The organism is Desulfobotulus alkaliphilus (genome assembly GCF_007830435.1).
In the GTDB taxonomy this organism is placed as follows: domain Bacteria; phylum Desulfobacterota; class Desulfobacteria; order Desulfobacterales; family ASO4-4; genus Desulfobotulus; species Desulfobotulus alkaliphilus.
On the sequence record NZ_VLLC01000003.1, the window covers coordinates 1 to 57671 of the forward strand.

A 57671-nucleotide genomic window follows, 5' to 3' on the forward strand; every position below is an offset into this window, starting at 1 on the left:
TTACCAACAGATAAATGTTCATAACCCTGTAGCTGTCCTGTCTGGAAAGCCTGCCGGACTTTTCAACATCCAATCCGGCAAACGACCTGATCAGGGTGGAAAACTGCCTGCTGGCCAATGGTTTTACACCGGTTCATGGGGAGCTGACCCGCAGGGATCTGCGTATTCCCGTGGTGAGAAGCCTTGTTCCGGGGCTGGAATTTCTAGGAGATTTCGACAGGTTTTCAACGGTAAACAGGCGCTTGTTTACCCGTTATCAAAAGCTTACCAACAGATAAATGTTCATAACCCTGTAGCCGTCCTTCAAAAACACTAAAGGCTTCTGACCGTCATCCTGATTCGGTAAAAGCAGGCCGAAGGAAAACTTATCCACATCTTTTCAACAATAAAAAAAAGAAAAAAAATAAATTATTTTATCAAAACGGGTCAATTTTATTGACCAAAAGTGGGTCAAAATTTTGGTCATTGACAGGCGGTATCGAGGAGTTTTCGACCGGCGGAGGAGAGGATATTGTCTAACTCACGGACGAAATCGGCCATCCGCATTTCCCGTTCTTCGATGGCGCTCAGTTCTGCCAAGTCGAAGTAGGCGGATACGAGGTTTTGAGTACGCGCAGTTCCTGTTCAGAAAGGTAGTTTTTGGCGATCATTGCTTCGGCCTGTGTGGGCTGCGTTCCTTTGAAGTTGGTCAAGTCGGCAAAGACTTGGTAGAAAAATCGGAATTTCCGATTTTTCTCACGGCAACCTCTTCAACAAGTTCGTTTTCCTTGAAAATATATCAGGATATGTTCATTGATCGTGGAACGGCTTTTTTTGAACAGCTCGGCAATCTGGTCGATGGTCAGCCAGACCGTTTCATCTTCAAGGCGGACGGAGATAGAACCATTACCGTCATCGCTTTTATAAATATGGGCAAGGCACTGCCTGCAGACGAACTATGACAGAGGCATCACAACAATCCCCAGAGGATTGACATGCCCATAGTTCACTGCCCCATCCTCACCCCTGCGCTGATAGGTGGCAGAAAAACATTTTTCCTCCAGAAGACAAGCATAAACCGTATCCAGCACGTCAGAATCCAGAAGTGGAGGAAGAAGGGGCTGGGTTCGGCTCAGCATTTTTACCTTGTCGGGCCATTTTTTCAGGGGTTTGTGGACATCGGTATCCAGCGTTTTTCTGGCAACATCAAAATAGAGATTGAGATTTTTAAGTACCGCAACGGGCATGAGGGATGGAGGAAAGGTTTCTATCATTCTAAAGGAAAATGCAGATAAAGGGTCCATACCGGGCAGGGTTTCAAAGGGCGCATCTTTTTCCCACATCCAGCCACGGGGTTTCTCATCATCGTTACAGATGGGGAAAAAACCTGATAATATGTCCAGATCCCTTTGAACCGTTCTCAGGCTGACATCAAACTCCATATCAACAAGCTTTGAATGGATTTCTGAAGCACTTATTTTACGGGGAGAACGGGGAATCATCCTGATCATGCGAATATAGCGGACACTTGTATTGACATACATGGGCATTCCTTCCCGAATAAAAAAACTACTCAAAACCAGTAATAATCTTCCTGCTCCGAAAGAGGGATATGATAAACCGCTGTCCAGGGGGGCTGAATCCATAAAAAAGGCCTGCGGAGCACCAGCAGCTGGGAAAAGGCTAAAAAAACAAAAGTCAGCGGATGAAAGTCTGCCAGCTGACCTTATATTCCAGTGGCAAAAGAAGGGGGGGGTTGATATGCAAGCAGCCCGACTCCATATTATATGGTGTGACACTTTGGCACCTTTACACCTGGCAAGGAGAATAAATATGACAACATTACCACGTATAACCGCCAGAATAGATTCGGATACACGCAATTTATTGAGTACGGCGACTTCCTTGTCCGGTATGTCAAGTATAAACAGCTTTGTACTGAGTGCGGCGGTGGAAAAGGCAAAAAATATTTTAGAACAGGAACGTATTCTAAAGCTTAGTGAGCAGGATGCAAGTATGCTGCTAAAAGCCCTTGACAGGCCACCCATAGCTCATTCCAGACTCAAAGCGGCTGCTGAACGCTATGAAAGCAAGGCATGAGGATGTAAGAATTTCTTTTAGTTAATCTAAAATGGTATCGCTCTGCAAAACTTCAAGGAACGAACAGCCAACGGGCAGGGACAGGCAAGAAGTAACAGGTACAGGGTGTTCATAAGTTTTGATTTATCAACATCCTTTAAAACAGGCTTCCTTCACCATCACCTTGAGGCTGCTATACTAAAAAACCGTAATTTATTAAGACATCCCAGCAAAATAAGGCTATATGTCGGATGCCTTTGTATTCGCAGCATGAGCACTCATGATTTTTACAGAAACAAAAAACACCATCAGAAAAGATTCAGGATTCCATATGTCATTTGATCAACTTGGCCTTCGGGCTGAACTGCTGAAGGCCATTCAGGATAAGGGATATACAAGCCCCACACCCATTCAGACCCTGACCATCCCCATCATATTAGAGGGCAGAGATATCCTTGCCCGCGCCCAGACTGGTACGGGAAAGACCGATGCCTTTGCCCTTCCCATGACAGAAATTCTTTCCAGACAGAAAACAAAATCCCGCCACCCCAGAGCGCTGGTCCTCACCCCAACACGGGAGCTGGCCCTTCAGGTGGGAGAAAGCATTCAGGCCTTTGCCCGGCGGGTTTCCCTTCGGTGCACCGTTGTTCACGGCGGCGTGGGAATTCACCCCCAGATCGATCGCCTGAAAAAAGGGATAGACATTCTTGTGGCCACCCCCGGACGTCTTCTGGATCTTTCTGGTCAGCGCCAGCTAAAACTGTCGGAAATTGAATTTCTGGTTTTTGACGAAGCGGACAGAATGCTGGATATGGGATTCAGCAAGGCCATCAATGAAATTCTCCAGCTTCTTCCCGCAGACCGCAGAACCATGCTCTTTTCTGCCACCTACAATAAAGAAATCCGGGACCTTGCGGCAAAAATGCTTCAAAATCCTGAATCCGTTGAGGTTACTCCCGATAAAACCGCTGCCGAATCCGTTGTTCAAAAGGTTCACCTTGTGGATAAAACCAATAAACGCAACCTGCTCAGCCACCTGATTCTCAAGGAAAACTGGACCCGCGTACTGGTTTTTTCCCGCACAAAACACGGAGCCAACAAGCTTACGGAAAAACTGGCTGCACAGGGAATCCGCAGTGCTGCCCTGCACGGCAATAAAAGCCAGTCCGTTCGCACAAGAACCCTTCAGGCCTTTAAAAATGATGAAATCCGTGTTCTGGTGGCAACGGATGTGGCGGCAAGGGGGCTGGACATCACCCATCTTCCCTATGTGGTCAACTATGACATGCCCGGAATTCCGGAAGATTACATCCACAGAATAGGCAGAACAGGCAGGGCAGGGATCAGCGGTATTGCCATTTCCCTTGTCAGCGCAGAAGAAAAACAATCCCTGAAAGCCATTGAAAAGCTGCTGGGCCGAAAAATCCCCGTAAAAAGCGTGGAAGGATATACCATTGATTCGGATGTTCCGGATTTTGTGCTGTATCGTCCGGGGAATGCCCAAAGTGAAAAAAAGGTGGACAAAGAAATCAGGGAAATTGTGCTGCAGAGAAAGGCAAAAAAAGAAGGGGGGAAAAATAAGGTATCAAAACCCTTTAAAGGCAAACCCATAAGCCCCCCTGCCAGTTCACGGAACAGGGGGCGAAATAAAGTATAAATTACAATCATTCATAATAGTTATTATAGTTCATCTAAAAACAGATGCAGACCCCATTTTTCAGGGAATGCGTCTGTTTTTTGTAACTGTCCAGCACAGTTTATTCTGAAATTCCAATACTGCAATTGCAGCAGCTTCGTACTGTTGCAAGGCACCCTTGCTATTTGCAAGTGACATTGCAATCGTTTCGGATCAGAGATTCGTCCGGCACTCAAGCCATAAATCCAAAGCCAATAATTTAGAACAAGACAACTTTATTGAGCTTGAGTGCCGGAGTGCTAATAAGAAGCGGCAAACTGTCTGAGCCGCCACAAAGGCAGCGTGCCAAGGCCTGTTATGTTAATAAAAAAGTGCATCCTGCCTGTGGCGGGGAGGTTTTGCCGCTTCCGCACAGGGCAAGAAGCTCCCGAATAAGATTGCGTCACAGGCAAATAGTTTGGGTGCCTGTGCTTCTGTCTGGCAGCTATGGTACAAAATTATGCTAAACAATTACGTTTTTTAAAAAAGCTCCCCAAGCTCCTGCACAAGCCATTCCATGGAAGGCAAAAGATTTTTCGGCTCATGGGGTTCAAGGGTAATAATGGGGAGTGATCTCCGGGCGTAGAGCATTTTTTTCAGGGGCGTATAATCAATGACCCCATGACCCGGCGGCAGATGGGAGTCTTCCTTTCCGTTATTGTCATGCAGATGGATTTCTCCGATAAAAGACCCCAGCACACCCAGCCAGTGGCTGAAGTCTCCGGAACCAAAGGCAGACTGATGGCCCGTATCCAGACAGACCCTCACCTTTTCTGCCCGGAGATGCTCCAGAAGAAGCAGAAGTTCTTCCGGGTGTTCCTCGTAAACATTTTCCAGAAAAAGCTGACTGTTTCTTTTTAAAAGATCCCCTGCAACCCCCTTCCAGAAATCTGCGGACCGGGCATACCATTCATCCTTTATCCAGTCGTAACGGCGGCTTTCCCAGCCACCGTGACAGACAACGGAAACGGGATTAAAAACAGGTACAAGCTCCAGAAACTGCTGTATCCTTTCCATGGAAACCCTGCGCACGGCGGCATCGGGAGATCCCGGTGAAAGGTCCATGAAGGGACCATGGAGGGTGATGCGCCGTCCCTTTTTCTGAAAGGCTCCGGCCACGGCCTTGAAATCCTCCCAGCCTGATGTATCCAGACTTAAGCCATCAATGCCTATTTCCGGGTTCAGTCCCAGAGAAAGAAAGGCTTCCATATAAAGCTCCCGCATGCGGAAGGGAAGGTTTACCTGAATGTTTTCCCTTATCCTCTGCGGTATGGCCGCAATGTCCGACAAATTCATCCTTTTTACCCCTGTATGCTTTAACCGTGATTGCTATTTTCTTTTAAAAAAATATTTTATTTCAAGGTAATTATTCAGCAGCTTCGTACTGTTGCAAGGCTCCGTGGCTATTTGCAAGTGACATTGCAATCGTTTCGGATCAGAGTTTCGCAGGCCTGTGCGAAAGAAGCGGCAAACTGTCTGAGCCGCCACAAAGGCAGCGTACAAAGGTCTGCTTTGGTAATCAAAAAGCTTATCCTGCCTGTGGCGGGGAGTTTTTGCCGCTTCCGCACAGGGCAAGAAGCTCCCGAATAAGATTGCGTCACGGGCAAATAGCCTGGGGCCTGTGCATCTGTCTTGCAGCTATGGTACCTGGAAAACAGTGCTGAACAGTTACCTTTCATGCGCCCTTAAACATATCCCTGATACCACCGATGGAACCTAAGAAGTTGGTGGCCTCATAGGGAAGGTAAACAATTTTGTTTTCCTTGCCATCCGCCATCACCTTGAGGGCTTCAATGTAACGCACGGCAATCAGGTAATTGGCCGGATCTCCGGGCCTGTCCTTAAAGGCTTCCACAAGCTTGAGGATGGCCATGGCTTCGGCGGAAGCAATTTTATACCGGGCTTCGGCCTCCCCTTCCGCTTCGAGGATGGTTGCACGTTTTTCCCCTTCGGCACGGTTGATGGCAGCTTCCTTCTCCCCTTCCGCCTCAAGGATGGCCGCCCGCTTTCCCCCTCCCGCCTTGAGGATGGCCGCCCGCCGGTCCCTTTCCGCCCGCATCTGCTTTTCCATGGCCTCCTGCACTTCCGCAGGCGGTGTAATATCCTGAAGCTCCACCCGGGTTACCTTCACACCCCACTTGTCCGTGGCATCATCAAGGATGCTGCGGAGTTTGGTGTTGATGATTTCCCTTGAAGCCAGACATTCATCAAAATCCATCTCCCCCACCACATTTCTTAAGGTGGTCTGGGTCAGCTTTTCAATGGCCTGGGGGAGATTGGCCACTTCATACACGGCCCGGATGGAGTCTGTAACCTGAAAATACAAAAGGGCATCGATTTCCATGGTCACGTTATCTTTCGTGATCACATTCTGACGGGGAAAATCATAGACCGTTTCCCGAAGATCAATGCGGTCCGTCAGTTTGGTCACCGTCAGCCGCTTTTCTCCCGATGCATCCTGGGTGACATAGCGCCAGTGAATCTGCCTTGGCTGATCCAGAAAGGGCCAGAGGATATTGATACCGCTGTCAAGGGCCCGGTGAAAACGCCCCAGCCTTTCCACAATCATGGTTTCGGCCTGCTGGATGATTTTCAATCCCTTAATGGCAAAGACAATGACAAAAAAAGCCAGAAGCCCCATAATAATCAGCAGTGGTTCCATTTTTTTATCTCCTTATCCTGTTTATTGAAAGGACGTACCTGAAGGGTAACGCCACTTACGGACTCTATGCTTACCAGGTCTCCAACCTGAAAAAGCTGCCCCTCTCCTCCCCTGGCCCGCCATACTTCCCCGCCGATTTTCACCTTGCCATGACTTCCGGGGCCACCGAAGGCTTCCAGTACCTCGGCAGTCTGCCCCGTAAGGGCATGAATACCCGTTTGAATTTTTCCGGATTTCCCCGCAGAAAAACGTAAGAGCAGAGGGCGTACGGCAAAGCAGCAGAATAGGGATATGAGAGAAAAAACAAACACCTGAAAAACAAAACCCGTTCCCAGAAGGGAAAAAAGGGCCGCGGCAAAGGCCCCCACCCCAAAACAGGCAAGAAAAAATACAGGTGTAAACATTTCACCTGCCACAAGGATAATACCCAGCACCACCCATAGATGCCACGGCTCAAACAATACCATTTTCCCTCCTTGCCCTTTATCCATGATTGTCGTAACCATGTATTCAGATATCTTTTAGATACCACGAAAACCACATACCGGAAAGCATCCATGCATCCTGAAGCCAAGTTCCTTGAGTGGCCCCCCCTCATTAAAGGCACACTGATCCGACGCTATAAACGCTTTCTTGCAGACATCCTTCTGGATACGGGGGAAACCATTACCGCCCACTGCGCCAACTCAGGAGCCATGACCCATTGCAGTGAAGCGGGACGGCCCGTGTGGGTGGCCCATGAACCCGGACCCAAAAGAAAGCTGTCATACACCTGGTATCTGATTCAGATGGAAGAAAGCCTTGTGGGCGTACACACCCAGATACCCAACAGGCTGGTCTCCCTTGCCATAAAAAAAGGAGACATCCCTGAGCTTGGCGGATATGAAAACATAACAAGGGAAGTCAAAGTAAAAAACTCCCGCATGGATATTCTTTTATCGGATTCCATAAAAAAAGACTGTTTTGTGGAAGTCAAAAACTGTACCCAGATTCTTAAAGGGCTTGCCGCCTTTCCCGATGCTGTAACCACAAGGGGTAAACGTCACATGGAGGAGCTTGCCATGCTGGCTGAAAATGGAAAAAGGGCCGTTGTTTTTTTTCTGGTTCAAAGGGAAGATGCAAAAGGGTTCACCCCAGCGGACACCATTGATCCCGCATACGCCAAAGCCCTGCGCCGGGCTTCTGACTGTGGCGTTGAAATCCTGTGTTATGATGTCCGCATGAATCTTGAGGGAATTCGTATACACGGCGCACTCCCGGTTTTTTTGTAAAAAAAGAGTACCCGCCGCCATTTTCCGGGCTTATCTTGACAGAAAAGTCCGGAACAGATACTTAAGATAGTCAATGAATACGGCACAGGCCGTATTTTTTTATGAAAAAGGAGGATTCCATGTTTGGTATGGGCATGCCGGAGATTCTGATCATTCTGGCACTGGCACTGATTGTCATCGGACCTAAAAAACTGCCGGATCTTGCCCGTTCCCTGGGAAAGGCCTTTGGCGAATTCAAAAGCGCATCCAAAGACTTTAAAGATGCCCTGAATGCGGAAACCCAGACAGGGGAAGAAAAAAAATCCCTGAAAGCACCGGACGAAAACAAGGAAAAAGACACCCGCCATGAAGGATGAGTCCCTCTCCCTTATGGATCACCTGACGGAATTGAGAAAGCGGCTGATCCGGTCGCTGATAGCCATCAGTATTGGCTTTCTGATATGCTACGGATTCAAGGAGCAGCTTTTTTTCATTCTTGTGGCCCCCCTGCAGGAAGCCATGGGAACAACGGGTTCCACCCTCATTTTTACAGGCCTTCCCGAAGCCTTTTTTACCTATCTTAAAGTTGCCCTTCTCGGTGGCCTTCTTCTTGCATCCCCTTATATTCTGACGGAATTCTGGCTTTTTGTTTCTCCGGGGCTGTATAAGAAAGAAAAAAAACTGCTGATTCCCATTATTTTTCTTTCGGTCTTCTTTTTTCTTGGGGGCGCTCTTTTTGGATATTTTATTGTTTTTCCATGGGGTTTTCGGTTTTTTCTTGGATTTGCAACGGAAAGTATCCATGCTCTGCCAGCCATGAAGGAATACCTCGCCTTTTCAAGCAAAATGCTTCTGGCCTTCGGGCTGGTATTTGAAATGCCCCTTGTACTGACGGCCATGGCCCGCATGGGGCTTGTAACGCCAGCATTTCTGGCAAAAAACCGGAAATACGCACTTTTACTTTTTTTCGGACTGGCTGCCATCCTCACACCACCGGATGTGGTTACCCAGGTGATGATGGCCATTCCCCTTGTACTGCTCTATGAAATCAGCATTATCGGTGCCCGTGTTTTTCAAAGAAAACCCATGGATCAGAAAGATCCATAAAAGATGCTGTTCATCATAAGGGTTTTTCGGCCCCCTCGCCGGAAGGCTCTCCTATCCCACCCCAAATGCAGGAGGTTTCCATGAAACAGAAAAAAGGTTTTTTCCTGGCGCTGACAGGTGCTGCCCTACTTTTATGTGCTGCAGCCGTCGCACTGGCTGGTGCAATCAAAACAGAGGTCGATGATGTCATTCAAATGAAAACACCCATCTATGAAGAACACGAGCGCCCCCTTGTAACCTTTACCCATAAGCTGCACTCAGAAGATTACGGCATTTCCTGCGGCACATGCCACCATGATGACAAGGGGCAACCCCTGGAACTGGTCATGGGTGATCCTGTACAGTCCTGCGCCGCATGCCACAGCATACCCGGTCAGAGACCAAGGGGAGACCAGACACCAAAGCTGGACTTCCATGCAGAGGCCATGCACGACAGCTGTCGAAGCTGCCATGCACAGTTCAACAGGGAAAAAGGGGAGCGCATTGCTCCCATCATGTGCAACCAGTGCCATACCAACTGAGAAAAGACGGATAAGCAGAATCAGCAGGATAAAACCAGAAAAACACGTACCTGAGGGGAAACGGGGAAAACGAGGGGATCAGGGCGTGTTATGCATCAGGGGGTGTCAGCACGGGAAGGTGCGGCACCCCTTTTTATTGATATCACTTCCCGTATTCTTTAAACATGCGGGCCCTGTTCACCATGGCAGGGGCCCACTGGGGCGTTCCAAGGGCATGGATATGGGTATAGGCGGCAAGGGTATTTTTAAAAATCAGACCATCCCTGCCCTTGGTAATCCCGGTTCCCCTTCCCATGGAAAATACCATGGGCACATCTTCCTGCAGGTATTCCACTCTGGAATATCGGAATTCATGGCCAAGGATGGACAGTCCTTCGGGGAAAAAGGGATTTTTTTTCTCCACCGTCACCCGGACATAACCGTGTCCCTGGGGTTTATCACTGAAACCAAAACGGACAGGAAAAACACCGCACATGGGGTAAGATGTGCCATCCAGAATGAGGGCCTCTCCCAGATACATCAGTCCGCCGCATTCCGCATAGATGGGAAGCCCTGCATGGGCTGCTTCAAAAATGCTTTTCCTGAGACTGGCATTGGCGGTAAGGGACGTGGCATGGGTTTCGGGAAATCCGCCGCCAATGTAAAGGGCGTCAATTTCCGGAAGCTCCTGATCTTCAAGGCTGTGGATGGGTATAAGCTCGGCCCCCTCGGCTTCAAGGGCTTCCAGATTTTCAGGATAATAAAACTGAAAGGCCGCATCCTTTAAAAAACCTATTTTTACAGAACTTTCTTTTATGGATAAAGAATCCGAAATCAGCGGATCTTTTTTCTGATCGGCTTGGGGAGAAAGGGGCTGTGCAAGGCTGAAAACACGGTCCATATCCACATTTTCCCTGACAACAGCCGCAGATGTACGGATGGAGTGGGTAGCCCATCCATGTTCCTGGGTAGGAACAAGCCCCATATGGCGCTCCGGGAAATCCTGATCCCTGAGCTTGGGAATGGCCCCAAGAACAGGAACGCCCGTATGGTGTTCAATGGCCTTTGTCAGAATCCCCGCATGACGGGTTCCTGCCACACGGTTCAGCACAACGCCACAGATCCGGACATCCGGATCAAAATGCAGGCAGCCAAGGACCAGCGCTGCCATGGTCCGGGTACTTTTGGTCACATCCAGACACAGGAGAACAGGGGCATCAATCAGTTTGGCAATGTCTGCGGTTGAGGTATTGCCCGCCAGATCAATGCCGTCATAAAGGCCCCGGTTTCCCTCTATGAGGGCAATATCCGATCCCTGACTGTGCCGGAAAAAAGAAGTGCGAACCACATGGGGTTCGCACAGATAGGTATCCAGATTATAGCAATGCCGGCCTGTGGCAAAGGCCAGCCAGCCGGCATCAATATAATCCGGACCTTTTTTAAAGGGAGCGACACCTATACCTGTCTGGGTCCAGGCCGCTGCAAGACCAATGGAAAGAATGGTTTTGCCTGACCCGCCCCGTAAGGCGGCAATGGCAATGCGGGGTATATCATAACGCATGAAGCCGGTTGCTCCGTTCAAAAAGCTTTTTTTATTCGCCTTCAGCGCCAGCCTGCTTGCCTGCACCTTTAAGGCCGATCATGGTGGAAGAACCGGAAGACCAGTATTCCAGAATGCCTTCACCCACCAATTTATTGATGAAGTTTTTTACGGTTCTGGGACCTTCATCGGGGAAAATGGTATAAAAATCTTTCAGGTAAAATTTTGATTTGGTTTTGGATTTCTTTTCGATGTAATCCAAAACCATTTCTTTTGCATTATCCGGAAGAGCCATGTACGCCTCCATAAGAAAAAAGTTTTGGCCGGCACCTGTCAGGGTACCGGCCTCATGAAGCAAAAGACTCAGTTCTTAAAACTTGAACTGGGTAGACTGCCGCCAGGTGTAGTATGCATGATCGCGGAAATCATCGATCAGGTGGTGCGTAAATTCAAGTTCACACTTCTCGAAGAAACGCTCCCAGCCAATACGCTCGGCCCAGTCACCAACACGCTCGTATTTTCTGGCATCGCTGGCATAGGCTTCAACCATGCGACGGATGGTCTGGGTCATCGTGGGCCAGCGGGGCATTTCATTTTCAATGAAGGCCACAACAACCTTGGAGAACTTGGGCGGGTTGATGCGGTTGGAAATCTTGCCACCCACCATGAGAACAATACCGTCACCTTCGGTGTCGGAAATGGGCAGTGAGGGGCACATGGTGTAGCAGTTACCACAGTACATGCAGCGCTCATTATTGATGGCAAGGCTGTTCACCTTGGTGCCATCGGGCAGCTCATGCTTGGCAGGCTTGATGGCCGCCGTGGGGCAGGAGGCAATGGCCAGAGGAATTTCACACTGCTTGTCCAGATACTCATGGTCAATCATCGGCGGCTTTCTGTGGTAGCCGAGGATGGCAATGTCAGAGCAGTGAACGGCACCGCACATGTTCAGACAGCAGGCCATGGCAATGCGCAGTTTGGCAGGAAGACGCATGTCCTGGAAATCCGTGAACATTTCGTCCATGGTGGCCTTCACGGTACCGGAACCATCCGTGGCAGGAGTGTGGCAGTGAATCCAGCCCTGGGTATGAACGATGTTGGAGATACCTGCGCCCGTACCACCAATGGGGAACTTGAAGGAACCACCTGCAAACTTGCGGTCTTTCAGGTCAGCCTTAAGGGCTTCAACCTTGTCCTTGGAGTCCACCATAAATTCAATGTTGTTACGGGTGGTGAACCGCAGGTAACCGTCACAGTGCTTGTCTGCAATGTCGCAGATTTCACGGATGAGCGTACCGGACATCAGGCGGGCACCACCACAGCGGACGGTATATACCTCGTCTCCGCTTTCGGCAACATGGACCAGAACGCCGGGTTCAATGATTTCATGGTACAGCCACTTCCCCTTGTTGGCCTTGATGACCGGGGGATAGAATTCTTCAAAGTGACGAGGACCGATATCTGTAATCCGGTTTTCCATCGGAACAGCCGGATTGTAACCAGAGGATACAAAAGCCATGGATTATTCCTCCCCTTCTTAGCGCTTGTGATGTTTTCTGTATTCTTTGACGTCACGCTCCCAGCCACCGGGTACTTCATCTTCTTTCCAGAAGATGTAGGGGTTACAGCGGGGTTCACTGACGTGGCGTGCATCCGCTTTAATACCGGTAACTTCCAGCATTTTCTGGAAACCGGCACGGCGGATAAGCTCACCAAGACGCTCACGGTTCTTGCCTTCTTCCATCCACCAATCCCAGATAGATTCAATAACTTCCGTAACGGCAGCATAATCATCTTCGGGATTGACTTCCACAAAGGGAGCCAGAAGGGAGCCCATCTGCTGACCATCAAGGATAGGAGCCTTGGCACCGACCAGAATGGAAAGACCGGTATCCTGACCTACGCGAAGGGCGCGGGGCATGGCGTTGATGCAGTGCATGCAGCGGTTGCACTCTTTGTTATCGATTTTCAGCTCTTTGCCTTCCATCCACATACATTCGGTGGGGCAGAGATCAATCACTTCCTTCTGAATATCGAATGCACCCCAGTCACGGCCTTTGAAGGCACCACCGTTGGGAGCAATTTCACCACCGATATAGGCCTGAACAGCTTCCTGATCAATGCGGATATCGTCCTTCCAGGTTCCGATGAAGCTCATGTCGGAACGGGCAATGGAGGCAACGCAGCCATTGGGGCAACCGTCAAACTTGAACTTGAACTTGTAGGGGAAGGCGGGACGGTGCAGCTCGTCCTGATACAGATTGGTGAGGAAGTGACACAGGGCATTGGTGTCATAGCAGGAAAATTCACAACGGGAAGAACCGATGCAGTCCGCAGGGGTTCTCAGGTTGGAGCCGGAGCCGCCAAGGTCTGTGTTCAGGTTGTGGGTCAGCTCATAGAAGATTTCTTCGAGCTGCTCGGTACGGGTACCAAGGAAAATGATGTCACCCGTGGAGCCGTGCATGTTGGTCATGCCGGAACCGCGCATCTGCCAGATGTCCATGAGCTGACGCAGGTAGTCTGCTTTGTAATACTTACCCGCAGGCTGTGCCACGCGGACGGTGTGGAAGTGGGCAACACCGGGGAACATTTCCGGCTGGTCGCAGTAACGACCGATAACACCACCACCATAACCGAATACACCAACGATACCCCCATGTTTCCAGTGGGTACGGCCATGTACATAAGAAAGTTCCAGAACACCCATGAGGTCATCCACAACATCCACAGGAATCTGAAATTCAATGCCGGCCTCATTCTTGGCACGGACTTCAGCTTCAAGCTTCATGTCGGAGACGAAGCTCGGCCAGGGGCCAGACTCCAGCTGGTCCAGCAACGGAGTTTCGTGTTTTGCCATTACCTTACCTCCATGTGAAAGATTTACAATCCTGACGTTTCGTCAAGGGGAACTCACCGTAAAACCAAAACATTCGCAATGCATTACTATCGCTTTCAAATAACCCTTTATTTCTCTCTATTCAAAGATGGATCATATAGGATGTGAACGCTCCATTGTCAATAAAAAAGGGGTTTTTCTTAAAAACCAATAGCTCTTATTTATCAACATTTTTTATCAGAATACCCTATATTGCCCACAGTGCAAAAAAAAGCTCTCCATCTTGTATTTTATTACAAAAAAATATTTACCTGTTTTTTTTGTCTTCACATATTGCCTCAAAAACACCGTCTGAATGCACCCTCAGATTTTTTTTAATCAGAACAATTTCCGGGGCCATGGGATTGTAGGCAGACAAAAGATCTCCATGGGCAGAAAAAAGGTGATCCCTGCCCATGGACCGGACAATCTCAGGAAGGGCCTCCCTGACCATTGCCATTTCTTTGCTGTCCGGATATTTTTCAGACAAGCCTTCAAAAAAACCGGCAATACATGGCGCAAGCACATAATCCGGAGCCCATACCAGCTCTCCCACACCATCTGAGCGATCCAGCCGCATCCGCAGCAGCATATTCCATAAAAAATGAAAAAGACCTTCCAGTTTATCCGAAAGATCCGCCTCTTCAGAATCCATGGAGATGAGGCTGGTGTACTGACGCACGGTGATCAGGCGGACATCCAGCCTGTCTGAATCCGGACATACAACAAAATCTCCGGCAGCATGGTGCCAGGGAAATATCTGGTCAAAGGTGTTAAAATCATAGGCCTGAGTGAGGATGGAAGCCGCCTGACGGAAAAGATCAGACACCTCTTTTTCCTGCAAGGCAGACCTGCTTCCATCATCCTGCCAGACCTGCATCTCCAGGGAACCGTTTTTCAGACCGGACCAGTGAAACTCACAAAAGCCTTCAAACCAGGGGGCTGAAAAAAAAGAAGCTCTTTTTCCTCCTTCCAGTTCACCTTCACCGGAAAAATACACTTCAGGAATACCCCTTACAGCCTTATTCTTCAGTTTCCCAAGAGCCTTTATTTCCGTAGCCATGGTGCGGATACCTGCTTCACTGACAGCCCCGTTCACTACCAGAGGCTGACCGGCCCTTTCATTAATAAGTACCCTGCACGGATGGTAAAAGGCACCATGCTTTTCAAGGACAATATGGATTTTCTCTATTTTTTCACCATAAATGCCTTCAATTGCACCAAGATGTTCATTCAGAAAATGGGCCACCCCCTTAAGGAAAACCCCGCACTGAATATCCGTATCCAGATCTGTCCCTGCCGGCAGCAGATGGGAATACAGGGGGTCTGAAGGAAAGACACGATCCCCCATACCAGAAATACCATAAGAATAAAGGGTCATGATCTTTTCCGTTCCCTTGCAGACAGCCATGGCCGTCCGGCTGCACTGCCGCTTGTCAGCGTCATACGTTTTTCCTGTGGGAGTCCAGCTCTTTTTTCAAGCCTTCTGCCAGTGGGTATCCAAGGGATTCTGCTTTGTCGGCATTTTCAATGGCCTGGTCATAGTCCCCTTTTTCAAGGTAAGCCACCGCCAGATTGTTATAGGATATGGGAAAATCCGGATTGATTTCTATGGCCTGCCTGCAGGCTTCAATGGCTTCGTCCAGAAGCCCCTGCATCAGATAGGCGGTTGCCAGCGTTGTGAAAGCCTGAATGTTTTTTGAATTAAAAACAATACTCTTTCTGAGATGCTTAACGGCTTCATCTATATTTCCATTTTGCAGCTCAAGGTATCCTATGTTGGCATATCCCGGAGAAAAACCGGCCCTCGCCTTGATGGACCTTTTATTATAATGCAGACAACCTTCCTCGTCTCCCCTCTGGAGGCAGATGGCACCCAGCTGCACAAAGGCTTCCGCGAGATTGGGGCTGCAGGAGATGGCCTCGTGCAGATGGGATTCCGCTTCCTCATATTTTTTCTGACCCATGAGGGCCACGGCCAGATTGTAGTGCGTCGCACCACACTCGGAGTTGGATGCCAGTGCCATCCGCTGCTTTGCTATATATTCATCGGCGTTCTGTGCTTTATGCATATTTTTTTTCATCCCCTTAAAGTGTAACTTTTCAAAAAAAATTCCATGGACATGTAATCCCTGCGTATCTCCCTGCCCAGCCTTGCAGATCATCCATAAGAACAATGGATGAAGGATAATAAAAAAAACCATGTAATTGTTCAGCACAGTTTTCCAAGTACCATAGCTGCAAGACAGATGCACAGGCCCCAGGCTATTTGCCCGTGACGCAATCTTATTCGGGAGCTTCTTGCCCTGTGCGGAAGCGCAAAAAACTCCCCGCCACAGGCAGGATAAGCTTTTTTATTACCATATCAGGCTTGAGCACGCTGCCTTTGTGGCAGCTCAGACAGTTTGCCGCTTCTTTCGCACAGGCCTGCAAAGCTCTGATCCGAAACGATTGCAATGTCACTTGCAAATAGCCACGGAGCCTTGCAACAGTACGAAGCTGCTGAATAATTACAAAACCATGAACCTTTATCATAAAACAACAAAAATTACTTAAGGTGTTCCGTTAGTATGGGCCGTCCCTTTCTGTCAAGGATATTTGTCTTTCCTGTATTCCCAAAGGGTTAAATATTGTCAAATCATAAAATATATGGTAGCCGACAGTCTGTAATTAAAAAAAATACCCATGGTGCCCTACAGAATTTTTTCACAATAAACCATAAAAATATTTATATTTTATTAAAAATGAATCCGGTTTGTCCGGACAAAATATCTGATTTTTTCTGGCTGTTTATTTTTAACCATATGAAGGGAGTTTTATATGCGCACAGGCTGCTATACTGCGCTGGTCACCCCCATGACCAACAACACCGTTGATTACAAGGGCCTTGAAGCACTGGTGGACTTCCAGCTTCAATCCGGAGTTACGGGCATTCTTGCCGTGGGAACAACGGGAGAAAGCCCCACCCTTAACTGGGAAGAACATAATACGGTCATTAAAACCGTTGCCTCAAAATGTAAGGATAAGGCCCTGTGTATTGCCGGTGCCGGCAGCAACAATACCGCAGAATCCATGAATGCGGCCATCCATGCCGCAGATTGCGGAGTGGATGCCATTTTACTGGTAGATCCTTATTATAACGGTCCAAGCTCCCTTGAAATAAGAAGAGAGTACATTGCACCCGTAGCAAAAGCCGTTCCTGATATAGATATTATTCCCTATATCATCCCCGGCCGTACCGGTGCCCAGATGTTTCCCGAAGACCTCGCTGTTTTGCATCAGCAGTATAAAAACATCCGCTGTGTGAAGGAGGCTACGGGCGATCTCGACAATATGCGCCGCACACGGGAATGCTGTGGCAAGGATTTTCTTATCTTCTCAGGAGATGATGCCCTCACCTTTCCCATGATGACAGATCCTTACATTGCTGCTTCCGGCATTATATCCGTGGCTTCCAATATCGTTCCGGCACTGATCACAGAAATGACCTATTGCCTTGGAAGGGGAGAAACCCAGAGGGCACAGCAGATTCTTTCGGATATAGAGCCCCTTTTCCGGCTGGTCACCGTCACCACCCAGGAAGAAACCCCCTATGGCCCGGTTGCCTGCCGTGCCAGAAACCCTCTCGCCCTGAAAACACTGATGCAGCTTATCGGTATGCCTTCAGGCCCCTGCAGAAAACCCTTAGGAAAAATGACACAAAAAGGTTTTGAATTTGTTCTGGCCACAGCAAGGGAAGTTCATCAGAAAAATCCCGATGTACTGGGTTTTGCAGCAACATTCTTTGATGTGGATATAGAAGAGAGACTGAACAATCCTGAATACTGGAAACATCTTTACTATACGGAAGAATACACAGAAACGCCCGCATAAGAGGCCGTACAAAAAACTGTGTCAGGATTCCCTTCATGGTGAATCCTGACACAGAGATACCCGGACATAAGGCATTAAAAATTTATTTTTTTCTTGCTCCGGCAAACTCTTCTTTCACCAAAAAACGTCCTTCCGGATCCCGCTTGAAAAGAATGGCCTGAAGCCAGTCAAAACCAAACTGCAGCAATGTAACTTCATCTTCACTTATTTTTTGAATAATTTCATCGGAAATATTGTGCATCTTTAAAAAATCCGACTCAAATACAAATCTTTTGAAACCGTCAATATTATAACAGACCATGAAAAAGAGTTTTCTGCTCTTTTCTGTCATATCCATGGTAAAACCAAAACTTTTTTTCCTTACAATCAGATCCGTCCATCCCTCATTGATCCTGTCCTGAAGATCAACGCCCTGATCCATGCGCCATTCTGCTATGGACCATTCTTTCGTTTCCTGATGCCCCTTACAGCGTTCTTCATTGATCATAAAGAAAAAATCATCCTGTGTACCCTCAACCACGTCTTCCATGTGGCTTCTTGTGGCCATGCCTATGGGATAATAACGACAGGCACTTGGACGATCGGCATAAATGATGCAACCCTCCCCGTCCCGGACAAAGGGACAGGACTGTTTTTCATCATCCAGAAGGCGCATTACCGGTACGGGCAGGCCTGTTTTTTCAAGAATCTGAGGTTCCGTATATACGGCAAGAAATTCATCGGAAGGAATTCCCATACGGTTTTTAATGCGGATAATATCATAGGGAGTCAGCATGATATTAATTTTCCGGCAGCAATCCGTAAAACAGGGAACCCCCGGATGGCAGTCGAAGCAGAAACGGCTTTCTCTGGTTAACTGGACGGGAACTGCCTCGTTCACATATTCCTGATCACTCATAAATTTTTTTCCTTCCATACCATTGAATTTTTTTTCAAATTTTATCCGGTATTAATAAAAAAAGCAGAACTTTCCTTATCCCATCAGTAAAAACACCTGTATAAAAACGAAAACAAGGTATAAAATACCCCCCGACATCTTTTAAAGTTCCTCAAAATCCGGAGAAAAACCCCATGAATATTTCTTTTACAGCCAGCAGGCACCCCAAAAAAAAACCCGAAGACCATGAACTCAGTTTTGGTACCCGGTTTACAGACCACATGCTTCTCATGGATTACAGCCTTGAAAAGGGCTGGCATGATCTGCGCATTGTTCCCTATGATAATTTTTCACTTCCTCCGTCCACAACGGTTTTCCATTACGGTCAGGCCATTTTTGAAGGTCTCAAAGCCTACAGGCGTAAAGACAATCAAATTCAGCTCTTCCGGGCAAAGGACAACTTTGACCGCTTCAACCGTTCCGCCAGACGCATGTGCATCCCCGAAATAGAAAGGGATTCTGTCCTTGACGCCCTGAAGGAACTGATCCGTATAGAAGAAGACTGGGTTCCTTCCAGCCATGGTACCTCTCTTTACATCCGCCCCACCATTATTGCAACCGACCCCTTCCTTGGAATACGGGCTTCCCATACCTATCTTTTTTTTACCATCCTGTCTCCTGTGGGAGCCTATTACCCCGAAGGTTTTAATCCTGTAAAAATATGGGTAACCAGCGAGTATGTCCGTGCCGTACCCGGTGGCGTGGGGGAGGCAAAAACCGCAGGGAATTACGCAGCCAGCCTTTATGCCTCAGAAAAAGCCCAGAAGGAAGGATACACGCAGGTTTTATGGCTGGATGGCAAAGAGCACCGCTACATAGAAGAGGTGGGCTCCATGAATATCTTCTTTGTAATCAACAATACCATTGTCACCCCTGAACTCAATGGCAGTATTCTTTCCGGTGTTACCCGCAATACGGTGATACAGGTAGCCAGAAAAAATGGCCTGTCTGTTTCTGAAAAAAGGATTTCCATTGATGAAATCTGTGAGGCCCATGAAAAAGGCGAGTTAAGTGAAGCCTTTGGCTCAGGAACCGCCGCTGTTATTTCTCCTGTGGGCACCATCCGCTACAAGGATCATATTCTCACCATAAAAAATGGCGTTGCCGGTCCCATATCCACCATGCTTTTTGATGAAATTACAGGCATTCAGTATGGTGAAAAGGAAGATTCTTTCCAATGGACTGAAATTATATAGTTTTTTAAAGCAAAGGAGCCAGGATCTGCAAAAGCACCGGATTCATCAGGGTATGCAGACAGATGCTGTCTCCTTTGTTCTTTAAAAAAAGGTCTCATTTTCTGTATTCTTCACGGAATTCTAAAACCCTTTTGATATAATTAAGGGTTTCAGAAAAAGGCGGCACACCACCGTATCTTTTAACCGTGGAAGGACCCGCATTGTAAGCGGCAAGGGCCAGTTCCACATCTTCTTCAAACATATCCAGCATCATGCGCAGATACCTTGTTCCTGCCATAATGTTTTCCCTTGGATTAAAGGGATCCCTCACTCCAAGTTCCCTGCTGGTCGATGGCATCAGTTGCATGAGTCCCTGGGCACCCTTAGGTGAAACGGCTTTCGGGTTAAAGGAGGATTCCGCCCGGACCACAGCCTTCACCAGAAATGGGTCCACCCCGTGATAATTTGCCGCCACCCGGATATTTTCATCATAAAAAGTCAGTTTTCCAGTGTCACTCCCCTTTTTATCCCCTCTCTCACTCATAAAAAACTTGTAGTTGGAGGATGTGGGTGTATTGGTAAAACGGACAATCCCTTTTTCATCCACATACATATAAATATCTGCAGCCGCCTCTCCATAAAAAAAAAGGAGTGCGTGGATAAAAAAAACAAAAAAATTGACAAGTGATATATGACGTATCATTTTTTATATCCGCTTTTTTATAACGATAGCCCCACATCCCCACCCGATCAGCCCATATCAAGCCTCACAGGATTTGATAAACACTTGCGCAGGCATACAGGAAGTATATTGCTTCTTTTTAAAAAAGGTAACTGTTCAGCACAGTTTTCCAAGTACCATACCTGCAAGACAGATGCACAGGCCCCAGGCTATTTGCCCGTGACGCAATCTTATTCGGGAGCTTCTTGCCCTGTGCGGAAGCGGCAAAAACTCCCCGCCACAGGCAGGATAAGCTTTTTGATTACCATGGCAGGCTTAAGCACGCTGCCTTGTGGCGGCTCAGACAGTTTGCCGCTTCTTTCGCACAGGCCTGCAAAGCTCTGATCCGAAACGATTGCAATGTCACCTGCAAATAGCCACGGAGCCTTGCAACAGTACGAAGCTGCTGCAATTACAGCATTGGCAGTTCGAAATAAACTGTTCTGAATAATTACTAAAAAAGATTCATCTGCCCGTCTTTTCTGACCTTTTTTACCTTTTGCTTTTTTTCTTCTTCCTTTTCCAGCAGGGTCTCAAGTTCCAGAACAAAGGGGGATACCTCTCTTTTCCGGGAAATGCCAAAAATGTTTCTTTTCCCGGCCCAGCTCATCCACAGAGAGGAGCCTGCCCTTGTGATGGCCACATAAAAAAGCCGTCTTTCCTCTTCGTCTGATACATGAAAGGATTCGCCACCGGAGTAGGGCAGCCATCCTGCTTCACAGCCCGGCATAAAAACAACAGGAAACTCAAGTCCCTTGGAAGCATGCATGGTCAGAATCCTTACTTTTTCAGCCTTAAAATCCAGACCGTCCAGCTCCCTGTTCAGACTTACGCTTTTCAAAAAATCTTCCGGAGACCGGTTTTCTGCAAGAGAGAGAAGACCTTCTTTAAAAGGCCCCCCTGTGAATGAGGGACTCTTTTCCAAAAAAGAAAAAATGGATGCCACCACCTCCCTGCTGTCTGAAAGGGAGGGACAGCTTTTTTGGATCTCCATAACAACATCCCTCAGGGGTCTCAATTCCTCATGTTTTTCAAAAAGAGCAGAAATTCTAAGATTTTCATCCATACATTCCAGAAGAAAAGAGTCTTTTATTTTCATATCCAATGGCAGCTTAAAAAGATTCCATACGCCGGCCATGCCCGTTACCACACGAAAGAGGGATATGATTTTCTGAATTTCTTCATTTTCAAGGAACCGTTTTTCCGATGCGGATGCAAAGGGAATGCCTCTTTTTAAAAATACCTTTTCTATGACCTCAGCCTGTTTCCGCGTTCTTATGAGAACGGCCATATCAGAAAAACCCCAGCGCTCACCATCATGGTCGTCCTTTCCCGCATAAATGGCCTGATGCCCTGTTCCTCCGATCCCCTTCTGAATACGATCGGCAAGCCACTCCGCTTCTTCATATTCATCCCTGCAAGATCGAAGAACAACAGATCTTCCTGATATATCGGAAAACACCCTGAGGGATGCATCCATTTTTTCCTTTTTAGACAAAAGCTCCCAGGCTGTTTCAAGAATCCTGTCCGTGGACCGGTAGTTACGGACAAGGTGGAAGACTCTGGTTTCAGGCCAGTCTTTCATAAAAGAATCAAAATACCCGGGATCTCCCCCCCTGAATCCATAAATGGACTGATTCGGATCTCCTATGGCGGTAATCCTGTTCATATCCTTTGTCAAAAGTCTGACAAAAGCATATTGAACCGAATCAATATCCTGATATTCATCAATAAAAAGAGCTTTGACTTTTCCACATATACGATCATATAGATCCTTGTCTTCCGAAAGAACATGAAACGCCCGGATGACAAGATCATCAAAATCAAAAAAGCCCAAACGGCTCAGTTCCTTTTCATAGATATCAATAAGATATCCGTCTTCTTTTTCCGGCATTCCGCCGGAAGCCATCAGGCGTCTGCCTTGGGAAATACGCTCCGCCGCCCTTTTTATCCGCAGATTCAGACCGCTTTTTTCCACACTTTTTTTAACAATCATCCGATGCAGATAATCATCCGGAATGCGGGGCTCCATTCCTGCTTCCTGCAGAATGAAATATCCAAGTCCATGAAAGGTATAAATCATCACCGATGAGAGATCAGAAACAAGCTGCTGCAGTCTTTCCTTCATTTCTTCAGCGGCTTTATTGGTAAAGGTTATGGCCAGAAAAAGAGCATCTTCATCTGCTTTTTCCCTTATCATATGGGCTATTTTACAGGTCAGTGTATGGGTTTTTCCCGTACCTGGCCCTGCGATAATCAAGGAGGGTCCACGGCTACAGGCTACGGCTTCGGCCTGCTCGTTGTTCAGCCCCGATGTTGCCATATGCTTCTTATTTACCTGGGGCACATTTCTTTTTTGAAGGGAAGAAGACAGCGAATGAACCTTTACTGAGGGCTTTTTTTCTGTTTTTTTTATATCTGCCGATGGAAAAAGGCTTTTTTGGGGAGACAGTTCTTTTTTTTCCGCCTTTGAAAATATTTCAACCCTTCCATAGTCTCCGTCAAATCCTCCCTGAATATGGATACGGTTTTCCCTGACCCGCAGGATGGCCTCGCCCAAAAGGGGAATCCCCAGAGCATTCACCTCATTGATGTCCATTTCAAAAAGAACGGAAAACTCCGGACCCAGACCGTTGATAATCTGTTCATAACTTTTACCCACTTTTTTGGTATTGGGTCCAACACCCTGTATCTCCGAGAGAATATTTTTTAAAGGCACAAGGCTGAGAAAGGGAATATGTCCGTTTTCTTCCGGCTCACTGCGGTCTGAGAGTTCACAAACCCTGTATAACACCCCAAGGGTCAGTGCTTTTCCACATACAGGACAAAGTCCCCCCAGTTTCATGGATTCTTCCGGTGTCAGACGTACACCGCATTTTCTATGACCATCCAGATGATACTTCCCCTCTTCGGGATAAAATTCATAGGTTCCGAGAAAACGTTCAGGATTCTGATCTTTCAGGGCATGGTACAAGCCCATATAATCAAATTCCGTATCCAGAATATTGGCTTCCCTGCCAAGGTTTCCGGGAGAATGGGCATCTGAATTGGAAACAAGGGTCAGATGATCCAGAAAGGAAACCCGCCTGTTCATGGGAGGATCCGAAGATAAGCCCGTTTCCACAGCAAAAATATGGGGCGTAAGATCATCAAAACAGGCCTCCACGCTGTCAAAACCTGATTTTGACCCCAGAAGTGAAAACCATGGCGTCCAGATATGGGCAGGGATCAGAAAAGCATGTTCATGGGTTTCCAGAACCATCTCAAGGAGATTCCGGCTGTCCAGACCTAAGATGGGTCTTCCGTCGGAAACAATATTTCCTATGCGGCCCAGACGCAGATTGAATTTTTTTACACTTTCAAGATCCGGAAAATAGACAAGATTATGGTTTTTACGGACTTTGCCGTCTTTTTTATAAATACAGCTGATTTCAGAAGAAAGAATAAAGCGGACCTCACGTCTGCAGGCAGAAGGAACCAGAGCATCCAGTTTTCCAGATATTTCCGGATGAAGCTTATAAAACCCCGCTTCTGCGGGTACAAGCTTACTTTCAAGCTCTCCATACCAGCCGGGATGGGTACAGTCACCCGTTGCCACAAGGGAAATCCCCTTATACTGGGCTGAAAGATACAGATGCTCCAGATCCAGGGAAGAAGCCGTTGCCATGGAAAATTTTGAATGGATGTGCAGGTCCGCTATATATCTCATTTGTTCAGGATTCCTCTGCAGGCCAGATGGGCTGATCCTTCTCATCCGTAAAAAAACCCATCTGGACAGAAATCAGCGTATCAAACTCAAAATAAAAGGTGGCAGATAAAGCATCGATATCAAAAAAGTCCTGTTCCTCATCCTTTTCTTCAAAAATTTCATGTATGTTGTTTTTCTGAAGAAAATTTTTCAGCTTTTTTTTGGGTAAACGGGCAATATTCTCACCAAAAAGATCAAATGCCATGGATTCCACCTCAAAGCATCCAAAACGAAAAGCATCTTCCTCATCAAAATAAAGGGTCAGGCCCTGATCAAAATAATAAAGAACCCTTGTCTTTCCTGAGTCTCCATCATCAATAATATCCTTAAAATCCGCCTCACCCAGCAAGGCTTCCACCTGATCTTCCAGCATACCGAAAACAAGCCCGCCGACACCCTTACCCGGAATAAGACAATGCTTTATATTCATTATTTTTCCTGTTTTTTTCACAGATGCTTTTTTATCGAATCCGTGCTAATGGTATATGGTTATTTTCTGCTGTATATTTCATCCTCAGCCGAAAACAAGGTCCTAATAAAACATCTACAATAACCCTATGATTTTACAAATGGAGTCCCATGGCCCTGCTTTCCGCATCCACTGCCCTTACAAGATACCGTGTTGAGGGCAATAAAGAAACCTTATCCCTTGAGACCATAAGAGAAAAAATTAACAATAACCGATTCCCGGAAACAGAAGATCCCGCATCCTTTTTTACCAGCGGATGGACACCTTTCGAATCCCATTATTTATCTGATTTTTCAGAAAAAACAATAATTTTTGGAACCCACCTCCTTTTCTGCCTGCGCATTGACAAAAAATCGGTACCCTCCAGGATACTGAAAAAAATGGTTACCATAGAAACACAGAAGCGTCTTCAGGAATCCGGAAAGGAATTTCTGTCAAAAAATGAAAAAAAAGCACTAAAGGAAGATATTGAAGCCTCCCTTCTGCTCAGGATTCCTGCAACACCCAATATTTATGATATTCTGTGGGATATGGAAGCCGAAGAAGTCTACTTTTTTTCCAGCCAGAAAGCCGCCAATGAAGAAGTGGAAACGCTTTTTTTAAAAACCTTCGGTCTCCATCTTGTCCGGATCTTTCCCTATACGGCAGCCATGTTCAGCAATGAACTCAGTGACATTGAAAAAGATCGTTTTTCAACCTTAAGCCCTGTTCGTTTTTCGGAGTAAAAGAATGCTTGATATTGCCGTTGCATATAATCGTTTCAGTTTTGTTGGTCAGGAATTTTTAACCTGGCTCTGGTTTATATCTGAAACCCAGGATGATATTTTCCAGAAAGTTCATGAAGAAATAACGGATCTGCGCCTTGGAAATCGCATGGTTCTACAAAACCGCTACGGAGATGACCGCATTGAAACCCTCACCATAAAGGGAGATACCGCAGGACTGGAAGAAGCCATGGTAGCCCTGCAGAAGGGGGCTGTTGTCACTGAAATGCAGATCATTTTCACATCAGGAGAGCATGAGTGGAGCCTCACACTGAAGGGGGAACATTTAGGGTTATCCGGATTAAAAACTCCGGAAACAGCATCCATAAAAGAAATTGAAGAGACAGAAGGTGCTGTTATTGAAAAATTCTTTTTAATACATAAGGCCTATGAAATTACAGATAAGCTTTTCATTCATTTTATAAAAATAAGGACAGGAGAAATATGGAACAATACCCTTCTGCTTATGAGGGAGTGGGTAAAAAAATCCAATGAAGGTAAAATTCATACCTGAAAAAGTTATAGACAGGCCATGAACAAACCCTGAAAAAACGCTTAAAATAAAAATTTCATAAATTGTCAGGTTTTAAACAAAGAAAAACAAGTAAACATAAAAGCCTTTTTTTAAACATTTACCCAAAAAAGAAAAAACAGAAAAAAAAGAAAATATTATCAAAAAAAACAAAAAGATAATTCATTTATAAACAAAAAATCGTTCTGCTTATTATTGGTTTTTTATATTTAAAAAAGAATAAAAAACAAAAAATTGTAAAAAGCAAAAAAGGCTGGTAAAAAGAAAAGGTTTTTTTGCAGGGCTTAAAATAATTTTCCATTTGATAAAAAAGCATCAAAAAAACGGAGAAAAAAATGAAGTGCAGGCTGATAAAAAATGAAATATGTGAAGTTCTTGCAAAAATACAGGGAATATCAGGAAGAAAAACCAACCTTTTTATAACCTCTACGGTTCGTCTTACGGGACAAGGGGATGGAACCATTCAGATAGAAGCAACGGATCTTGAAACCGATTTCAGCGGTATCTATCCGGCGGAGGTGGAAGTTCCGGGCAGTGTCTGTATTAATGCTAAAAAATTATATGAAATATTAAAAAGTTATCCTTCCGACACCATTCTTTTAAATGAAATAGAAAACCGTTGGATAGAAATAGGAGAAAACAATCTCCTTTTTCACATTGTGGGGATGAATCCCGATGATTTTCCTGAAATAGGAAAGGATACGGAAACAGAATTGATTGCTGTGGACAGTTTTCAATTTAAAAAACTCATAGAAAAAAATCTATCCATCCCCTCCCAGGCGGATGAAAAAAGAATTTATACCCAAGGGCTTTTTTTTGAATCCCATACGGACGAAGAAGAACAGACCTTTCTGAGGGGAGTTTCCACAGATTCTAAAAGAATGGTTAAATATGACATGCTGTCGGATCATTCCTTTGTTTTTCAGGGAGAAGAAAAATATATACTGATTCCCAAAAAAGGACTTGGTGAACTCCTTAAATTCCTTGATTCTCCCATGCCTGTCAGAATCGGTGCCTTAAACAACCGCTTTGTGGTTGTAAAGGAAAGTGAAATATTTTCCATCACCCTGCTAGAGGGGGGATTTCCCGGCTATCAGGATATCATGAGAAAAGATCCTGATAGTCTTATTGAATTTAAAAGGCAGGAACTGCTCATGAGTCTCAGGAGAATGTCCATTCTCTCCGATGATGATTTCCGGTCCATCATCTTTTCCTTTGAGGAAAACAAACTGACCCTCATGACATCCAATCCTGACCTTGGAGAATCCCATGAGGAGCTTTCCATATCCTATGAAAGAGAACCCTTTGAAGTTGCTTTTAATCCAAAATTTTTCATGGATGCCTTATCTCTGATAGAAGAAGATGATGCCCATGTTTTCATACGGAATAATCAGACACCCTGTATCATTAAAGGAAAGTCTGATTCTTATTTAACATCAGTAATTATGCCAATAAAAATATAAGAATATGACTGAAAATACCTATACAGAAAAAAATATAAAAATCCTTGAAGGCCTTGAAGCTGTCCGGAAACGCCCTTCCATGTACATAGGAAACATCGAGAGCGAAGGACTGCATCATCTGGTCTATGAAGTGGTGGACAACTCCATAGATGAAGCCATGGCTGGTTACTGTGATAAGATACAGATAACCATTCATACGGATAACAGTGTGACTGTGCGGGATAACGGAAGGGGTATTCCTACGGGGATTCACGAAAAAGAAGGTGTCCCCGCTGCGGAAGTGGTTCTGACAAAACTCCATGCCGGGGGAAAATTTGATAATGATACCTATAAGGTATCCGGCGGTCTCCATGGTGTGGGGATATCCGTTGTCAATGCCCTTTCTGACCTTCTGGAACTGACCATCTGGCAGAAGGGCCATGTTTTTTATCAGACCTTTTCAAAGGGCAAAAAAACCTCGGAACTGACCGTTATCGGTGATACGGATCTGCATGGAACTCAAGTGCATTTTAAACCCGATACAACGGTGATGAACACGGATAATTTTATCTATGAAGTTCTGAGCAGACGCATGCGTGAGCTGGCTTTTCTGAATAAGGGCGTAAGAATTATCATAGAGGATGAAAGATCCGATGAAAGGGATGATTTTCATTATGAAGGCGGTCTTCGCTCCTTTGTGGAATATCTGAACCGCCAGCATACCATTCTCCATGATCCTATTTTTATTGAAGGAAACAGAAATGACGTGCAGATAGAAGTGGCTATCCAGTACAATGATTCCTTTAATGAAAAAATTCATTCCTTTGCAAACAATATCAATACCCTTGAAGGTGGTTTTCATCTCAGTGGATTTAAAGGCGCCCTTACCCGTACTCTGAATGCCTATGCCTCCGGTGACCACATACCTAAAAACATGCAGGCAAAAATATCCGGAGAAGATGTTCGTGAAGGTCTGACAGCCATTATCAGTGTCAAAATCAAGGAACCGCAGTTTGAGGGACAGACCAAAACCAAACTGGGCAATTCTGAAGTAAAGGGACTTGTGGAATCCCTTGTCAATGAAAAGCTTAGCCTTTTTTTTGAAGAAAATCCTGCTGTTGCAAGGAAAGTTATTGTCAAGGCCGTTGAAGCTGCCCGTGCCAGGGAAGCAGCCAGAAGGGCAAGGGATCTGGCCCGGAGCAAGGGAGGAATGGCCGACGCCACACTCCCCGGAAAACTGGCTGAATGTCAGTTTTCTGATCCTGCTGAAAGGGAGCTTTTCCTTGTGGAAGGGGACTCTGCCGGGGGCTCGGCAAAACAGGCCAGAGACAGACGGTTTCAGGCAATTTTACCCCTTAAGGGAAAAATACTGAACGTAGAAAAAGCCCGTTTTGATAAAATATTAAAAAGTGAGGAAGTCAAAAATATCATCACTGTCCTGGGTGCAGGCATAGGCCGGGAAGAATTTGATATAGAAAAAATCCGCTATCATAAAATTGTTATCATGACGGACGCGGACGTGGATGGTTCTCACATCCGAACCCTTCTTCTGACTTTTTTTTACAGACAGACACCTGAAATTATTTCAAACGGCTATCTTTATATCGCCCAGCCTCCCCTTTACCGCATTGGAAAAGGAAAGGGAGGGATTTATCTGAAAGATGAAAACGAATACAGCAGGTATCTGCTCAGAAGAATCTGTGATCTGAAACAGGTCCGTGTGGGAGAGGAAGAGCTGTCCCTTAGCTCTGATGATCTCTATGATTTTTTAAGTCAGCTGGATGTTTTTATGATCAATCAGGAAAAACTGCGCAGGCGGGGGTATGAGCCGGAGCTTGTGGATATTCTGCTGGATGAAGGTATCCGGGAAAAAGGGAATTTAAAAAATGAAGAAATCATGACAAAGGTGCATGACCGTCTTCTTGCTTCAGATTATGAAATAAACCAGTTCATGTGGAATGAAGAGCGGGATATTTTTGAGCTGGTTGTAACACCGCCGGAAAGAAAAATTTCCCTCGAAGAAGATTATGCAAGCGTCCGTGAAAAAAAGGCTGTGCGTATTGGCAGAAGCTTTATCTTTTCTCAGGAATATCAGAAATGCGCTGATTTACATATTAAAATTGAGCCATGGAACAGACCGCCTTTTAAAATAAAGGCCAAAGAATCCGTAAATACAGATTCCGTTGATAATTTAAAGGCTTTTTATAAAAAAATAACAGAAGAAGCCAAAAAAGGCATCAATATTCAACGTTATAAAGGTCTTGGAGAAATGAATCCGGACCAGTTGTGGGAAACCACCATGGACCCTGAAAAAAGAAGGCTTTTAAAGGTAAAAATAGAAGATGCCCTTGTGGCGGATGAAATTTTTACCCTTCTCATGGGAGATGAGGTGGAGCCCAGACGGGAATTTATTCAGAACAACGCCCTGGAAGTCACCATGATAGATATGTAAAAATATAAAAATCCCTGTACCATGATGCAAAATGTACAGGGATTTTTGTATGCTAATTAAAATCAGTTTTCAGCAGGTTTTGATTTTGTAATCCTCCTTGTTCCTGCTTTTTTTTCTTTTACCTTGTTTTTTTTCTCCGTTGCTTCCTGCTCCAGGGCGATATTCAGTACATCCACCATTTTATCCACGAAGTGAAACTGTATTTCTTTTTTTATTTTTTTGGGTATTTCCTCCGTATCCTTTTCATTCCACTTTGGAAGAATCAGGGTCTTCATTCCTGCCCTGTGGGCTGCAAGTACCTTTTCCTTGATCCCCCCCACGGGAAGCACTTCACCCCTCAAGGTAATTTCACCGGTCATGGCCAGATTCGGGATGATTTTTCTCTGTGTTGCAAGGGATGTAATGGCTGTCAGCATGGTCACACCGGCTGAAGGCCCATCCTTTGGAATGGCTCCTGCGGGAACATGGATGTGAAGGTCATTTTTTTCAAAAAAATCTTCCGGAATATGAAGTTGCACAGCATCAGACTTTATGAAACTCATGGCAGCAGACACAGACTCCTTCATGACGTCACCAAGCTGCCCTGTAAGTGTCAGCCTGCCCTTACCCTTCATGGCCTTTGTCTCCACCACAAGAACGTCTCCGCCTGCGGGTGTCCATGCAAGACCAACGGCAACTCCCGGAACCTTGATATTGGTATTGACCTCCGAATGAATTTTTTTAGGCCCCAGATAGCGGGGAATATTCATAACATTAATGGCAACGGTTTCAGCCTCTCCTTCGGCGATCCGGCTGGCCACCCCCCTGCACAGGGATGCAATTTCCCTTTCCAGATTTCTTAAACCCGCTTCCCTTGTATAATCTTCAATGATATGGCGCACGGCACCGGTGGTGAAGGTAATCTGGCTGGATGTAATGCCGTGGGCCTTTCTCTGTCTGGGGATGAGATACTTATTGGATATTTTAATTTTTTCATCAAGGGTATAGCCTGAAAGATCAATAACTTCCATGCGATCCCTCAATGCCGGTGGAATGGTATGGATCACATTGGCCGTTGTGATGAACATCACCTTGGAAAGATCAAAGGGTACATCCAGATAATGGTCCACAAAGGAATGATTCTGCTCAGGATCAAGAACCTCAAGGAGGGCTGAAGATGGATCTCCCCTGAAATCATTTCCCAGCTTGTCTATTTCATCGAGGATAAAAACCGGATTATCCGTTCCTGCCCTCCTGAGAGCCTGAACAATCCTTCCCGGAAGTGCGCCCACATAGGTTCTGCGGTGTCCCCTTATTTCCGCTTCATCCCTGACACCACCAAGGGCCATGCGAACAAATTCACGTCCAAGGGCCTTGGCTATGGACCGGCCAAGGGATGTTTTGCCTGTTCCCGGAGGGCCGGCAAAGCAGATGATGGGCCCCTTTGAATCCGGTTTCAGTTTACGGACTGCAAGGTATTCAAGGATACGTTTTTTAGCTTTTTCAAGGCCATAATGGTCATCATCCAGAATTTTTCTGGCTTTTTTTATATCAATGACATCCTCAGTGGAATGATTCCATGGAAGGGATATCATCCAGTCCAGATAGGTTGTGACAACATTGTATTCCGCAGAAGAAGGATGCATTCTGGCCAGTCTTTTCAACTCCCGTTCCGCTTCTTTTCTCGCCTCATCTGGAAGATCCTTTTCAGCAATTTTTGCACGGTAATCATCAACTTCCACACTGCTTTCATCGCTTTCACCCAGTTCGTCACGGATGGCCTTCAACTGCTGCCTGAGATAAAATTCCTTTTGCTTCTGACCCATATCCTCTTTGACCTGGGTCTGAATTTTTGAGCCGATTTTCAATATTTCAAGCTGATAATTGACAATTTTTGTAACTTCCCGAAGCCTTTTTTTAAGATCTGTTATTTCAAGAATCTTCTGTTTTTCTTCATGGGTGGTGTTGATGGTGGAAGTAACCATATCCGCAAGAATACCCGGCTCATCAATGGTTTTTGCCATCTGGAGCATTTCCTGGGGGAGGCCCGGGGATAATTCAACGATCTGTATGTAAAGGTCCATGAGATTGGACATCAGAGCATCAATTTCCTTGCTCTTTGTCTCAGGCTCTTCAATCTGTTTGATACCTGCAATGAGATAAGGGTTTTCAGACTGGTATTTATTAATGGTAAAACGGCTGATGCCCTGTACCAGCAACTGGGTTTTATTGTCTTCACCTTTGGCCATTTTAAGAATAATGGCACCGCAACCGGTTTCATACAGTTCTTCTGGGGTTGTAAAGGTATTGCCCTTGTTCTTTTTTACGGCAACAAAACCAACCATACGGTCTTTTCCCATCACTTCATCAATAAGGCGGATGGACTGCTCCTGACGGACAATGAGGGGTAAAACCATTTTGGGAAAAAGAACGACATCATGAAGGGGCAGTATGGGTAATACTTCGGGTAATTTTTCCTGGCTTAACTCCAGTGACGGCTGCTGCTCCTGCATCGCTCACCTCCGGATATCTTGAAAGTATTTTAGATTAGTCGGACTGGATTTCCACTTTATGGATACCTGTATGATTCTGTTTGCTTAAGTGTATCTCAAGAAATCCGTTACTGTATGAAGCATTGACTTTTTCCGTATCAATGGTTGTCGGCAAAAAAAGAACACGCTCAAAGCAGCCGTAAAAAATTTCTGCCAGTCTGTAGGTGGTATTTTCCATGGCGATATTGCAGTTACGGGTTCCATGGATACGGATGGCTTTATGACTGATTTCTATTTCAAGGTTTTCTTTTTCAACTCCGGCTATTTCCGCAAGAATAATGATTTCATCCTCCGTTTCATAAATATCCATGGGAGGATTCCATCTGCGCTGACCAAGGGAAAACATGGGATTTACAGAACCAAACATGTCAGAAACGGATCTTCCGCAGGAACGGGAATGGTCAAATCCCGAACCAAAACGAATTTTAATGTAATTCATGGAGATCTCCTTCATCAATTGGTACGCATGAATATATAAAAAGCAGTCGGTGCTAAAAAAAGTATGGTCAGGATTGAAAAATACCCATCAACTTTTAAAAAAATATAGTTAGCCTTGTTTGTTTTGCAAGTTTTTTTAAAAAAAATGGTTTGAAAATTAAAAAGGAAGAAATCTGGATACTAAAACGGATAGAGCTGTTTCAACTTTTAAAATGCGGGGCCCCATGGAAAACGAATACATCCCTGCTTTTTCAAGAAGGCTTATTTCAAAGGGAATAAAACCACCCTCGGGGCCAATGGCAAGCACGGAGGCCTTGTTGTGGCATATGGTCAGGGATGAATCCGTATAGGGATGGGCAATGTAACCTCTTTTATTCTGCAATATAAGAGGAAGACGGTCTTCCACAAAGGGTCTGAATCTTTTTTCTATCTGTATTTCAGGTAAAACCGTATCCTTTGCCTGTTGCAGTCCTGAAACAAGCTGTTCGCGAAGGGCTGTTGCAGACAAAAAAGGAGTCTGCCAGTAACTTTTTTCCACCCTGAAGGTATGGACAAGGATAATATGTTTGATTCCTAAAGATGCGATGGCCTGAAGAATACGTCTGAGTACCTTGGGTCTGGGAAGTGCCAGAACAAGTGTTACCGGAACCGGTGGAGGCGGAGGAACAGAGCAGTTAACGGAAAAGAAATCTGCATTCTCATCCCTTCCTGTTAGGATCGCCTCACCCATGGATCCATTGGTTATTCCAACATGGATACTGTCGCCCTTCTGTATTTTCAACACACTCCTTATGTGAACAAGTCTTGAATCAGAAATGCATACCGTATTTTTAGATAAAAAATCTTCTTTGTTTATAAGAATAATATTCAAATAAAACCTTTTTTGGTGTTTATATATGTTTTTGTCTTGACATAAAGAAGGACTGTTTTAAATTGTGTTCAGGCTGGTTTTGGTGCATTGCAAAAAAAGAAAGATTTACATTTCTTGTTCAATATAAGGAGGATAAAATGATTATTAATTTTTTAAAAGGGATTATTACCCGAAATGAATTTATAGAAGAGCATTTTAATTTCTGATTATTTTAAAGCCCCTGCGCAACAGCAGGAATGAAGAATGATTCTTTTATCCATAAATAAAGGGGTGTCCTTTCCAGGGATACCCCTTCTTTTGTTTTAAAAACCTGTTTTGATATCAGGTTCCGGATATTTTTCCATGATTGTTTGTTTGAAGATTTCTGCATTTTTGCCATAAAAAATGAATATGTGGGTTTCCGGTTTCCCATAACGATCAGATAAAACAGATGTAACCAGAAGATCCTCGCCCCTTTCCCAGAAATAAACAGGACCCGGACCTGGTATTTTTACGTTTTCAATGGTTTGTGGCATTCCATGGGTATTTTTAAGGTTGTTGATAACAATATTTCCGTCTCCGGGAAGCCTTAAAAACAATAAAAGGGGCTTGTTGGTATATCTTGAAAAAACAAAACGAATATCACGGAAAGGAATATTTTTCTGATGGGCATAACGGTAATGCAGTTTAATGGTATTGCTTGCTATGGGATCCCGGAGTCTGGGTTTTTCAAAAACAATATCAAAGGCTTCCAAGTCTGGAAAATATTTTGCAAGCCAGCCTCTGTGAACAAAATCCAGATAGACAGGCGTCAGGTTTTCCAGCCTGTGCTGACCAAGAATTCTTCTTAAATCCTTTAACTTTGCCTTTGTAAGGACCGTGTTTTCTCCAACATCAAAAAAAGTAAAACTTTCTGAACTTTTTTGCTCCGCATTTCTTGGTAGTTTTACACTTTTTTGATTTAAAAAAAACATAAGAAAAAAAATACATATAATAACCAGAACGATGAAAAAAAATAAGACTCGATATTTTTCAGATATCAGGTTTTTCATTGATCTATCCTTACTCAAGAGTAGTATTTTTACCTTTTAAGGCCTTGTTTATGAAGAAACCATGTCCGCCAAAATCTTTTTTACCAGTAAACCATCCGCACGTACACCAAAATGCTTCATGACAAGGCCTATACCAGCCGATGGGTGTTGTAAGGAGGTGAAATCCAAATTTTCTTCAATCCATTTTTTTATTTCATATTCATCTGCAGGTTTTGGAATATATTCTTGTAAAATCTCAATAAAATCAGAAGTCGTTTCTTTTTTTGCATCCAGCAGTATTTTTTCTGACTTTATAAGACCCCGTATCAGACCTGTAACATCTTCATTTGTTATTTCCTCATTTTTTTTGCATCTAAAACTTTTTTTTCCGGATTCAAGGATTATAGGAACTGTTAGTTTGGGAAACTCACTGATAATCATGCGAAGTGCATCACGAATATGATCCTCTTTCTGTTTCATGGCCACTTTGATGTCTTCTCTGATTTTTTCTGAAAGATTTACAGGACATTCGGGGGTCCATCCGTATTTTTTTTCCATTTATGTTTTTCCTTAATTATTTTTTTATTCTGATAAAAGAATATTTGTATATATTAATAAAATTTATTTTTCGCTCGATGTAGCTAAAAATGCCTGATTCTTGTAATTATGTTTGAAAAAAGTTGAAATTTTGCCGGGTGCATTTCGATTCTATTCGTATGTGTTAACCTGGCCAAATCATCAGGTATGGTGATTATAATAACATTTTTCAGATATTATTTACCTGTTAAGGGTAGTTTTATCCTCTTTTGGTGTGTTTTCAACGGAACTTATATTCTGGCAGTGCATCTGTTTTCTTGAATAACAGCGAAAGCGGGATGCGCAAAGACCTTAATAAATCCTGATCTTATTTGAAATAAAAATATGAAAAATATGCATAAAAATCTTCTTTTTGTGAAGAAAATTTTTGTGATAATTTTTTCATCTTCATATAAAAAACGGCTTTATCCGAAAGGGAGTTAGCCGTTTTCGATTCTTTATTTAAAAATAAGGAGTAAAAAATCAGGGTTGCAGAGCACGCTCTGCATCTTCGTTACTGCTGTAAAAGTTGGGTTTCACCTGTTGCTGCTGCAAGCTTTTTCCCAGTTCCTCTCTTAGGGAAGCACTGGTGGTATAACGGGTTACGCCCGCATAAAAGTGTTCCATCAGGCGATTGACCATATTTGTATAATTTTGCATAAGGTCTTGTTTTATATTAAAATTTTCATAATTTACAATGGCATCTACACGTTTGTCAAGGTGGGAAAGCTGCTCTGCAACAAGAAACTCAATGCGGTGGATGTCCCTTTCACTGTCAATACTGTAGTTTTCAAAATTTACATAAAAACGATTTTTTTCAGGATCATAGCTAAAACGTTTTTCCAGTTTTTTTTCTTCGGCAGGATTTGTCATTTGGACCTCTCTCTTATGAAGGGTATTTTTGACGGGTACCGGAAACGGCACCGGGCGGGAAAAGGATTTATTCCATATTAAACATAAGGCAGCTTATGGAGCAAGTATTTTTGAATATTTTTTTTAATATGGAAGTGAATATACATGGAAAAATAATAACATCATATTTTTTTATTTTATAAATAGAAAACGTTCATACATTTCTTTATGAAAGCCAACGATAAGCGTATGATTAAAAGAAAGGGCTGGAGCCCTCAGATTACCTCCCGGACCTTTAATTTTGTCTGTAAAAAGTTTTTTTTCTGAAATTGTATTATTGAATATGTAAAATTTTTTTCCTGAAGAAACGGCAATGGTTTCTATTGTTTCGAGAATTTTTTCTAACTGATCGTCTCCTATTTTATTTTTTCTGGCGTCCTCAATTTCCATAAAAGTCATATTGTTTTCCCCGATCACGTCGAGGGCTTTCTGACAGGTTTTTCAGCCTTTACGGATGTAGGCCCATGGAATGGTATTCATCAAAATAACTCCTATGCTTTATTTTTCTGTTTATCCGGGTCTGTTTTTTCCTGTCTGATGGAAAATTCCGGCTTGAGAAGACTCATATTTTTCATGGTCTGTTCCCAGAGGGTTTTTCCAACATCACCACCAGGAAAAACGATTTTCATAAGTTCTTTCGGATCCTGAGCGGCTTTGACTCTTGCCTGAAGATCCTTCATAACTTCTTCATGAAAATTTCTCACATCCGGAAGCCCCATGGCTTCACGGATTTCTTCGGGCGTTGCTTCAATGGTGATATTTATTTTCATCGTTACTCCTGCATAATGACGGACCCGATATGAAAGATCCGTTTTTTTAAAGTCATTTGTAACTGTTCAGCACAGTTTTTCATATCATACCTGCAAGACAGATGCACAGGCTCCAGGCTATTTGCCCGTGTCGCAATCCGGCACTCAAGCTGAAAAACTCAAGCCCTTTACGGGAGCAGAAATGCCTATGGATCTTGAGTGCCGGATTCGGGAGCTTCTTGCCCTGTGCGGAAGCGGCAAAAACTCTCCGCCACAGGCAGGATAAGCTTTTTGATTACCATGGCAGGCTTAAGTACGCTGCCTTTGTGGCGGCTCAGACAGTTTGCCGCTTTTATAGCACTCAGGCACTCAAGCCTGAAAAAACTTATTATTTTTATAGCAGGCTTTAGGTTGCTGGCTTGAGTGCCGGAATCCGAAACGATTGCAATGTCACTTTCAAATAGCCTCGGAGCCTTGCAACAGTACGAAGCTGCTGCAATGACAGCATTGGCAGTTCGAAATAAATTGTGCTGAATAATTACAGTCATTTTAGATAAAAAGGGATAAGAAAAATTAACAAAATATTGCAATATACCAGATGTATGTACAATATAAACAGATTTTTAATGTATTGGTTTCAATATATGGTGTTGTCTGCGTTTTTCAGAGTCCATTGGCTCTTTAAAAAATCATAACATGGGATAGTCCTGTATGCAGCTTTATTTTTTTAAAAATAATTTTTTTTTGTTTTCCGGTAATTATTTTTTTTATTTTCTGGTTCTTGGTGTTTATTTCCCATATTTTCCCCTCTATTGCCATTATGCTGGTTTTTCAGAAAATCAGATAGGCATAATAACCGCCTTAAAAACATTTTCTGCTATTTTTTTTCCGCTGATATGGGCATGGATTGCCGATCGTTTTCATATGCACCGGAGTGTTTTTTTATTGTGTCATTTCAGTTCTTTTATTTTATGGGGTTTCTTTTTTTTAACAGAATCTTTTTTGATGATGCTGCTGATTATGCTTGTATATGGTCTTTTTCACTCACCTCTTATTGGTTTTACGGAAGCCTTTACCGTTGGTTTTCTGGGAGGAAAAAAATCTGGATACGGGAATATCCGTTTATGGGGCTCCGTGGGCTTTATTATTGCCGTATGGGGCTGTGGTATTGCGCTGGATTTTCTGTCCCCCTCAATTGTGCTCTGGCTTGTTTTTTCAGGAAGTCTTGCGGGTGCATGGCTTGCCGTTTATACGCCTGTAAAAAAGAACAGTAATGTCCGGATTTATAAAAAAGATATCATCCGTCTTTTTTCCGGAAACAGTATGGTATTTTTACTGGTCACCTTTATTATGCTCATGAGTCATGGTGTTTATTACGGATTCTTTTCCATTCATCTTTCAAAAGCAGGGTTTTCAGGTAATTTCATCGGCTTTGTGTGGGCCATGGCCTCCATTGCAGAAATTTTTGTAATGCTTGGATCCAGATACCTGTTTTATTATTTTTCTTTAAAAAGCCTCATCCTTTTTTCTTTTGCGGCAGCTGTTCTTCGATGGTGTCTGCTTGCTTTTTCCATTGATCCCATGGTTATTGTTTTAAGCCAGCTTTTACATGCAATTACCTATGGCGTTTTTCATATGACCACGATTCTTTATATGGATATTCTTGTGGATGCTGGTGCTAAAACCATAGGGCAGACCGTTCTGAATGCCAGCTCCTATGGCCTTGGACTGATGGTTGGATACCTGGTTGGAGGTATGGGGTTTGCCGCTTTAGGTTCTGATATGTTTCTGGTCAGTGCCATAATGGCTTTTTCGGGAGGGGTACTGGCCATGGGCTTGCATTCTCTGAAAATTCATTCCAGTCAAGGCGGTACCCGGTAAAAATTTGTTAAATTATTAGAACTTTACCGGGTACTTTTTTATTTTAAAAAATGTTCCATCAGTTCAGATCGTGTCAGTATGGCGGAAGCATCGGAGATATGCTGACGTATATTATCCATACCCCCCTCTTCCCTGTCCACCAATACAATAACCTTGCAGACATCAAGGCCTGTTTCCATGGCTCTGTTGATGGCTTTGATGGTAGAGCCACCGGTTGTTGCAACATCATCTATGATTACCACCCTGTCACCGGGATTTACATCCCCTTCAACCCAGCGGATAAGACCATGATCTTTCTGCTCTTTGCGTATGGAAAAAGCCTGCAGTGGTTTACCCTTCAGGCCCGAGGCAAAGGCTGTGGCCATGGCTACGGGATCTGCGCCAAAGGTGAGTCCGCCTATGGCATGAACAGAACTGTTCTCCAGTTCTTCCATGATGAGATGGCCAATGAAAAACATTCCTTGGGGATCAAGGGCCGTTGGTTTGCAATTGATGTAAAAATTGCTTTTTTTTCCTGAAGCAAGGGTAAAACTGTCCGTTTCTGATACCTTAACGGATTTTTTACATAAAAGATCGATCAGTGCTTTTTTCATGTCAGAAGGACTTTTGGGCAACTCTGTTGGATTCATGGGACGTCTTTTTCCGTGTGTTTTGATTTTATTATTGGAATTCAGTTTGTTATGACTGAAAACATGAAAAAGCAGGGGGAATGTCAGCAAACAATAAAGGTTAAGCAGCGTAACGCCAAACCTCTGCCGGATTGAAAGAAGTCTTGGGGTTTGGGGATCCGGCAGTGGTTTGCGGCAGAAAAAACTGTTGGTCAGCACTTTCCGCAGATTTTTTTATACCACGAAGGTCTGAGAAGGGTCAATAAAGGGACTTTTTGTTTTGTTTTTATGTAATTATTCAGCACAGTTTATTCTGAACTGCCAAAGCTGTAGTTGCAGCAACTTCGTACTATTGCAAGGCTCCGTGGCTATTTGCAAGTGACATTGCAATCGTTTCGGATCAGAGCTTTGCTGGCCTGTGCGAAAGAAGCGGCAAACTGTCTGACCCGCCACAAAGGCAGCGTACCAAGGCCTGCTATGGTAATCAAAAAGCTTATCCTGCCTGTGGCGGGGAGGTTTTGCCGCCTCCGCACAGGGCAAGAAGCTCCCGAATAAGATTGCGTCACGGGCAAATAGCCTGGGGCCTGTACATCTGTCTTGCAGGTATGGTACTTGGAAAACTGTGCTGAACAGTTACGTTTTTATTGAGGATATTTTAAAATTGAAATGGAAAGAAAATTTTTTTATAAAAAGATAAGAAACGGAAGTAGTTGAAAAATTTTTGATTTGTGTTGGCTTCAGGTATAAAAAGGGCTTGTGGTATTGAAAATAAAAATATGATAATAAAAAAATAAACTGAATTATTTCGTCCGTTGGTGCATCTGGAATCTTTTATGGACAGATCAGAATATATAATCCAAAATGATTCCCAATTCTTTTCCTTGTTATTTTAATAATGATCTGCTCTCTTTTTTATCCAACCCTGTGAAAAAGGGATGTTTCCCTCCATGACAGACCCTTCTAAAAATATGATTGTCCGGATGTTTGATGTTTATAAGGCCTACGGAAAAACTTCTGCCATTAAAGGTGTTTCCCTTGAGGTGGCTTCCGGCGACATTGTTTTTATTACTGGCCCCAGCGGTGCCGGAAAATCAACCCTTTTAAAACTGATATACAAGGCGGAAGTGGCCACTCAGGGTCAGATTATTGTGGATGGTATGAATCTTTCACGTATCGGATCCCGTCAGCTTCCTGAGCTGAGAAGGCGCCTCGGGGTTATTTTTCAGGATTTTAAACTCATTGCCGGACGCAGTGTTTTTGATAATGTTGCCCTGGTTCTGGAAGCCGCCGGTGAAAAACCTAAAATAATAGAAAAAAAAGTAATGAGCGTTTTAAGAACCGCAGGTATTGAAGAAAAGGCCCGGGTTTTTCCCCCTTCCCTTTCCGGCGGTGAACAGCAGCGTGTGGCGGTATCCAGAGCCGTTGTTGGCTCTCCAAGGCTGATTCTGGCGGATGAACCCACAGCCAGTCTGGACCCGGATTCTGCGGAACAGATCATGCAGCTTCTTGAAACCTTCCATGCACGGGGAGCTACCCTTGTCATTGCAACCCATAACCGGCGTATTATTTCCCGGCTGAAAGGCAGAGAAATCCGCCTTGAAAGGGGTTGTGTAAAAACACAGGAAATTTCCTCTGATCATGAAGTGGAGGAAAACCAATGAAGGATCTGTGGATACGGCATTTCCGTCATGCCCTGAAGGATATGAGAAGCCACCGTTTTTTACATGGAATAACATGGATAACCATTGTTTTATCCATTATCCTTTCCGGTACATTTACGCTTTTTGCTTCCAATGCCGCTGATGTTATTTCCTCATGGAGAGCCGGTGTCCGTATTTTGGCCTATCTGGAAGAAGGTCATACGGAGCAGGACCGTCTGCGTATTCATAATATCCTGAAAGAAAACAATCTGATTTCTGATGTCCGTTTCATATCGAAAACTGAAGCCCTTGAATCCTTACGAAGCCGTATGCAGAGACATTCCGCCGTATTTCAGAACCTGCCCGAAAATCCCCTCCCCGATGCCTTTGAGCTGAGGGTACGGGTGGAAGGCAACAGCTGGGACACAGTGGAAGAGGTGGCCCTGTATGTTGAAAAAATAAAAAACATTGAGGATGTGGAATATGGTGGTCAGTGGGTAGGACGTTTTCTTAAGGTGATTGCCATGCTGCGTCTCGCTGCTCTGGGAATGGGAAGCCTTTTTTTTCTTATTTCGGTTTTTATTGTGGCCAATACCATCCGCCTTGCATTCTATTCCCGCAAGGAAGAGGTTGAAATCATGCGTCTTGTGGGAGCGGAAGAGGGATTCATCAAGGCACCCTTTTATATTCAGGGCCTGATTCTGGGGTTTTCCGGAGGCCTTGGGGGCATGCTGATTCTTTTTCTGACCTATATAACCCTTACCTTCAGGATGGATGCAACCTTTACCGCCCTGGCCTTTGATTTTTCTTTTTTACCACTGCACACCGTTGCGGTTATGGTTGGTGTTTCCACCCTTATCGGATGGATGGGGGCCTATCTTTCCTTTCGGCAGGAAGTGGTTGAATGATGGTCCGGCTCTGTTTTTTTATTTTTTTGGTATATTTGATCAGCCTGTCTTCTGCCCTTGCCCATGACATGGTTCGTGTGGAAGTGGACCGTCTGAATATGCGCAGTGGGCCAGACAGAAATACTCCCGTAGTCATGGTTCTGTCCAGGGGCGACAGGGTTCGTATTCTTGGTGAAAGGGATGGGTGGGTACGGGTTATTTCCGGAAATAATGAAGGGTATCTGAGGGACAGGCCTGTTTATATAAAAAGAATATCATCCGCTAATCAGGAAATGGACAGCGTAAAAAAGGAAAGGGAAGAGGTTCTTTCAAGGATACAGGAACAGCAGAGTCTGCTGAGCCGTTACAGACAAAGGGAAACCAATGTTATTGCAGGTCTGAATGCCATTGATAAAACCCTCAATGAGGTGGGTGCAAGACTTGCCTCCATTCGCAGGGAGCAGGATAAACTCCTTGAGCAGCGCAGGCAGACCAGGGAGATGATTGCTGAACTGAAAAAAGAAAATACGGAAAAAAAAGAGGTGGTGGCAAAGCGGCTGACAGCCCTTTACAAGCTGGAAGGAACGGGCCGCATGGCTTTGCTCACCTCAACGGATAGCATCTATGAATTTTCTGTCCATAAAAAAGCCCTGGAAAAAGTTCTGCAGATGGATGATCGTATTCTTATGGAGCAGGTTCAGCGCATTCAGGAATTCAATCTTTTATCCGAACGCCTGAATAAGGAAGAAGAACGTATTGCCGATGCCGCACAGAGGGCTGCGGATCAGCAGCGCATTCAGAGGGCGGAAAAGGAAAAAAGGAAGAATCTTTTAAATGATATCCGTACAAAACAGCAGCATGGCCTTGCTGCCGTTGCGGCACTGGAAGAGGTTAAAGGAAAGCTGGATCAGACCATTGAAAGGCTTTCCCGAAGAAAAGCAACACCTTCCCAGCCATCCGGGCCCTTTGAAAAATTCAAGGGCTTGCTTGATATGCCCGTGAACGGTACAATCATTTCCCGTTTTGGGTACAGAAGAAATCCGGAACTCAATGTACAGACATTCCAGAGCGGTATTGGCATAAGGGCAGATCGCGGAGAACCTGTCCGGGCATTTTTTTCAGGTACCGTTATTTTTGCGGACTGGTTCACAGGGTACGGAAATATGATGATTCTGGATCATGGGGATCATTACTATTCGGTCTATGCCCATGCCGAAGAGCTTTTTAAAAAAACAGGGGACAGTGTGAACCGCAATGAAGTCATTGCCACTGTAGGGGATGCGGGCTCCCTTTCCGGATCCATGCTGCATTTTGAAATACGCAGGCAAGGAAAACCCATAGACCCTATGCTGTGGGTCAAAAGCGGCTAAACCATAATAAACAGGATAAAAAACTGGTTTTTTTAAAGTCAGGTATCCTCCCAAGGAGTTCTCATGCCTTTTAAAATGTCAAGAGCACGTTATATTCTGGCGGCAACAGGTATTGCCGTTCTCATGATTCTGGGTTCCGCCGGTTTTCACAAAACGGTTTTTGCAAGGGGAAGTGCAGAGACTTATAAGGGACTTAAGGTTTTCAGTGATGTTATAGAAGAAATCGAAGCCAATTATGTGGATGAGGTAAAGACCGAAGACCTCATTAAAAAAGCCATTCAGGGCATGGTTGGCAGCCTTGATCCCCATTCGGCATTTCTTCCGCCCGAAGCCTTTGAGGATCTTCAGACCGATACCAAAGGCGAATTTGGCGGTATCGGTATTGTCATTACCACCAAGGACGGACTTCTCACGGTTGTTTCGCCCATCGAGGGAACACCGGCCTTTAAGGCTGGAATAGAAGCGGAAGATGTGATTGTGGAAGTGGATGGTGAATCCACCAAAGACATGATGCTCTGGGAAGCTGTAAAAAGGATGCGTGGCCCCAAGGGAGAAGCCGTAGAAATAAAGATTTTCCGTAAAGGCCTTTCCGATCCCCTCGAATTTACGCTGATACGGGACATGATTCCCATAGAAAGTGTGCGCTATGCGGTTCTTCGGCCCGGATACGGTTATGTCTGGGTAACCAATTTCCGTGAAAATACAACGGATGATCTGAAAAAAGCTCTTCAGATCATCAAACAGGAAAACAGCCTGAAAGGTCTGGTGCTGGATCTCAGGGCCAACCCCGGTGGTCTTCTGGATCAGTCTGTTTCAGTCGCGGATCTCTTCCTTGACGGAGGAGATATTGTTTCCATACAGGGAAGAAAAAGGGCGAATCCTCAGGTATTTCGGGCGAAAAGAAGGGGTACGGAACCCGCTTATCCCATGGTTGTTCTGATTAATTCGGGCAGTGCCAGTGCCTCAGAAATTGTGGCAGGAGCCCTTCAGGATCATAAAAGGGCAGTTATTCTGGGCACAACTTCCTTTGGTAAAGGCTCCGTTCAGACAGTGCGGCCTTTAAAAGACGGATATGCCCTGAAATATACCATTGCCCGTTATTATACCCCCCTTGGCAGATCCATTCAGGCAGAAGGTATTGTGCCGGATATCCGGGTTCCCCATCTGATCCTTGAAGAAGATAAAAAAGAAGAAGACCGTTTTTTCCATGAGCGGGATCTGAAAAACCATATTGACGGAAAGGGTCTTTCAGACTCTGAAGGCGTTTCAGAAGAAAAAAAGGAAATAGTTTCTTCGGGCCTGGATTTAAAAAAGCTCATGAGAGATCAGCAGGTACAGAGGGCGCTGGATATTCTGATTGGTTATAGTATTTTTGATAAAAAATAAGATGATTTAAAAGGTATCCATATTTTTTTCATTTAATAAAAACATTGGTTCTTCCGAATCAGGATGAGATGAATAAAAACCGCCGCATGATCTGCGGCGGTTTTTTCTGTATCCTTGAAGGGCCAAATATATAAAGCGATTTTTGTATGACCAAAAAAAAAATAACAAAAACCGGTGAAAAAAAGAAAGCAGCAGGAAAAACCGGAGCCAGAAAATCCCCTGCAAAGAAGGCTTCCGCTTCCAAAGGTAAAAAGAGTTCTCCTCCTTCTGAAACCAATCAGGGCCCCATGGCACTTTTACTTCTCCTGATTCTTGTGGTGGGAACAGGGTTGGCAGCCCACCTTTTTTTTAAGCCGTCCCAGAGGGATGTCTCCCTTAAAGGGGATAAAGATATTTCCTCTCCCCTCTCCCGTATTCATAAAGAACCAAGGGTTATCAAGCCGGAAAAACCAGTCTTAACCATTGAAAAAACATTAAAAAAACCGGAAATAATCCGTCAGGAGGAAAAAAGCATTCCCACCTACGAGGTGTTTCCCAAAAAGGAAGTGGAAAGGGAGAGGGTCCAGCCTGTAAAGGAAAAAAGGCCTGACCAACCGGTGGTTGCCATTATTATCGACGATATGGGCTATGATCCTGCCATTGCCGAAGCCTTTATGGCTCTGGACATTCCCCTGACTTTTTCCGTCCTTCCCCACAGTCCCCATGGTGTGAGAATAGCAAACAGGGCCCATGAAAGGGGGTATGAAGTGATGCTGCACCTTCCCATGCAGCCCGTGGAATATCCCCGTATCCATCCGGGACCGGGTGCTTTGTTCCTTTCAATGGAGCCTGACGAACTGATAGAGACTTTAAGGCATAATCTCTCGGCCATTCCCCATATCCGGGGTGTAAACAACCACATGGGCTCCGCCCTTACGGCATCGGAATCCCATATCAATCAGATTTTTACGGTGTTAAAAAAAGAAAATCTGTTTTTTATTGACAGCAGAACAGCCGCAGACAGCCGGTGCCGCCCCTCTGCCAGAATGTTTCAGCTTCCCTTTGCCGAAAGGGATGTTTTTTTAGATCATATCCAGCATAAAGATGCCATAAAAAGGGAGCTGGACCGGCTTTTTCGCATCGCAGACAAGCATGGCAATGCTCTGGGTATCGGTCATCCCCACAGGGTTACCCTGGAAGAACTTCAGCGGGTACTTCCCGGGGTGAAGGACAGATACCGCTTTGTTTATGCCTCTGAATTTGTGGCCTTTGTGGAGTAAAGGAAAAAAAATGAAACGCATGACGGTTCAGGAAATGCTGTCTTTCAAGGAAGAACGGATGGAAATCCGTATCATGGGATGGGTTCGGACCCGGAGAACGGGCCGGGAACTTACTTTTATTGAAGTCAATGATGGCTCCTGTCTTGCCAGCCTTCAGGTTGTGGTGGAGGCTTCCCTTCCCTTTTATGAAGAAATGAGCCGTATCACAACGGGCAGTTCTGTCTGTGTTACCGGAGATCTGGTATCGTCGCCCGCAGAGGGTCAGGCCTTTGAACTGAAAGCCAGAGACGTGCAGGTTTATCAGAGGGCTCCGGAGTCCTACCCTTTACAGAAAAAAAGACACAGCGATGAATTTCTGCGCAGCATTGCCCATCTGCGTCCCAGAACCAACAAATACGGAGCCATGTTCCGCATCCGATCGGAGATGGCCTTTGCCGTTCATCATTATTACAGAAAAAAGGGGTTTTCCCTTCTCCATACCCCCATTCTTACGGGTTCGGACTGCGAGGGTGCAGGAGAACTTTTTTCCGTTACTGCCGGTGAAAAAGGTGAGGCTTTTTTCGGAAAACCTGCCCACCTCACCGTATCCGGGCAACTATCCGCAGAGATGTTTGCCCTGGCTCTGGGCAGGGTATATACCTTTGGCCCCACTTTCCGGGCGGAAAACTCCAATACATCCCGCCATGCTGCGGAATTCTGGATGGTGGAGCCTGAAATGGCCTTTGCGGATCTTGATGATGCCATGGATCTTGCGGAGGATTCCCTGAAATTTCTCGTATCCTGGGTGATGGAGCATTGCAGGGAAGATCTCTCCCTCTTTACCCGCTTTGTGGATAAAGACCTTGCAGGGGTTCTGGAACGCATCATCAGCGAAGACTTTGCCCGCATCACCTATACGGAAGCTGTGGATCTGCTCCTGAAAAAGGGATCGGGTTTTGAGTTTCCCGTGGTATGGGGGGAGGATCTGAAATCGGAGCATGAACGGTTTCTTGCGGAAAATATTTTTTCAAAGCCCGTTATTCTTTATAATTATCCCAAAAATATCAAGCCCTTTTATATGCGCCTCAATGATGATGAAAAAACGGTGGCAGCCATGGATCTTCTGGTTCCCCGCATCGGAGAGCTGATGGGCGGAAGCCAGAGGGAAGAAAGGGAGGATATTCTGGCCATGAGGATGGATGCCCAGAATCTTTCACGGGAAAGTTATCACTGGTATCTGGAGTCAAGACGCTGGGGTTCGGTGCCCCATGCGGGATTCGGTATGGGATTTGAACGCCTTCTTATGCTGGTAACGGGTGTGTCCAATATCCGGGATGTTATTCCTTTTCCAAGAACACCCGGAAATATTGAATTTTAAATTGAAAGTAACTGTTCAGCACAGTTTTCCAAGTACCATAGCTGCAATACAGACGCACAGGCCCCAGGCTATTTGCCCGTGACGCAATCTTATTCGGGAGCTTTTTGCCCTGTGCGGAAGCGGAAAAAACCCCCCGCCACAGGCAGGATAAGCTTTTTGATTACCATAGCAGACCTCAGCACGCTGCCTTTGTGGCGGCCCAGACAGTTTGCCGCTTCTTTCGCACAGGCCTGCAAAGCTCTGATCCGAAACGATTGCAATGTCACTTGCAAATAGCCACGGAGCCTTGCAACAGTACAAAGCTGCTGCAACTACAGTATTGGCAGTGCGGAATAAACTGTGCTGAATAATTACAATTCTGATTACTACCCTGACTCAGCCACAGTTTGCTGGTCAGGTTGTTGTCAGGCCTATGGTGCGGGCTTTAACACGGGCAGGCGCAAGGCCTGCCCCTACGAATGGTTTTTAAAACCCTGTTTTGTGTAGGGGCACCCTTTACGGGTGCCCGCTAACATGCGTAAAATCTGGTCATATAATTTCCATGGTGAAGGTTAATATGGCTGAAAGACAGTGGTAATCAGAATTACAATTGAAAAAAATAAGGCAGCTTATCCGTATCTGAAGGAGAAGCTGCCGGTTTTTTAAAGGCTGTGGTTTTCCGGCAGAATTTCTGTCCAGTACCCATCCGGATCCGCAATAAAGTAAATGCCCATTTCCGTGTTTTCAAAGACCACACATCCCATTTCCCTGTGTTTTGCAAGGGCGGCTTCGTAATCTTTTACGGAAAAGGCCAGATGAATCTCATTGTCTCCCAGATTATAGGGTTTTTCCCTGTCCCTTAACCAGGTGAGTTCCAGTTGAAAGGGTGTGGTTTTATCCCCGAGATAAACCAGTTTGAAACTCCCGTCTTCCGGCGCATACTCTCTGACAATTTCAAGATCCAGCGCTTTTTTGTAAAAATCCAGACTTTTTTCAAGGTCAAATACGGTGAGGTTGGCGTGAAGCCAGGTAAAGGCACCCATGGATAACTCCTTTTTTTATACTGTTAAAGGGCATAATCTGAACCGGTTTCTATGTATTCTTAAAGGAAAAATAAGTCAAAGATCTTGTTTTTTTGTAATTATTCAGCACAATTTATTTTGAACTGCCAATGCTGTAGTTGCAACAGCTTCGTACTGTTGCAAGGCTCCGTGGCTATTTGCAAGTGACATTGCAATCGTTTCGGATCAGAGCTTTGAAGCCCTGTGCGAAAGAAGCGGCAAACTGTCTGAGCCGCCACAAAGGCAGCGTGCTCAAGTCTGATATGGTAATAAAAAATCTTATCCTGCCTGTGGCGGGGAGGTTTTGCCGCTTCCGCACAGGGCAAGAAGCTCCCGAATAAGATTGCGTCACGGGCAAATAGCCTGGAGCCTGTGCATCTGTCTTGCAGGTATGATATGAAAAAGTGTGCTGAACAGTTACGTTTTATTTATCATATCTGCTCTCTTGTGATAAAATCAGTGGTTTATCCGGATATGGACGTAAGTGCCTCCGGATGAATACCATGGCATTATGGCATAAAGCATTCACCTTTGATAAGAAATCCGTTCGGGGTAAAAAATGATATCATTAAGAACATATGGCCTGATGGCCCTTGTTGTGCTTTTTCTGCTGGCTTCCTGTGCAACAAAGGCACCGGAACCTTCTTCAAAGCCTGCCGGGCAGCGGCCTTATAAGGTTTTTGGAAAATGGTATTATCCCATTCCCGATGCTTCCGGTTATCGTGAAAGGGGTATTGCTTCCTGGTATGGTTCGAAATTCCATGGAAAAACCACGGCCAACGGGGAAAAATACAATATGCATGCCATGACGGCGGCCCATAAAACCCTGCCCTTTGGTACCCTTGTTGAGGTGAGATGTATAGAAACGGGGAAAAAAGTACAGGTTCGCATCAATGATCGCGGGCCCTTTGTCCGGGGAAGAATCATTGACCTTTCCTATGCTTCAGCCAGAGCCATCGGTCTGGACAAAAAGGGGGTGGGGCCCGTGGAGGTCAGGGCACTGGCTTCGGAAAGCCGAAGGCCAATAGATTTGAAAAAGGGTGTTTTTGCCGTTCAGCTGGGTGCCTTTACTGAAAAAAATAATGCAGATCGTCTTGCGGCAAATTTGAAAAAAGAAGGACACCGTACCCGTATCCTTAGCCACAGACAGGACGGTACTGTTTTTTACCGTGTCCGTGTAACAGGATATACGGATCTTTCTGAGGCAAAAAAAGCGGAGAATCACTTCCGCAACAAAGGGTATGAAGGTGCCATGACGGTTGCTGAATGAAGGAAAAAATGGTGAAAAAAGATTGTGGAAAAGGGGTTGTTTTTCTGGACAGGGATGGTGTTATCAACCGGGATTCTCCGGATTATATCCGCTCTGTATCTGATTTTCATTTTATCCCCGGCAGTGCCGAAGCCATAGGAAAACTTTTTGCAGCCGGTCTGGATGTGATTCTGATCACCAACCAGTCTGTCATTAACCGGGGATGGGTGACGGAAGAAAAATTATCAGATATTTTTCAGCATCTTTGTCAGGGTGTGGCGCTTTTTGGTGGAAAAATAAAAGATATCTTTTATTGTCCCCACAGACCCGATGAGGGATGTTCATGCAGAAAACCCGGCCCCGGTCTTTTTTTTCAGGCGGAAAAAAAGCATGGTATGGATCTTTCCGAAAGTATCATGGTAGGAGACAGTGCCAAGGACATGCAGGCGGCAGAAGCCGCAGGTGTGGGAAGAAAAATTCTTGTAAAAACAGGAAACGGCCAGAAGGATATGGCCTTTTTAAAAAAAAACGGACCCCTGCCCGATTATCTGGCAGAAGATCTGGCAGATGCCGTTGACCGGATTCTTTCCGGATCTGTTTTTTCCTGTAAAAAATACTGAAACGGTTGGATTTCAATGATTGTTCTTCAGGGAAGACTGGACAGTATCCGATTCTCAAATCCTGAAAACGGATACACTGTGGCCCGCTATACACCGGATGGTTATCAGACGGAAATAACCATCGTGGGAGTTCTTTCGGGCGTGCGTGCCGGTGAAACCCTGCGCATTGAAGGTGAATGGGAAAAGCATGTAAAATTTGGGGAACAGTTCCGCATTCTTCAGTTTGAAGTGATTCTTCCGGATACGGCCCGGGGAATCCGCCGCTATCTGGCATCCGGGGTTGTTCCCGGCGTGGGAGCAGGGATGGCGGAAAAACTGGTGGCCTATTTCGGTACCCATACCCTTGAAATACTGGACAGCAGCCCTGAGCGTCTTGAGGAGGTGCCGGGCATAGGAAAATCCAAAGCCAGCGTCATTGCCAAAGCCTGGAAGTCCTACCATGCCATACGAACCCTCATGGCCCTTATGGCCAGAATCGGTGCCTCCCCTTCTTCGGGGGCTAAAATTCTGCATACCTATGGAAGCGAAGCCCTGCAGCTGGTGCAGGAAGATCCCTACCGCATCTGCCGGGAAATACCGGAGGTTCCCTTTGAGGTGGCGGACCGTCTGGGTCTGGCTGCGGGAATGGAAAAGGATGCCAGTTCCAGAATCAGTGCCGGTCTTTTACATGTTCTGGAAAGGGCCGGATACTCAGGCCATGTTTTTTTGCCGGAAAGGGAGCTTTTAAACAAAGCTTTGCGTCTTCTGGGAGGAAACCGGGAAAAGCTGGCAGAGGCCCTTTCCTCTATGGAAAAGGAAAGGGTGATTGTGGCCGAAGAGGGAAAAGAGCAGCGCCACATTTATCTCTCAGATATGCATGGTGCTGAAGCGGGAATCGGTTTGCGGCTTTCAGCCATGCTCAGCATTCCTTCTCCTGATAATATGAGGCCGGATCTGTCTTCCCTTGAGCTCTCGGTACTGAAGGGGCTGGCCATCCGCCTTTCCGAAGAACAGCTCAATACCCTTTCCCGTCTTCTGGAGCATCGGGTGGCCATCCTCACGGGGGGGCCGGGTACGGGAAAAACCACCCTGATACGGAGTATCTGTGCCGTTATGGGGGAAAGGGGAGCAAGAATTCTTCTGGCCGCACCCACGGGAAGGGCTGCCCGAAGACTTGCCGAAGTTACCGGCCGCAAGGCCCTGACCCTGCACCGTCTGCTGAAATACAATCAGATGGAAAGCCGGTTTGAAATGAACAGGGATCATCCCCTGGATCTGGACATGCTCATTGTGGATGAAGCTTCCATGGTGGATATTCTTCTCATGTTTCACCTGCTTTCTGCCGTACCCGTCAATGCAAGGATACTCTTTGTCGGGGATGTTTCCCAGCTGCCTTCCGTTGGCCCCGGCAATGTGCTGGCGGATCTGATCAGCTCCGGAAGAATCCCCTCTTTTACCCTGACAAGTATTTTCCGTCAGGCTGCTGAAAGTCCCATCGTCCTGAATGCCCACCTTGTGAATCAGGGCAGGATGCCGGATTTTACTCCTGTGGAAGAAGGCCGTCTGTCGGAGTTTTATTTTATCCGTCAGGGAAGCCCGGAAAAGGTGGTGGAAACCATCGTTGCCCTCTGTTCCCAAAGGATTCCCGAGCGTTTTGGTTTTGATCCATTAAAGGAGGTGCAGGTACTGACCCCCATGCACAAGGGCGAGGTGGGTACCCTCTTTCTCAATCAGGTGCTGCAGAATGCCCTGAACCCCCTGAAACCGGGGAAAAAAAAGCATATGGGATCTTTCCGCCTTGGGGACAAGGTGATTCATTTAAAAAATAATTATAAAAAAGAAGTGTTTAACGGTGATATCGGTCAGATCTGTGAGATAGAGGAAGGAGAAGGCCTTCTGCTGGTGGATTACAGCGAAGGCGAGGGCGAAAGACAGGTAAGTTATACCCTTGAGGAGCTGGATGAGCTGGCTCTGGCCTATGCCATCAGTGTGCATAAATCCCAGGGGTCGGAATATCCCGCAGTCATTATTCCCCTGATGCCGGAGCATGCGCCCCTTCTCCAGCGGAACCTTGTCTATACGGCCATGACCCGGGGAAAAAGACTGGTTATTTTTGTGGGCATGTCCCAGGCTCTGGACATGGCCATCCGTAACGACAGGCCCACCCGCAGGTATTCAGATCTTTCCCGTCGTCTGGATTCCCTCTGATACGGGGTGCAGTGTTTCTGTGATTTCCAGAAGACTTTTAATGATCTCTGCGGTGATCCCCCATATGAGGCCTTTGGGTGTAAACCAGAAAAGAACGGGATGACGCACACCACCCCAGGGACGGGCATAGCGTTCCGGGAGTCCCAGTTTTTCCACGGGCAGAAGAATTTCCTTTTCCCCGTTTTTTTTTGTCACCACAGGGTGGGCCATGATCTGTATGGTGTGTATTTCCGGAGGATGTGTTCTAAACCAGTCCAGGGGCAGGGTGAAAATACGGGAGACTTCATCGGGGTTGGGTGTCATCCCATCAAGGTTTTTCACTTGCACACGGGCCACAACAGGCGCTACGGTAAGACCCATGACGGTCATGAGGATGTCCATTCTTCCAAGAACTTCTATGTTTTCAGAAGACAGTCCAAGCTCTTCCCTGCTTTCCCTTATGGCCGTTTCACAGGGATTGGCATCTTCGGGATCCATCATGCCACCGGGAAAGCAGATTTCTCCGGCCTGACGGATACCATCGGCCCGTTCTTCAAAGAGCAGGTGTACGCCGTCTTCCATCTGGATAAGGGGTAGAAGAACGGCCGTATTTCTGTAACGCCGTCCATAATGAAAGCCCGGCCTGAGGGGCAGTCTGGCTGCAAGCTGTTCAAAGGGAAACATAGATTATCCTTAATTTTCATAATAATGGTGGTAAGGCAGCATGGTCAGCATAGTGATATGAAAACTTTTTTCAAGGGGATTATGATTCATTAAAAAAATCTGCTGTCGGATTGGGGGCGTTTTTTTTGAATAATGGCTTCTGTAACTTGAGGATGATACATGAAATCTTATTTAAAATTTTTAATCATGATGTCTTTTTTATGGCTGAGTGCAGGCAGTGTTCTGGCGGAAATGGCCTACGTAACCGATGAACTTCAGTTTATGGTACGCACGGGTAAAAGTACGAGTAATAAAATTGTGGCCATTGCCCGCTCCGGAGACAGGGTGCAGAAGATGGAAACCGATGGAGACTGGACCTATGTGAAACTGGCCGATGGGAAAGAAGGCTGGATGCTGGGGCGTTTTCTGGTTCCCGATCCTCCGGGTAAGGTGCGCATGATTACCTTTGAGCGGGAGCATGAAAGGCTGAAACAGCGCTTCAGCAGTCTGGAAAAGGAAGCAGCGGAACTCCGTGAAGAGAATAAAAATTTCAAAAAGACCCTGACGGAAAAGAAGACAAATCTTGAAATAACGGAATCCGCCCATAGGCAGCTCAAGGAAGATGCAGCGGAGTTTCTGGCTTTAAAGGAAGAAGCGGCAAAAATGCGCAAAGAGCTGGAAGCACAGGATCTTCTTGTAAAAGATATGGATGCCAGACTGCTGGAACGTAACATCAAGATGTTTGCCTTGGGTGCAGGGGTGCTTCTGGTGGGTATGCTGCTGGGCGGCTCCATGCGGAAAAAAAAGAAAAGCTCATTTTATTGATGTGAGGCCCGATGGCGCAGCGCAAAGCGTCCCCGCCGTCAAGGCCTTGGGCAGAAGGCTTTTTTTGCCCATGGTATGCCGTTATCAGTGTTACGAACCCGTTTTGATGAAAAAAGCCCCTTTAAAAAGGATTTTTAAGATGCGTATCCACAGCGATTTTCTGGTTTTAGGCTCAGGCGTTGCCGGTCTGATGTTTGCTCTGAAGGTGGCGGATCATGGCAGCGTGGCTGTGGTAACCAAGGCGGAGATTTCGGAAAGCAATACGGTAAGGGCGCAGGGGGGGGTCGCTTCGGTATTTTCCGATACGGATTCCTTTGAACTGCACGTAAAGGACACCCTGGCTTCCGGTGCAGGTCTCTGTGATCCCGAGGTAACGGATATGGTGGTCAGAAATGGCCCGGAACGTATCCGGGAACTGATGGACATGGGGGTGAAGTTCAGCCATGCCGATGAGGAGCATCTGGATCTGGGCAGGGAGGGCGGACATTCGGAAAAACGTATTGTCCATGCCCTGGATATGACGGGCTGGGAAATTGAATCTGTTCTGGTGTCAAAGGTCAGATCCCATCCCAATATCAGCGTGTACGAACACCACATTGCCATTGACCTGCTGACCCACGCCGCCCGCATCCGGCGGGGTCTCATAGTAACCAGCCATGAAGAACGCTGCTGCGGGGCCTATGTGCTGGATATTGCATCGGACCGGGTGTGTACCTTTACGGCACCGGTCACGGTGATGGCCACCGGCGGCGCAGGCAAGGTCTATCCCTACACCAGCAACCCGGATGTGGCCACGGGGGATGGCATTGCCATGGCCCACAGGGCAGGGGCTTCGGTGGCCAATCTTGAGTTTGTTCAGTTTCACCCCACCTGCCTTTACCATCCGGAGGCCAAGAATTTTCTGATTTCAGAAGCTGTCCGTGGAGAAGGCGGCATTCTTCGCAATGCCATGGGTGAGGCCTTTATGGAGCGCTATTCTCCCCTGAAGGATCTGGCCTGCAGGGATGTGGTTGCCCGGGCCATAGATACGGAACTCAAACGAACGGGAGATGATTCCGCTTTTCTGGATATTTCCCATAAATCTTCTGATTTTATAAAAAAACGCTTCCCTAATCTTTATGCCAGATGCATGAAATTCGGGATAGACATGACCTCTGATCCCATCCCCGTGGTACCTGCCGCCCATTATATGTGCGGTGGCATTGCAACGGATCTTTCGGGCAGAACGGATATTTCCAGTCTTTATGCCATCGGAGAAACGGCCTGTACGGGTCTGCACGGTGCCAACCGGCTGGCAAGCAATTCCCTTCTTGAGGCGCTGGTTTACGCCCACAGGGCAGCTGAGGATGCCCTTGAGCGTTTTAAAAGTACCCAGCTTCCTTCAAATCTTCCCGAATGGGATGAAATGGGCACCACAGACAGTGATGAGGCCGTCATGGTGGCCCATAACTGGGATGAAATCCGCATGTTCATGTGGAACTATGTGGGCATTGTGCGTTCGGATAAACGTCTGGCCCGGGCAAGGCGGAGAATAGACAACATACAGATGGAAATTCAGGAATACTACTGGAATTTCCGGGTGACATCGGATCTGATCGAGCTGCGCAACATTGCCCTGGTGGCGGAACTCATCATCCGCAGTGCCCAGCGCCGCAAGGAAAGCCGGGGACTCCATTACTCCATTGATTACCCTGAGCGTGATGATGTGAACTGGCTCATGGATACGGTGCTGAAGCGCAGCAGCAGGGCATAGGGGTTATGCTGCGGGCGGTTTCTGCCCTGTATACAGGGTGGCAACGCTAAAGGTCAGGGGGGTGAAGGCAACCCCATGAAATCCCTGCTCTTCAATAATTTCAGAAAATTCTGAAGGCTGCGGAAAGGCCATGACAGAGTCTGGAAGATAGGTATAGGCAAAGTTGCTGGAGAAAAGTCCGCCGATAAAGGGAAGAATACTCTGAAAATAAAGAAGATAAAGTTTTCTGAGGAGTCCTTCCGGAGGTGTGGCCAGTTCCAGCACGGCAAGTCTTCCACCGGGTTTCAGGCAACGGTAAAATTCACCAAGGGCCTTTTTTCTGTCCTGAATATTGCGGATGCCAAAGGCAATGGTGATGGCATCAAAGCTGTTATCCCCAAAGGGCAGGTGCAGGGCATTGGCTGGCTTCAGTTCAATGGAATCTTCCATTCCGCAGGATCTGATTTTTTCCCTTCCGATTTCAAGCATTTTTTCGGAAAAATCCACGCCAAGGACAAAGGCCTCCGGATGCTGGCGGATGACTTCCATTGCCACATCCGCAGTACCGCAGGCCACATCCAGCACCTTCGCCTTTTTGGGCAGTTTGAGGGAGCGGACGGCCCTGCGCCGCCAGAGGGTATCCTGACGCAGGCTTAAGAGGCGGTTAAGAAAATCATATTTCGGTGCAATGGCATCGAACATGCTCTGGACAAAGGGAATTTCTTTATTTTTCATTGACAAGGCCGTCACAGGTATTAGTTTTGCGTCGTTGTTTAAGTAAACTCAAAATCCGTAAAAGCTTCGACTATCACATTCTTTATGGATATGCAAAATAAACGGAGCCGGGATGCGTTTCCGGTGCAAAAACGGGTAGGTTATGGCAGAAAAACGGGATTATTATGAGGTTCTCGGTGTCAGCCGGGATGCGGATGCGGACAGTATAAAAAAGAGTTACCGCAAGCTGGCCATGAAATATCATCCGGATAAAAATCCGGGGGATCAAAAGGCGGAAGACCGCTTCAAGGAAGCCTCGGAAGCCTATGCCGTGCTTTCCGATGCGGAAAAACGGCGTATCTATGATCAGTTTGGCCACAGAGGCCTTGAAAATTCAGGGTTTTCCGGAGCCGGTGGCTTTGATGATATTTTTTCCAGTTTCGGGGATATTTTTGAGGATTTTTTTGGTTTTGGCGGACGCAGGGGCGGTGGTCAGCGCAGCCGCAGGGGGTCGGATCTCCGCTATGATCTGGAGATAGAGTTCAGCGAGGCGGCCTTCGGCTCCGAAAGGGAGCTTGAGTTTGAAAAACTGGAAAACTGCGGCCACTGCGGCGGAGACGGCTGTGAGCCGGGTTCAGGCCCTGAGGTCTGCCCCCATTGCCGGGGAACGGGTCAGTATGCCCAGACTCAGGGCTTTTTTACCGTGCGCAGTACCTGTCCCTATTGTAAGGGTGCCGGAAAAATCATCCGCAATCCCTGTTCCAAATGCCATGGCCGGGGTCGGATGCCAGCAAAGAAAAAGGTTTCCGTGCGTATCCCCGCAGGGGTGGATAACGGTTCCCGTCTCAGGCTGACGGGGGAAGGGGAACCCGGTCCCAATGGCGGCCCCCAGGGGGATCTTTATGTTTTCATCCATGTGAAGCCCCACAAGCTTTTCCAGAGGGAAGGCAGTGATATTCTCTGTTTTGTGGATATTTCCATGGTGCAGGCAGCACTGGGAGACACCATCCGTGTGGAAACCCTTGAAGGGGAAAAGGATCTGAATATTCCCAAGGGAACCCAGTACGGAGATACCTTCCGGCTCAAGGGAGAAGGGATTCCTTCGCTCCGTACCGGACAAAGGGGAGACCAGATCATTCAGGTGCATGTGAAAACCCCCACCCATGTGAATAAAAAACAGGAAAAGCTCCTTCGGGAATTTGCCAAGCTGGATGAGGAAAAATTTACCAATAAGCTGAAAAACCTTTTCAAGGGCCTTTGATATGTATGAACTGCGGGTAAGGGGAGATTTTGCTGCGGCGCATCAGCTCCACAATGTGACGGAAAAATGTGAAAATCTCCATGGTCATAATTTTGATGTGGAAGCCGCCGTGGAAGGAAAAGAGCTGAACGAGGCCCATGTTCTCA

General features: G+C 45.9%; 54 protein-coding genes (1 of these 54 running past the window's edge). 28 read left to right on the forward strand and 26 right to left on the reverse strand.

All coding sequences use genetic code 11. The features are described 5' to 3' along the window. Positions 1-95: 95 nt before the first annotated feature. Positions 96-278 (forward strand): hypothetical protein, encoded by a 183-nt coding sequence (locus LZ24_RS02745; protein ID WP_144682113.1) that lies wholly within the window; start codon positions 96-98, stop codon positions 276-278. 507 nt (positions 279-785) lie between these two features. Next, complete coding sequence (locus LZ24_RS02755) at positions 786-941, forward strand: hypothetical protein (protein ID WP_222427509.1); 156 nt, start codon at positions 786-788, stop codon at positions 939-941. On the opposite strand, the gene LZ24_RS02760 is transcribed toward LZ24_RS02755, so the two are convergent. Further along, complete coding sequence (locus tag LZ24_RS02760; protein ID WP_144682117.1) at positions 936-1523, reverse strand: helix-turn-helix transcriptional regulator; 588 nt, start codon at positions 1521-1523, stop codon at positions 936-938. The two genes, LZ24_RS02755 and LZ24_RS02760, sit on opposite strands and share 6 nt — an antisense overlap. 289 nt (positions 1524-1812) lie before the next feature. On the opposite strand from LZ24_RS02760, the gene LZ24_RS02765 reads away from it, so the two are divergent. Further along, positions 1813-2079, forward strand: coding sequence for a type II toxin-antitoxin system TacA family antitoxin (locus LZ24_RS02765; protein WP_144682422.1), 267 nt, complete (start codon positions 1813-1815; stop codon positions 2077-2079). Positions 2080-2389: 310 nt separating this feature from the next. Further along, the gene (locus LZ24_RS02770; RefSeq protein WP_144682119.1) at positions 2390-3715 is read left to right on the forward strand and encodes a DEAD/DEAH box helicase; all 1326 of its coding nucleotides are present in this window, start codon (positions 2390-2392) and stop codon (positions 3713-3715) included. A gap of 498 nt (positions 3716-4213) precedes the next feature. On the opposite strand, the gene LZ24_RS02775 is transcribed toward LZ24_RS02770, so the two are convergent. From LZ24_RS02775 to LZ24_RS02785, 3 genes are all read right to left on the reverse strand, one after another. Continuing rightward, positions 4214-5029 (reverse strand): sugar phosphate isomerase/epimerase family protein, encoded by an 816-nt coding sequence (locus tag LZ24_RS02775; protein ID WP_144682121.1) that lies wholly within the window; start codon positions 5027-5029, stop codon positions 4214-4216. Positions 5030-5408: 379 nt separating this feature from the next. Next, positions 5409-6395 (reverse strand): SPFH domain-containing protein, encoded by a 987-nt coding sequence (locus LZ24_RS02780; RefSeq protein WP_144682123.1) that lies wholly within the window; start codon positions 6393-6395, stop codon positions 5409-5411. Next, positions 6380-6862, reverse strand: a complete 483-nt coding sequence (locus LZ24_RS02785; protein ID WP_186442895.1) for an NfeD family protein — start codon at positions 6860-6862, stop codon at positions 6380-6382. The genes LZ24_RS02780 and LZ24_RS02785 overlap by 16 nt, the downstream gene beginning before the upstream one ends. Before the next feature lie 90 nt (positions 6863-6952). Here LZ24_RS02785 and sfsA point away from each other — a divergent pair, with 90 nt between their 5' ends. The 4 genes from sfsA (at position 6953) to LZ24_RS02805 (ending at position 9273) form a co-directional block, all read left to right on the forward strand. Next, positions 6953-7666, forward strand: coding sequence for a DNA/RNA nuclease SfsA (sfsA, locus tag LZ24_RS02790; RefSeq protein ID WP_144682127.1), 714 nt, complete (start codon positions 6953-6955; stop codon positions 7664-7666). Positions 7667-7785: 119 nt separating this feature from the next. Then, on the forward strand, positions 7786-8022 hold the full coding sequence (gene tatA, locus LZ24_RS02795) for a twin-arginine translocase TatA/TatE family subunit (protein WP_144682129.1): 237 nt from the start codon (positions 7786-7788) through the stop codon (positions 8020-8022). Then, entirely contained in the window at positions 8012-8752 is a 741-nt protein-coding gene (gene tatC, locus LZ24_RS02800) for a twin-arginine translocase subunit TatC (RefSeq protein WP_144682131.1), read from the forward strand. Before tatA ends, tatC begins: the two co-directional genes overlap by 11 nt. An 80-nt stretch (positions 8753-8832) precedes the next feature. Next, on the forward strand, positions 8833-9273 hold the full coding sequence (locus LZ24_RS02805) for a cytochrome c3 family protein (RefSeq protein WP_186442896.1): 441 nt from the start codon (positions 8833-8835) through the stop codon (positions 9271-9273). Positions 9274-9415: 142 nt separating this feature from the next. Here LZ24_RS02805 and LZ24_RS02810 read toward each other — a convergent pair whose 3' ends face one another. The 6 genes from LZ24_RS02810 to LZ24_RS02835 form a co-directional block, all read right to left on the reverse strand. Beyond that, entirely contained in the window at positions 9416-10813 is a 1398-nt protein-coding gene (locus LZ24_RS02810) for a cobyrinate a,c-diamide synthase (RefSeq protein ID WP_144682135.1), read from the reverse strand. A 31-nt stretch (positions 10814-10844) separates the two neighbouring features. Further along, positions 10845-11087, reverse strand: a complete 243-nt coding sequence (locus tag LZ24_RS02815; protein ID WP_144682136.1) for a dissimilatory sulfite reductase D family protein — start codon at positions 11085-11087, stop codon at positions 10845-10847. Between the two features lie 75 nt (positions 11088-11162). Beyond that, the gene (dsrB, locus tag LZ24_RS02820; RefSeq protein WP_144682138.1) at positions 11163-12311 is read right to left on the reverse strand and encodes a dissimilatory-type sulfite reductase subunit beta; all 1149 of its coding nucleotides are present in this window, start codon (positions 12309-12311) and stop codon (positions 11163-11165) included. Between the two features lie 18 nt (positions 12312-12329). Further along, positions 12330-13649, reverse strand: a complete 1320-nt coding sequence (gene dsrA, locus LZ24_RS02825; protein WP_144682140.1) for a dissimilatory-type sulfite reductase subunit alpha — start codon at positions 13647-13649, stop codon at positions 12330-12332. Positions 13650-13935: 286 nt separating this feature from the next. After that, complete coding sequence (locus tag LZ24_RS02830) at positions 13936-15048, reverse strand: hypothetical protein (protein WP_144682142.1); 1113 nt, start codon at positions 15046-15048, stop codon at positions 13936-13938. Between the two features lie 61 nt (positions 15049-15109). Further along, complete coding sequence (locus tag LZ24_RS02835; RefSeq protein WP_144682144.1) at positions 15110-15739, reverse strand: tetratricopeptide repeat protein; 630 nt, start codon at positions 15737-15739, stop codon at positions 15110-15112. Between the two features lie 748 nt (positions 15740-16487). Between LZ24_RS02835 and dapA the strand changes: the two genes are divergently transcribed. Beyond that, positions 16488-17540, forward strand: coding sequence for a 4-hydroxy-tetrahydrodipicolinate synthase (gene dapA, locus LZ24_RS02840; protein ID WP_144682145.1), 1053 nt, complete (start codon positions 16488-16490; stop codon positions 17538-17540). Between the two features lie 82 nt (positions 17541-17622). Here dapA and LZ24_RS02845 read toward each other — a convergent pair whose 3' ends face one another. Next, entirely contained in the window at positions 17623-18438 is an 816-nt protein-coding gene (locus tag LZ24_RS02845) for a YkgJ family cysteine cluster protein (protein WP_144682147.1), read from the reverse strand. A 173-nt stretch (positions 18439-18611) separates the two neighbouring features. Here LZ24_RS02845 and LZ24_RS02850 point away from each other — a divergent pair, with 173 nt between their 5' ends. Next, a complete protein-coding gene (locus LZ24_RS02850; protein WP_144682149.1) occupies positions 18612-19673 on the forward strand; it encodes a branched-chain amino acid aminotransferase in 1062 nt (353 codons plus the stop codon). Between the two features lie 94 nt (positions 19674-19767). Here the strand turns inward: LZ24_RS02850 and LZ24_RS02855 are convergent, their stop codons facing one another. From LZ24_RS02855 to LZ24_RS02865, 3 genes are all read right to left on the reverse strand, one after another. After that, positions 19768-20355 carry a lytic transglycosylase domain-containing protein gene (locus LZ24_RS02855; RefSeq protein WP_144682151.1) on the reverse strand — a complete coding sequence of 196 codons (588 nt, stop codon included), beginning with the start codon at positions 20353-20355 and terminating at the stop codon, positions 19768-19770. Positions 20356-20827: 472 nt separating this feature from the next. Beyond that, entirely contained in the window at positions 20828-24082 is a 3255-nt protein-coding gene (locus LZ24_RS02860; RefSeq protein WP_186442897.1) for a UvrD-helicase domain-containing protein, read from the reverse strand. Between the two features lie 4 nt (positions 24083-24086). Next, the gene (locus LZ24_RS02865; protein WP_144682155.1) at positions 24087-24551 is read right to left on the reverse strand and encodes a hypothetical protein; all 465 of its coding nucleotides are present in this window, start codon (positions 24549-24551) and stop codon (positions 24087-24089) included. A 149-nt stretch (positions 24552-24700) separates the two neighbouring features. Between LZ24_RS02865 and rdgC the strand changes: the two genes are divergently transcribed. The 4 genes from rdgC to gyrB all read left to right on the forward strand — a co-directional run bounded on the left by rdgC (position 24701) and on the right by gyrB (position 29780). Next, entirely contained in the window at positions 24701-25315 is a 615-nt protein-coding gene (gene rdgC / locus LZ24_RS02870) for a recombination-associated protein RdgC (protein ID WP_144682157.1), read from the forward strand. 4 nt (positions 25316-25319) lie between these two features. Next, complete coding sequence (locus tag LZ24_RS02875; RefSeq protein WP_144682159.1) at positions 25320-25868, forward strand: hypothetical protein; 549 nt, start codon at positions 25320-25322, stop codon at positions 25866-25868. Between the two features lie 353 nt (positions 25869-26221). Further along, complete coding sequence (gene dnaN, locus LZ24_RS02880; RefSeq protein WP_144682161.1) at positions 26222-27349, forward strand: DNA polymerase III subunit beta; 1128 nt, start codon at positions 26222-26224, stop codon at positions 27347-27349. Positions 27350-27353: 4 nt separating this feature from the next. Continuing rightward, on the forward strand, positions 27354-29780 hold the full coding sequence (gene gyrB / locus LZ24_RS02885) for a DNA topoisomerase (ATP-hydrolyzing) subunit B (RefSeq protein WP_144682163.1): 2427 nt from the start codon (positions 27354-27356) through the stop codon (positions 29778-29780). Positions 29781-29842: 62 nt separating this feature from the next. On the opposite strand, the gene lon is transcribed toward gyrB, so the two are convergent. The 8 genes from lon to LZ24_RS02925 all read right to left on the reverse strand — a co-directional run bounded on the left by lon (position 29843) and on the right by LZ24_RS02925 (position 36888). Next, the gene (gene lon, locus LZ24_RS02890) at positions 29843-32272 is read right to left on the reverse strand and encodes an endopeptidase La (protein WP_144682164.1); all 2430 of its coding nucleotides are present in this window, start codon (positions 32270-32272) and stop codon (positions 29843-29845) included. Between the two features lie 34 nt (positions 32273-32306). Then, complete coding sequence (locus LZ24_RS02895) at positions 32307-32750, reverse strand: Hsp20/alpha crystallin family protein (protein ID WP_144682166.1); 444 nt, start codon at positions 32748-32750, stop codon at positions 32307-32309. 156 nt (positions 32751-32906) lie between these two features. After that, positions 32907-33620: a 16S rRNA (uracil(1498)-N(3))-methyltransferase gene (locus LZ24_RS02900; RefSeq protein ID WP_144682168.1), complete on the reverse strand. Its 714-nt coding sequence runs from the start codon at positions 33618-33620 to the stop codon at positions 32907-32909. Positions 33621-33922: 302 nt separating this feature from the next. Then, the gene (locus LZ24_RS02905; RefSeq protein WP_144682170.1) at positions 33923-34651 is read right to left on the reverse strand and encodes a hypothetical protein; all 729 of its coding nucleotides are present in this window, start codon (positions 34649-34651) and stop codon (positions 33923-33925) included. Positions 34652-34699: 48 nt separating this feature from the next. After that, positions 34700-35188 (reverse strand): GatB/YqeY domain-containing protein, encoded by a 489-nt coding sequence (locus tag LZ24_RS02910; protein WP_144682172.1) that lies wholly within the window; start codon positions 35186-35188, stop codon positions 34700-34702. A gap of 501 nt (positions 35189-35689) precedes the next feature. Continuing rightward, positions 35690-36079, reverse strand: coding sequence for a hypothetical protein (locus tag LZ24_RS02915; protein WP_144682174.1), 390 nt, complete (start codon positions 36077-36079; stop codon positions 35690-35692). A gap of 171 nt (positions 36080-36250) precedes the next feature. After that, positions 36251-36517, reverse strand: coding sequence for a hypothetical protein (locus tag LZ24_RS02920; RefSeq protein ID WP_144682176.1), 267 nt, complete (start codon positions 36515-36517; stop codon positions 36251-36253). Between the two features lie 92 nt (positions 36518-36609). Continuing rightward, positions 36610-36888, reverse strand: a complete 279-nt coding sequence (locus LZ24_RS02925) for a DUF6489 family protein (protein WP_144682177.1) — start codon at positions 36886-36888, stop codon at positions 36610-36612. A gap of 690 nt (positions 36889-37578) precedes the next feature. Between LZ24_RS02925 and LZ24_RS02930 the strand changes: the two genes are divergently transcribed. Further along, entirely contained in the window at positions 37579-38748 is a 1170-nt protein-coding gene (locus tag LZ24_RS02930; RefSeq protein WP_144682179.1) for an MFS transporter, read from the forward strand. Between the two features lie 38 nt (positions 38749-38786). Here the strand turns inward: LZ24_RS02930 and pyrE are convergent, their stop codons facing one another. Further along, positions 38787-39377, reverse strand: a complete 591-nt coding sequence (pyrE, locus tag LZ24_RS02935) for an orotate phosphoribosyltransferase (RefSeq protein ID WP_246118502.1) — start codon at positions 39375-39377, stop codon at positions 38787-38789. A 926-nt stretch (positions 39378-40303) separates the two neighbouring features. Between pyrE and LZ24_RS02940 the strand changes: the two genes are divergently transcribed. The 6 genes from LZ24_RS02940 (at position 40304) to asnS (ending at position 47255) form a co-directional block, all read left to right on the forward strand. Then, positions 40304-41017: a cell division ATP-binding protein FtsE gene (locus LZ24_RS02940; RefSeq protein WP_144682181.1), complete on the forward strand. Its 714-nt coding sequence runs from the start codon at positions 40304-40306 to the stop codon at positions 41015-41017. Continuing rightward, complete coding sequence (locus tag LZ24_RS02945; protein ID WP_144682183.1) at positions 41014-41904, forward strand: cell division protein FtsX; 891 nt, start codon at positions 41014-41016, stop codon at positions 41902-41904. The genes LZ24_RS02940 and LZ24_RS02945 overlap by 4 nt, the downstream gene beginning before the upstream one ends. Further along, on the forward strand, positions 41901-43253 hold the full coding sequence (locus LZ24_RS02950; protein ID WP_144682185.1) for a peptidoglycan DD-metalloendopeptidase family protein: 1353 nt from the start codon (positions 41901-41903) through the stop codon (positions 43251-43253). The genes LZ24_RS02945 and LZ24_RS02950 overlap by 4 nt, the downstream gene beginning before the upstream one ends. A 63-nt stretch (positions 43254-43316) precedes the next feature. Further along, positions 43317-44639 (forward strand): S41 family peptidase, encoded by a 1323-nt coding sequence (locus tag LZ24_RS02955; protein WP_144682187.1) that lies wholly within the window; start codon positions 43317-43319, stop codon positions 44637-44639. A gap of 146 nt (positions 44640-44785) precedes the next feature. After that, positions 44786-45898 carry a divergent polysaccharide deacetylase family protein gene (locus LZ24_RS02960; protein ID WP_144682189.1) on the forward strand — a complete coding sequence of 371 codons (1113 nt, stop codon included), beginning with the start codon at positions 44786-44788 and terminating at the stop codon, positions 45896-45898. A gap of 10 nt (positions 45899-45908) precedes the next feature. Continuing rightward, complete coding sequence (gene asnS / locus LZ24_RS02965) at positions 45909-47255, forward strand: asparagine--tRNA ligase (RefSeq protein ID WP_144682191.1); 1347 nt, start codon at positions 45909-45911, stop codon at positions 47253-47255. A gap of 641 nt (positions 47256-47896) precedes the next feature. Here asnS and LZ24_RS02970 read toward each other — a convergent pair. Next, positions 47897-48277, reverse strand: a complete 381-nt coding sequence (locus LZ24_RS02970; protein ID WP_144682193.1) for a VOC family protein — start codon at positions 48275-48277, stop codon at positions 47897-47899. Positions 48278-48854: 577 nt separating this feature from the next. Between LZ24_RS02970 and LZ24_RS02975 the strand changes: the two genes are divergently transcribed. Genes LZ24_RS02975 through recD2 form a run of 3 tightly spaced genes read left to right on the forward strand, consistent with a single transcriptional unit; the run spans position 48855 to position 52351 of the window. Beyond that, entirely contained in the window at positions 48855-49565 is a 711-nt protein-coding gene (locus tag LZ24_RS02975) for a septal ring lytic transglycosylase RlpA family protein (RefSeq protein ID WP_144682195.1), read from the forward strand. Between the two features lie 8 nt (positions 49566-49573). Further along, a complete protein-coding gene (gene gmhB, locus LZ24_RS02980) occupies positions 49574-50164 on the forward strand; it encodes a D-glycero-beta-D-manno-heptose 1,7-bisphosphate 7-phosphatase (protein ID WP_144682197.1) in 591 nt (196 codons plus the stop codon). Positions 50165-50179: 15 nt separating this feature from the next. Next, entirely contained in the window at positions 50180-52351 is a 2172-nt protein-coding gene (gene recD2, locus LZ24_RS02985) for an SF1B family DNA helicase RecD2 (protein ID WP_144682199.1), read from the forward strand. Here the strand turns inward: recD2 and LZ24_RS02990 are convergent. Beyond that, positions 52319-53014 carry an NUDIX hydrolase gene (locus tag LZ24_RS02990; protein WP_144682201.1) on the reverse strand — a complete coding sequence of 232 codons (696 nt, stop codon included), beginning with the start codon at positions 53012-53014 and terminating at the stop codon, positions 52319-52321. The two genes, recD2 and LZ24_RS02990, sit on opposite strands and share 33 nt — an antisense overlap. Before the next feature lie 159 nt (positions 53015-53173). On the opposite strand from LZ24_RS02990, the gene LZ24_RS02995 reads away from it, so the two are divergent. Next, the gene (locus tag LZ24_RS02995; protein WP_144682202.1) at positions 53174-53818 is read left to right on the forward strand and encodes a TIGR04211 family SH3 domain-containing protein; all 645 of its coding nucleotides are present in this window, start codon (positions 53174-53176) and stop codon (positions 53816-53818) included. A 139-nt stretch (positions 53819-53957) separates the two neighbouring features. Then, a complete protein-coding gene (gene nadB / locus LZ24_RS03000) occupies positions 53958-55571 on the forward strand; it encodes an L-aspartate oxidase (protein WP_144682204.1) in 1614 nt (537 codons plus the stop codon). Positions 55572-55574: 3 nt separating this feature from the next. Here nadB and ubiE read toward each other — a convergent pair whose 3' ends face one another. After that, positions 55575-56285 carry a bifunctional demethylmenaquinone methyltransferase/2-methoxy-6-polyprenyl-1,4-benzoquinol methylase UbiE gene (ubiE, locus tag LZ24_RS03005; protein ID WP_144682206.1) on the reverse strand — a complete coding sequence of 237 codons (711 nt, stop codon included), beginning with the start codon at positions 56283-56285 and terminating at the stop codon, positions 55575-55577. A gap of 142 nt (positions 56286-56427) precedes the next feature. Between ubiE and dnaJ the strand changes: the two genes are divergently transcribed. Further along, positions 56428-57525, forward strand: coding sequence for a molecular chaperone DnaJ (gene dnaJ / locus LZ24_RS03010; protein ID WP_144682208.1), 1098 nt, complete (start codon positions 56428-56430; stop codon positions 57523-57525). A gap of 1 nt (position 57526) precedes the next feature. Further along, on the forward strand, positions 57527-57671 hold the beginning of the coding sequence (gene queD / locus LZ24_RS03015; protein WP_144682210.1) for a 6-carboxytetrahydropterin synthase QueD. The gene runs 230 nt beyond the window's last position; only the first 145 of its 375 coding nucleotides appear in the window; its start codon is at positions 57527-57529; the stop codon falls past the right edge of the window.

Coding starts and splice junctions, on each gene's coding strand:
- nadB (WP_144682204.1), top strand. CDS start 53,958: ATGCGTATCCACAGCGATTTTCTGGTTTTAGGCTCAGGCGTTGCCGGT.
- lon (WP_144682164.1), bottom strand. CDS start 32,272: ATGCAGGAGCAGCAGCCGTCACTGGAGTTAAGCCAGGAAAAATTACCC.
- dnaN (WP_144682161.1), top strand. CDS start 26,222: ATGAAGTGCAGGCTGATAAAAAATGAAATATGTGAAGTTCTTGCAAAA.
- LZ24_RS02865 (WP_144682155.1), bottom strand. CDS start 24,551: ATGAATATAAAGCATTGTCTTATTCCGGGTAAGGGTGTCGGCGGGCTT.
- LZ24_RS02845 (WP_144682147.1), bottom strand. CDS start 18,438: ATGAGTGATCAGGAATATGTGAACGAGGCAGTTCCCGTCCAGTTAACC.
- LZ24_RS02950 (WP_144682185.1), top strand. CDS start 41,901: ATGATGGTCCGGCTCTGTTTTTTTATTTTTTTGGTATATTTGATCAGC.
- LZ24_RS02945 (WP_144682183.1), top strand. CDS start 41,014: ATGAAGGATCTGTGGATACGGCATTTCCGTCATGCCCTGAAGGATATG.
- LZ24_RS02830 (WP_144682142.1), bottom strand. CDS start 15,048: ATGACCCTTTATTCTTATGGTATTTCTGGTATGGGGGATCGTGTCTTT.
- LZ24_RS02955 (WP_144682187.1), top strand. CDS start 43,317: ATGCCTTTTAAAATGTCAAGAGCACGTTATATTCTGGCGGCAACAGGT.
- LZ24_RS02785 (WP_186442895.1), bottom strand. CDS start 6,862: ATGGTATTGTTTGAGCCGTGGCATCTATGGGTGGTGCTGGGTATTATC.
- LZ24_RS02810 (WP_144682135.1), bottom strand. CDS start 10,813: ATGCGTTATGATATACCCCGCATTGCCATTGCCGCCTTACGGGGCGGG.
- LZ24_RS02905 (WP_144682170.1), bottom strand. CDS start 34,651: ATGAAAAACCTGATATCTGAAAAATATCGAGTCTTATTTTTTTTCATC.
- ubiE (WP_144682206.1), bottom strand. CDS start 56,285: ATGAAAAATAAAGAAATTCCCTTTGTCCAGAGCATGTTCGATGCCATT.
- LZ24_RS02780 (WP_144682123.1), bottom strand. CDS start 6,395: ATGGAACCACTGCTGATTATTATGGGGCTTCTGGCTTTTTTTGTCATT.
- LZ24_RS02995 (WP_144682202.1), top strand. CDS start 53,174: ATGAAATCTTATTTAAAATTTTTAATCATGATGTCTTTTTTATGGCTG.
- LZ24_RS02875 (WP_144682159.1), top strand. CDS start 25,320: ATGCTTGATATTGCCGTTGCATATAATCGTTTCAGTTTTGTTGGTCAG.
- LZ24_RS02775 (WP_144682121.1), bottom strand. CDS start 5,029: ATGAATTTGTCGGACATTGCGGCCATACCGCAGAGGATAAGGGAAAAC.
- LZ24_RS02770 (WP_144682119.1), top strand. CDS start 2,390: ATGTCATTTGATCAACTTGGCCTTCGGGCTGAACTGCTGAAGGCCATT.
- LZ24_RS02975 (WP_144682195.1), top strand. CDS start 48,855: ATGATATCATTAAGAACATATGGCCTGATGGCCCTTGTTGTGCTTTTT.
- LZ24_RS02850 (WP_144682149.1), top strand. CDS start 18,612: ATGAATATTTCTTTTACAGCCAGCAGGCACCCCAAAAAAAAACCCGAA.
- LZ24_RS02910 (WP_144682172.1), bottom strand. CDS start 35,188: ATGGAAAAAAAATACGGATGGACCCCCGAATGTCCTGTAAATCTTTCA.
- LZ24_RS02960 (WP_144682189.1), top strand. CDS start 44,786: ATGACCAAAAAAAAAATAACAAAAACCGGTGAAAAAAAGAAAGCAGCA.
- LZ24_RS02895 (WP_144682166.1), bottom strand. CDS start 32,750: ATGAATTACATTAAAATTCGTTTTGGTTCGGGATTTGACCATTCCCGT.
- gmhB (WP_144682197.1), top strand. CDS start 49,574: ATGGTGAAAAAAGATTGTGGAAAAGGGGTTGTTTTTCTGGACAGGGAT.
- LZ24_RS02860 (WP_186442897.1), bottom strand. CDS start 24,082: ATGAGATATATAGCGGACCTGCACATCCATTCAAAATTTTCCATGGCA.
- dsrB (WP_144682138.1), bottom strand. CDS start 12,311: ATGGCTTTTGTATCCTCTGGTTACAATCCGGCTGTTCCGATGGAAAAC.
- tatC (WP_144682131.1), top strand. CDS start 8,012: ATGAAGGATGAGTCCCTCTCCCTTATGGATCACCTGACGGAATTGAGA.
- LZ24_RS02835 (WP_144682144.1), bottom strand. CDS start 15,739: ATGCATAAAGCACAGAACGCCGATGAATATATAGCAAAGCAGCGGATG.
- LZ24_RS02815 (WP_144682136.1), bottom strand. CDS start 11,087: ATGGCTCTTCCGGATAATGCAAAAGAAATGGTTTTGGATTACATCGAA.
- rdgC (WP_144682157.1), top strand. CDS start 24,701: ATGGCCCTGCTTTCCGCATCCACTGCCCTTACAAGATACCGTGTTGAG.
- LZ24_RS02925 (WP_144682177.1), bottom strand. CDS start 36,888: ATGAAAATAAATATCACCATTGAAGCAACGCCCGAAGAAATCCGTGAA.
- LZ24_RS02760 (WP_144682117.1), bottom strand. CDS start 1,523: ATGTATGTCAATACAAGTGTCCGCTATATTCGCATGATCAGGATGATT.
- LZ24_RS02990 (WP_144682201.1), bottom strand. CDS start 53,014: ATGTTTCCCTTTGAACAGCTTGCAGCCAGACTGCCCCTCAGGCCGGGC.
- LZ24_RS02930 (WP_144682179.1), top strand. CDS start 37,579: ATGCAGCTTTATTTTTTTAAAAATAATTTTTTTTTGTTTTCCGGTAAT.
- LZ24_RS02855 (WP_144682151.1), bottom strand. CDS start 20,355: ATGATACGTCATATATCACTTGTCAATTTTTTTGTTTTTTTTATCCAC.
- dapA (WP_144682145.1), top strand. CDS start 16,488: ATGCGCACAGGCTGCTATACTGCGCTGGTCACCCCCATGACCAACAAC.
- LZ24_RS02940 (WP_144682181.1), top strand. CDS start 40,304: ATGACAGACCCTTCTAAAAATATGATTGTCCGGATGTTTGATGTTTAT.
- pyrE (WP_246118502.1), bottom strand. CDS start 39,377: ATGAATCCAACAGAGTTGCCCAAAAGTCCTTCTGACATGAAAAAAGCA.
- dsrA (WP_144682140.1), bottom strand. CDS start 13,649: ATGGCAAAACACGAAACTCCGTTGCTGGACCAGCTGGAGTCTGGCCCC.
- LZ24_RS02920 (WP_144682176.1), bottom strand. CDS start 36,517: ATGACTTTTATGGAAATTGAGGACGCCAGAAAAAATAAAATAGGAGAC.
- tatA (WP_144682129.1), top strand. CDS start 7,786: ATGTTTGGTATGGGCATGCCGGAGATTCTGATCATTCTGGCACTGGCA.
- asnS (WP_144682191.1), top strand. CDS start 45,909: ATGAAACGCATGACGGTTCAGGAAATGCTGTCTTTCAAGGAAGAACGG.
- gyrB (WP_144682163.1), top strand. CDS start 27,354: ATGACTGAAAATACCTATACAGAAAAAAATATAAAAATCCTTGAAGGC.
- LZ24_RS02765 (WP_144682422.1), top strand. CDS start 1,813: ATGACAACATTACCACGTATAACCGCCAGAATAGATTCGGATACACGC.
- LZ24_RS02755 (WP_222427509.1), top strand. CDS start 786: ATGTTCATTGATCGTGGAACGGCTTTTTTTGAACAGCTCGGCAATCTG.
- LZ24_RS02970 (WP_144682193.1), bottom strand. CDS start 48,277: ATGGGTGCCTTTACCTGGCTTCACGCCAACCTCACCGTATTTGACCTT.
- sfsA (WP_144682127.1), top strand. CDS start 6,953: ATGCATCCTGAAGCCAAGTTCCTTGAGTGGCCCCCCCTCATTAAAGGC.
- dnaJ (WP_144682208.1), top strand. CDS start 56,428: ATGGCAGAAAAACGGGATTATTATGAGGTTCTCGGTGTCAGCCGGGAT.
- LZ24_RS02805 (WP_186442896.1), top strand. CDS start 8,833: ATGAAACAGAAAAAAGGTTTTTTCCTGGCGCTGACAGGTGCTGCCCTA.
- recD2 (WP_144682199.1), top strand. CDS start 50,180: ATGATTGTTCTTCAGGGAAGACTGGACAGTATCCGATTCTCAAATCCT.
- LZ24_RS02915 (WP_144682174.1), bottom strand. CDS start 36,079: ATGACAAATCCTGCCGAAGAAAAAAAACTGGAAAAACGTTTTAGCTAT.